This window comes from Emticicia soli, from assembly GCF_037860775.1.
Classification (GTDB): domain Bacteria; phylum Bacteroidota; class Bacteroidia; order Cytophagales; family Spirosomataceae; genus Emticicia; species Emticicia soli.
Genome location: NZ_JBBEWC010000016.1, coordinates 57,672 through 110,768, shown reverse-complemented (window position 1 = coordinate 110,768; position 53,097 = coordinate 57,672). Strand labels below are relative to the sequence as shown.

Annotated in this window: 41 protein-coding genes, 2 tRNA genes and 1 other RNA gene (1 of these 44 cut by a window edge); 19 read left to right on the top strand and 25 right to left on the bottom strand. The window is 35.7% G+C overall.

What is annotated here, in order from left to right:
* Positions 1-119: 119 nt before the first annotated feature.
* Positions 120-2,396 (bottom strand): catalase/peroxidase HPI, encoded by a 2,277-nt coding sequence (katG, locus tag WAE64_RS22055; protein WP_340239949.1) that lies wholly within the window; start codon positions 2,394-2,396, stop codon positions 120-122.
* A 554-nt stretch (positions 2,397-2,950) separates the two neighbouring features.
* Here katG and WAE64_RS22050 point away from each other — a divergent pair.
* From WAE64_RS22050 to menD, 5 genes are all read left to right on the top strand, one after another.
* Positions 2,951-3,034, top strand: a tRNA-Leu gene (locus WAE64_RS22050).
* Positions 3,035-3,208: 174 nt separating this feature from the next.
* Positions 3,209-3,484, top strand: coding sequence for a 30S ribosomal protein S15 (rpsO, locus tag WAE64_RS22045; RefSeq protein WP_340239948.1), 276 nt, complete (start codon positions 3,209-3,211; stop codon positions 3,482-3,484).
* A gap of 186 nt (positions 3,485-3,670) precedes the next feature.
* Positions 3,671-5,803, top strand: coding sequence for a polyribonucleotide nucleotidyltransferase (gene pnp / locus WAE64_RS22040; RefSeq protein ID WP_340239947.1), 2,133 nt, complete (start codon positions 3,671-3,673; stop codon positions 5,801-5,803).
* A 205-nt stretch (positions 5,804-6,008) separates the two neighbouring features.
* Positions 6,009-6,872: a sigma-70 family RNA polymerase sigma factor gene (locus WAE64_RS22035; protein ID WP_101725972.1), complete on the top strand. Its 864-nt coding sequence runs from the start codon at positions 6,009-6,011 to the stop codon at positions 6,870-6,872.
* Positions 6,873-6,939: 67 nt separating this feature from the next.
* Positions 6,940-8,667: a 2-succinyl-5-enolpyruvyl-6-hydroxy-3-cyclohexene-1-carboxylic-acid synthase gene (menD, locus tag WAE64_RS22030; RefSeq protein WP_340239946.1), complete on the top strand. Its 1,728-nt coding sequence runs from the start codon at positions 6,940-6,942 to the stop codon at positions 8,665-8,667.
* Here menD and WAE64_RS22025 read toward each other — a convergent pair.
* The gene (locus WAE64_RS22025; RefSeq protein WP_340239945.1) at positions 8,647-9,687 is read right to left on the bottom strand and encodes a tetratricopeptide repeat protein; all 1,041 of its coding nucleotides are present in this window, start codon (positions 9,685-9,687) and stop codon (positions 8,647-8,649) included. The genes menD and WAE64_RS22025 overlap by 21 nt on opposite strands.
* A 102-nt stretch (positions 9,688-9,789) precedes the next feature.
* Between WAE64_RS22025 and WAE64_RS22020 the strand changes: the two genes are divergently transcribed.
* Positions 9,790-10,032, top strand: coding sequence for a hypothetical protein (locus WAE64_RS22020; protein WP_340239944.1), 243 nt, complete (start codon positions 9,790-9,792; stop codon positions 10,030-10,032).
* A gap of 283 nt (positions 10,033-10,315) precedes the next feature.
* Here WAE64_RS22020 and WAE64_RS22015 read toward each other — a convergent pair whose 3' ends face one another.
* Positions 10,316-12,121, bottom strand: a complete 1,806-nt coding sequence (locus tag WAE64_RS22015; RefSeq protein ID WP_340239943.1) for a M61 family metallopeptidase — start codon at positions 12,119-12,121, stop codon at positions 10,316-10,318.
* A gap of 270 nt (positions 12,122-12,391) precedes the next feature.
* Here WAE64_RS22015 and WAE64_RS22010 point away from each other — a divergent pair, with 270 nt between their 5' ends.
* The 6 genes from WAE64_RS22010 to trmB all read left to right on the top strand — a co-directional run bounded on the left by WAE64_RS22010 (position 12,392) and on the right by trmB (position 21,509).
* Positions 12,392-15,403, top strand: a complete 3,012-nt coding sequence (locus WAE64_RS22010; protein WP_340239942.1) for a tetratricopeptide repeat protein — start codon at positions 12,392-12,394, stop codon at positions 15,401-15,403.
* A 52-nt stretch (positions 15,404-15,455) separates the two neighbouring features.
* The gene (locus tag WAE64_RS22005; RefSeq protein ID WP_340239941.1) at positions 15,456-17,150 is read left to right on the top strand and encodes a TonB-dependent receptor; all 1,695 of its coding nucleotides are present in this window, start codon (positions 15,456-15,458) and stop codon (positions 17,148-17,150) included.
* 39 nt (positions 17,151-17,189) lie between these two features.
* On the top strand, positions 17,190-18,296 hold the full coding sequence (locus WAE64_RS22000; protein ID WP_340239940.1) for an HU domain-containing protein: 1,107 nt from the start codon (positions 17,190-17,192) through the stop codon (positions 18,294-18,296).
* An 84-nt stretch (positions 18,297-18,380) separates the two neighbouring features.
* The gene (locus tag WAE64_RS21995) at positions 18,381-19,388 is read left to right on the top strand and encodes a cell envelope integrity TolA family protein (RefSeq protein WP_340239939.1); all 1,008 of its coding nucleotides are present in this window, start codon (positions 18,381-18,383) and stop codon (positions 19,386-19,388) included.
* A gap of 96 nt (positions 19,389-19,484) precedes the next feature.
* Positions 19,485-20,801: a bifunctional folylpolyglutamate synthase/dihydrofolate synthase gene (locus WAE64_RS21990; RefSeq protein WP_340239938.1), complete on the top strand. Its 1,317-nt coding sequence runs from the start codon at positions 19,485-19,487 to the stop codon at positions 20,799-20,801.
* A gap of 54 nt (positions 20,802-20,855) precedes the next feature.
* Positions 20,856-21,509, top strand: a complete 654-nt coding sequence (gene trmB / locus WAE64_RS21985) for a tRNA (guanosine(46)-N7)-methyltransferase TrmB (RefSeq protein WP_340239937.1) — start codon at positions 20,856-20,858, stop codon at positions 21,507-21,509.
* Positions 21,510-21,573: 64 nt separating this feature from the next.
* Here the strand turns inward: trmB and gap are convergent, their stop codons facing one another.
* Positions 21,574-22,581 (bottom strand): type I glyceraldehyde-3-phosphate dehydrogenase, encoded by a 1,008-nt coding sequence (gap, locus tag WAE64_RS21980; protein ID WP_340239936.1) that lies wholly within the window; start codon positions 22,579-22,581, stop codon positions 21,574-21,576.
* Positions 22,582-23,173: 592 nt separating this feature from the next.
* Here gap and WAE64_RS21975 point away from each other — a divergent pair.
* From WAE64_RS21975 to WAE64_RS21960, 4 genes are all read left to right on the top strand, one after another.
* Positions 23,174-23,983, top strand: coding sequence for a 2,3,4,5-tetrahydropyridine-2,6-dicarboxylate N-succinyltransferase (locus tag WAE64_RS21975; protein ID WP_340239935.1), 810 nt, complete (start codon positions 23,174-23,176; stop codon positions 23,981-23,983).
* 1,284 nt (positions 23,984-25,267) lie between these two features.
* Complete coding sequence (locus WAE64_RS21970; RefSeq protein WP_340239934.1) at positions 25,268-25,699, top strand: helix-turn-helix transcriptional regulator; 432 nt, start codon at positions 25,268-25,270, stop codon at positions 25,697-25,699.
* Positions 25,700-27,959: 2,260 nt separating this feature from the next.
* On the top strand, positions 27,960-28,724 hold the full coding sequence (locus WAE64_RS21965) for a ParA family protein (RefSeq protein ID WP_340239933.1): 765 nt from the start codon (positions 27,960-27,962) through the stop codon (positions 28,722-28,724).
* 39 nt (positions 28,725-28,763) lie between these two features.
* Positions 28,764-29,087: a hypothetical protein gene (locus tag WAE64_RS21960; RefSeq protein WP_340239932.1), complete on the top strand. Its 324-nt coding sequence runs from the start codon at positions 28,764-28,766 to the stop codon at positions 29,085-29,087.
* A 497-nt stretch (positions 29,088-29,584) separates the two neighbouring features.
* Here the strand turns inward: WAE64_RS21960 and WAE64_RS21955 are convergent, their stop codons facing one another.
* The 15 genes from WAE64_RS21955 to rsmI all read right to left on the bottom strand — a co-directional run bounded on the left by WAE64_RS21955 (position 29,585) and on the right by rsmI (position 45,561).
* Complete coding sequence (locus WAE64_RS21955; RefSeq protein ID WP_340239931.1) at positions 29,585-30,691, bottom strand: tetratricopeptide repeat protein; 1,107 nt, start codon at positions 30,689-30,691, stop codon at positions 29,585-29,587.
* Between the two features lie 116 nt (positions 30,692-30,807).
* Positions 30,808-33,447 (bottom strand): DNA gyrase subunit A, encoded by a 2,640-nt coding sequence (gene gyrA / locus WAE64_RS21950; RefSeq protein WP_340239930.1) that lies wholly within the window; start codon positions 33,445-33,447, stop codon positions 30,808-30,810.
* Positions 33,448-33,759: 312 nt separating this feature from the next.
* Positions 33,760-34,056, bottom strand: a complete 297-nt coding sequence (locus tag WAE64_RS21945; RefSeq protein ID WP_340239929.1) for a hypothetical protein — start codon at positions 34,054-34,056, stop codon at positions 33,760-33,762.
* A 57-nt stretch (positions 34,057-34,113) separates the two neighbouring features.
* Entirely contained in the window at positions 34,114-34,491 is a 378-nt protein-coding gene (locus WAE64_RS21940; RefSeq protein ID WP_340239928.1) for a hypothetical protein, read from the bottom strand.
* Positions 34,492-34,517: 26 nt separating this feature from the next.
* The gene (locus WAE64_RS21935) at positions 34,518-34,847 is read right to left on the bottom strand and encodes a hypothetical protein (RefSeq protein WP_340239927.1); all 330 of its coding nucleotides are present in this window, start codon (positions 34,845-34,847) and stop codon (positions 34,518-34,520) included.
* Between the two features lie 257 nt (positions 34,848-35,104).
* Positions 35,105-35,779 carry a tRNA (guanosine(37)-N1)-methyltransferase TrmD gene (trmD, locus tag WAE64_RS21930; RefSeq protein WP_340239951.1) on the bottom strand — a complete coding sequence of 225 codons (675 nt, stop codon included), beginning with the start codon at positions 35,777-35,779 and terminating at the stop codon, positions 35,105-35,107.
* A gap of 53 nt (positions 35,780-35,832) precedes the next feature.
* The gene (gene rimM / locus WAE64_RS21925) at positions 35,833-36,408 is read right to left on the bottom strand and encodes a ribosome maturation factor RimM (protein WP_340239926.1); all 576 of its coding nucleotides are present in this window, start codon (positions 36,406-36,408) and stop codon (positions 35,833-35,835) included.
* 94 nt (positions 36,409-36,502) lie between these two features.
* A complete protein-coding gene (locus tag WAE64_RS21920) occupies positions 36,503-37,045 on the bottom strand; it encodes a 30S ribosomal protein S16 (protein ID WP_340239925.1) in 543 nt (180 codons plus the stop codon).
* Between the two features lie 166 nt (positions 37,046-37,211).
* Positions 37,212-37,621, bottom strand: an RNA gene (gene rnpB / locus WAE64_RS21915) — RNase P RNA component class A.
* Positions 37,622-37,760: 139 nt separating this feature from the next.
* Positions 37,761-39,167 (bottom strand): DUF4403 family protein, encoded by a 1,407-nt coding sequence (locus tag WAE64_RS21910; protein WP_340239924.1) that lies wholly within the window; start codon positions 39,165-39,167, stop codon positions 37,761-37,763.
* Between the two features lie 72 nt (positions 39,168-39,239).
* Positions 39,240-40,247 carry a Smr/MutS family protein gene (locus WAE64_RS21905; RefSeq protein ID WP_340239923.1) on the bottom strand — a complete coding sequence of 336 codons (1,008 nt, stop codon included), beginning with the start codon at positions 40,245-40,247 and terminating at the stop codon, positions 39,240-39,242.
* A 616-nt stretch (positions 40,248-40,863) separates the two neighbouring features.
* Complete coding sequence (locus tag WAE64_RS21900; protein WP_340239922.1) at positions 40,864-42,951, bottom strand: vWA domain-containing protein; 2,088 nt, start codon at positions 42,949-42,951, stop codon at positions 40,864-40,866.
* Positions 42,952-43,114: 163 nt separating this feature from the next.
* On the bottom strand, positions 43,115-43,861 hold the full coding sequence (gene fabG / locus WAE64_RS21895) for a 3-oxoacyl-[acyl-carrier-protein] reductase (protein WP_340239921.1): 747 nt from the start codon (positions 43,859-43,861) through the stop codon (positions 43,115-43,117).
* 24 nt (positions 43,862-43,885) lie between these two features.
* Positions 43,886-44,830, bottom strand: a complete 945-nt coding sequence (locus WAE64_RS21890) for a sterol desaturase family protein (RefSeq protein WP_340239920.1) — start codon at positions 44,828-44,830, stop codon at positions 43,886-43,888.
* A 62-nt stretch (positions 44,831-44,892) separates the two neighbouring features.
* Positions 44,893-45,561 (bottom strand): 16S rRNA (cytidine(1402)-2'-O)-methyltransferase, encoded by a 669-nt coding sequence (gene rsmI / locus WAE64_RS21885; protein WP_340239919.1) that lies wholly within the window; start codon positions 45,559-45,561, stop codon positions 44,893-44,895.
* Positions 45,562-45,787: 226 nt separating this feature from the next.
* Here rsmI and WAE64_RS21880 point away from each other — a divergent pair, with 226 nt between their 5' ends.
* Together WAE64_RS21880 and WAE64_RS21875 are read left to right on the top strand one after the other, a co-directional pair.
* On the top strand, positions 45,788-45,922 hold the full coding sequence (locus WAE64_RS21880) for a hypothetical protein (protein ID WP_340239918.1): 135 nt from the start codon (positions 45,788-45,790) through the stop codon (positions 45,920-45,922).
* 203 nt (positions 45,923-46,125) lie between these two features.
* On the top strand, positions 46,126-46,263 hold the full coding sequence (locus WAE64_RS21875; protein ID WP_165372089.1) for a hypothetical protein: 138 nt from the start codon (positions 46,126-46,128) through the stop codon (positions 46,261-46,263).
* A gap of 98 nt (positions 46,264-46,361) precedes the next feature.
* Here WAE64_RS21875 and WAE64_RS21870 read toward each other — a convergent pair whose 3' ends face one another.
* From WAE64_RS21870 to WAE64_RS21860, 3 genes are all read right to left on the bottom strand, one after another.
* Positions 46,362-47,507 carry a trans-sulfuration enzyme family protein gene (locus WAE64_RS21870; protein ID WP_340239917.1) on the bottom strand — a complete coding sequence of 382 codons (1,146 nt, stop codon included), beginning with the start codon at positions 47,505-47,507 and terminating at the stop codon, positions 46,362-46,364.
* Positions 47,508-48,295: 788 nt separating this feature from the next.
* Positions 48,296-48,529, bottom strand: a complete 234-nt coding sequence (locus tag WAE64_RS21865) for a 4a-hydroxytetrahydrobiopterin dehydratase (protein ID WP_340239916.1) — start codon at positions 48,527-48,529, stop codon at positions 48,296-48,298.
* A gap of 86 nt (positions 48,530-48,615) precedes the next feature.
* Positions 48,616-48,700: transfer RNA gene (locus tag WAE64_RS21860), tRNA-Ser, on the bottom strand.
* Positions 48,701-48,840: 140 nt separating this feature from the next.
* On the opposite strand from WAE64_RS21860, the gene purL reads away from it, so the two are divergent.
* Positions 48,841-51,087 (top strand): phosphoribosylformylglycinamidine synthase subunit PurL, encoded by a 2,247-nt coding sequence (gene purL, locus WAE64_RS21855; RefSeq protein WP_340239915.1) that lies wholly within the window; start codon positions 48,841-48,843, stop codon positions 51,085-51,087.
* A gap of 47 nt (positions 51,088-51,134) precedes the next feature.
* Here purL and WAE64_RS21850 read toward each other — a convergent pair whose 3' ends face one another.
* The 3 genes in view from WAE64_RS21850 to WAE64_RS21840 are tightly spaced (at most 3 nt apart) and all read right to left on the bottom strand, a layout consistent with a single transcriptional unit that may run on beyond the window.
* Positions 51,135-51,899: a class I SAM-dependent methyltransferase gene (locus WAE64_RS21850; RefSeq protein ID WP_340239914.1), complete on the bottom strand. Its 765-nt coding sequence runs from the start codon at positions 51,897-51,899 to the stop codon at positions 51,135-51,137.
* Complete coding sequence (locus tag WAE64_RS21845; protein ID WP_340239913.1) at positions 51,889-52,788, bottom strand: glycosyltransferase family 2 protein; 900 nt, start codon at positions 52,786-52,788, stop codon at positions 51,889-51,891. Before WAE64_RS21845 ends, WAE64_RS21850 begins: the two co-directional genes overlap by 11 nt.
* A 3-nt stretch (positions 52,789-52,791) precedes the next feature.
* Positions 52,792-53,097 carry the end of a DegT/DnrJ/EryC1/StrS family aminotransferase gene (locus WAE64_RS21840; protein ID WP_340239912.1) on the bottom strand. It continues 801 nt past the right edge of the window, so 306 of the gene's 1,107 nt are visible here — the last part of the coding sequence; its start codon lies off the right edge, out of view; it ends in the stop codon at positions 52,792-52,794.

The following is a 53,097-nucleotide window of genomic DNA, read 5'->3' as shown; positions in this document are numbered from 1 at the left end:
GACCTTCTGGTAAAAATTTGCGTTTGTAGTGATTCACAAATTTAACCAGAAGGTTCTTTTTTTTCATAGCATCCTAAAATTCGGGATGACTCATGTTAATAAAGTTTATTGCTTTACAATCAAGCTAAATCAAATCTATCAAGATTCATAACTTTGGTCCAGGCTGCAACGAAATCTTTTACAAATTTCTCTTGTGCATCTGAGCTACCATATACTTCTGCAATAGATCTTAATTCTGAGTTCGAACCAAATACAAGGTCTGCGCGCGTCCCAGTCCATTTAACTTCACCTGTTGCACGGTCACTTCCTTCATATATTTCTCTTTCTTGAGATGTAGCTTTCCAAGAAGTACTCATGTCAAGAATATTTACAAAGAAATCATTTGTCAATGAACCCGGAGTTGAGGTAAACACACCATGTTTAGAGCCATCAAAATTTGCTCCTAAAACACGTAATCCGCCTAGTAATACAGTTAATTCTGGTGCAGTAAGTGTTAATAATTGAGCCTTGTCTATTAGCAATGCTTCTGTAGAAACACTTGATTTGAATTTGCGGAAATTGCGGAAACCATCTGCAAGTGGCTCAAGGAAACCAACCGACTCAACATCTGTTTGTTCTTGCGAAGCATCCATACGTCCGGCTGTGAAAGGAACAGTAATTTCATGTCCTGCATCTTTAGCTGCTTTTTCAACACCTACGCCACCGGCTAAAACAATTAAGTCAGCAATTGAAACTTTTTTGCCACCTTGTTGTGCGGCATTGAAATCTTTCTGAATACTTTCTAATACAGCCAATACTTTTTGTAATTGAGCCGGATTATTTACTTGCCAGTATCTTTGAGGAGCAAGGCGGATACGAGCCCCATTAGCTCCACCACGTTTATCAGAACCACGGAAAGTTGAAGCCGATGCCCATGCTGTTGAAACCAGCTCAGAAACACTCAAGCCCGACTCTAGTATTTTTGCTTTCAGGCTTGCAATATCGTTATCATCAACCAATACATGGTCAACTGCCGGAATTGGGTCTTGCCAAAGCAATTCCTCCTGAGGAACATCTGGGCCTAGGTAACGTGCACGCGGACCCATATCACGGTGAGTCAGTTTAAACCAAGCACGAGCAAATGCATCAGCAAAAGCATCCGGGTTTTCAAGGAAGTTTCTTGATATTTTTTCATAAGCCGGATCAAACCTTAATGAAAGGTCTGTAGTAAGCATAGTCGGCAAATGCTTTTTGTTAGAATCATAAGCATCAGGAATAATACTGTCCGCATTTTTTGCAACCCACTGATGTGCTCCTGCCGGGCTCTTAGTAAGTTCCCACTCAAAGGCAAAAAGATTTTCGAAGAAATTATTGCTCCATTTAGTAGGCGTCGTTGTCCAGATTACCTCAAGACCACTCGTGATAGTATCAGCTCCTTTACCTGAGCCATAACTGTTTTTCCAGCCTAATCCTTGCATTTCAAGGTCGGCAGCTTCTGGTTCTTTACCCACATTTGTAGCAGGAGCAGCACCATGCGTTTTTCCAAAAGTATGTCCACCTGCTATCAAGGCTACTGTTTCTTCGTCGTTCATGGCCATTCTGCCAAAAGTATCACGAATGTCTCTTGCGGCAGCGATTGGGTCTGGATTTCCATCTGGTCCTTCAGGGTTTACATATATTAAGCCCATCTGAACAGCGGCAAGTGGTTTCTCCAAATTACGAGAGTGGATTTGTCCATCTGCATTATCATCTGACGATACAACGCCATGAGTTTTTGCTACACCTTCCGACCCATGTGCATAACGTAAATCTCCGCCTAGCCATGTCGTTTCCGAACCCCAGTAAACATCTTCATCTGGTTCCCAAACATCGGCACGGCCACCTGCGAAACCAAATGTTTTGAAGCCCATTGATTCTAGAGCTACATTACCAGTAAGAATCATTAAATCGGCCCAAGAAATTTTACGACCATATTTTTGCTTAATAGGCCAAAGCAACCTGCGTGCTTTATCTAAGCTCACGTTATCAGGCCAGCTATTTAATGGTGCAAAACGTTGTTGGCCTGAGCCTGCACCGCCACGGCCATCTCCTACACGATAAGTACCTGCACTGTGCCATGCCATACGAATAAATAGCGGGCCATAATGACCAAAATCTGCTGGCCACCAGTCTTGCGAATCAGTCATAAGTGCATGAAGGTCTTTTTTTACTGCTTCTAGGTCAAGGCTTTTGAAGGCTTCTGCATAGTCAAAATCCTCCTCCATCGGGTTCGACAAAGAAGAGTGTTGACGAAGTATATTTAGTTTTAAATGATTTGGCCACCAATCGCCATTTCTGGTACCGCCACCACCAACATTTTGTTTCATAGTGCCATTATGAAACGGGCATTTACTAATATCGTTTGATCCGTTTTCCATTTTGTGAAAGTTTATAGATTTATTAAATATTTAAGTTGTAATTCAAATCTGATGTTGTAAAGGTATGAGCTTGTGCCAAATAATCAAAATCGAATAATTCTATATTTGTATAGATAAAATCTATTATGTATTGGTTAAGCGCTAAGCTAATCAAGCTTACTCGTAGAGTAGGGGCTTGGTTAAGGGTTTTGAAAGAAAAAAGTTTTGTTCAACTATTCAATGAAAATATACAATAGTTTTGTGTTTTTTAATAATATTTTCTTCTCTGAAAATAAAACGGTTGATAACTTGAACTGTTATTCAATTATTAACCTTGAGCCAGAGTAGAGTATATAAGCTTTAAATATATAATTAATCAAAAAATCAATTTCAATGAACATTCCTTTCAATAATAAGGGTTGACTATGTAAGATTCATGATTGATAAACGGAATTGTATACATATGGGCCATAATAGCAAAAGTGAAGTTACTAAAGAAAATAATTTAACACATAATTAAAAAAGCGTATTATTTGGAATAATCTGCCTCCTTGTTTAGCTTTGCATTTCCAAAAGGCGATGTGGTGGAATTGGTAGACACGCTACTTTGAGGGGGTAGTGGGCGTTAGCCTGTGCGAGTTCGAATCTCGCCATCGTCACACTTAAGAATTAAGTTTAAGTTGAACATTTGTTATTTGAAAAGCCTTTCCGTTTTGAGAGAGGCTTTTTTTTATGCATTTACGCTTATTTTTTGAGGTTTTCAATTATAGTTGAAAATAAAGTATTATCTTTGCAATTGGTTTAATATTCATTAAAATCTAAGTTAACATCAAATGTATTTAACTACGGAGAAAAAGGAAGAAATCTTTGCAGGCAAAGGCTTCCAAAAAAAAGCAACTGACACTGGTTCTGCGGAATCTCAGATTGCATTATTTACTTATCGTATCTCTCATCTTACAGAGCACCTTAAAAGTCACAAACACGATTACTCTACAAGAGCTGGTTTGTTGAAATTGGTAGGTAAACGTCGTCGTTTGCTAGACTATTTGTATAAGAATGACATTGCGCGCTATAGAGCAATTATTGCTGAATTAGGCATTCGTAAGTAATTTTACTAGACAATCAGAGAATGAGACATCATTCTCTGATTGTCTTTTATAAGCAAAACTAAAAAACTTATATAGTTTCAAGGCTTTGAAAGTGAATTTTAAAGATTCTTGGAATATCCCCGCGGAATATCGGATATAAAATTACCACGTCGAAAGCGGAAACGTGGTCTAATACTTAAACTAAAAATGTTTAACATTCACTCGAAGACCATCGAAATGCCTGATGGCAAAGTGATTAGCCTTGAAACAGGAAAACTAGCAAGACAAGCCGACGGTTCGGTAGTAGTAAGATCAGGAAATGCTATGCTATTAGCTACCGTTGTTGCTGCTAAAGAGCACAAAGAAGGTACTGATTTCTTACCACTTTCTGTTGACTACCAAGAAAAATTTGGTTCTGCAGGTAAAATTCCAGGAAGTTTCCAACGCCGTGAAGGCCGTTTATCTGACAACGAAATACTTATAAGCCGTTTAATAGACCGCGCACTAAGACCTATCTTCCCAGAAAACTATCATGCCGAAGTACAAGTAAACGTAATTTTAATCTCTGCCGATTCTCAGATTCAACCTGATGCACTAGCAGCATTGGCGGCGTCTGCAGCTTTAGCTGTTTCAGATATTCCTTTTAACGGGCCTATCTCAGAAGTAAGAGTATCTAAAGTTGACGGAAATTATGTAGTTAATCCAACAACTACTGAAATTGCAAAAGCAAGCCTTGATCTTATTGTTGCAGGTACGCTTGATAACATTATTATGGTTGAAGGTGAAGCCGATCAGTGTTCAGAAGAAGAAATGATTGAAGCATTGCGTATAGCGCATGATGCTATCAAGATTCAGGTAACTGCATTGAAAGAGTTTGAAACAGAAGTAGGTAAAACTGAAAAAAGAGAGTACAATCATGAAGTACATGACGAAGAGTTAAAAGAACGCATGTATAAAGAATTGTATGACAAAGTATATGCTGTTTGCCAGCTAGGTAGTAACCAAAAAGATGTACGAAAAGAGAAGTTCGGAGCAATTTTAGATGAGTTCTTGGCTACTTTTACAGAAGAAGAATTAGCAGCGAAAAAGGGCTTTGCTAAAACTTACTATGGCGATATTCAATATTATGCTTCAAGAAATCTGGTTTTAGATGAGCGTAAAAGACTTGATGGACGCCAGTTAGATGAGATTCGTCCAATTGTTTGTGAGGTTGACTACTTGCCATCTGCGCATGGTGCAGCTTTGTTTACACGTGGTGAAACGCAATCTTTGACAACTGCAACCCTAGGAACCAAGCTCGATGAAATGATAGTAGACCAGGTTATGACATCTGGTTATAGCAAATTCTTCTTGCATTATAATTTTCCGGGATTCTCTACAGGAGAAGTAAAACCAAACAGAGGTCCGGGACGACGCGAGATTGGACATGGTAACTTAGCCATGCGCTCACTGAAAAAAATCCTTCCGCCAGATACTGAAAACCCATATACAATTCGTGTAGTTTCTGACATCCTTGAATCAAATGGTTCATCATCAATGGCAACAGTTTGCGCCGGATGTTTAGCCTTAATGGATGCCGGAGTACCAATTAAAGCTCCGATTTCAGGAATTGCTATGGGCTTAATCACAAATAATGAGACTGGTAAATGGGCAGTATTGTCTGACATTCTAGGTGATGAAGACCATCTTGGAGATATGGACTTTAAAGTAACCGGAACAGAAGATGGTATTACTGCTTGCCAGATGGATATAAAAATTGGTGGTTTGTCTTTCGAGGTTCTTGAGCAAGCACTTATGCAAGCAAAACAAGGCCGTATCCATATTTTGGGTAAAATGAAAGAAGCCCTTGAAGCACCAAGACCAGATTTAAAACCTCATACACCGAGAGCATTTACTATCGTAATCGAGAAAGAATTTATTGGTGCGGTAATTGGACCTGGCGGTAAAATTGTTCAAGAGATTCAAAGAGAGTCAGGTGCAACAATTACCATTGAAGAAAAAGACGGTAAAGGTTACGTTTCGATCTTCTCATCTAATGGCGAAAGCATGGAGAAAGCAAAGAAACGAGTTTACGGTATTGTAGCACAGCCAGAGGTTGGTTCAGTGTATGATGCAAAAGTAAAATCAATTCAACCTTTTGGTGCCTTTGTTGAATTCTTGCCTGGTAAAGAAGGTTTATTGCACATTTCTGAAATTTCGTGGGATCGTCTTCCGAGTATGGATGGTGTTCTTGAAATTGGAGAAGAACTACAAGTAAAACTTCTTGAAGTAGACCCTAAAACAGGTAAGTTCAGACTCTCAAGAAAAGTACTTTTACCAAGACCGCCTAAAAGTAATTAACCTCTAAGTATAGGACGAAATATGAACAATTAATTGCGTGAAACAGTTATTAACGTAGTAGAACCGTTAACAAAAATTAATTGTTCATATAATAAGAAAACAATAGATTTTAAGCGTTATTAAAGAAATCGTTTCTTGTTTTGATAAGTACCCTTAAGATTAAAGTTTTATAAGACTTTTTAACAAAACTGTTCACTAACTTAATATGCGCCAGCTAAAAATTAGTAAGCAAATTACCAATCGGGAGAGTCAGTCTCTTGATAAATATTTACAAGAAATTGGAAAGGTTGATTTGCTAACTCCTGATGAGGAAGTAATACTTGCTCAAAAAATCCGTGATGGAGACCAGCTTTCTTTGGAACGTTTAACAAAAGCAAACTTACGTTTTGTGGTGTCTGTTGCAAAACAATACCAGAACCAAGGACTTTCGTTAGGTGATTTAATTAATGAAGGAAACTTGGGTTTGATTAAAGCCGCTCAGAGATTTGATGAAACACGTGGATTCAAATTTATATCTTATGCAGTTTGGTGGATTCGACAATCGATACTTCAGGCGTTAGCCGAACAGTCACGTATTGTTCGTTTACCATTAAACCGTGTAGGCTCGCTTAATAAAATTTCTAAGACTTTTTCAGACCTGGAGCAAAAATTTGAGAGAGAACCATCACCTGAAGAGCTAGCTGAAGTTCTTGAGATTACAGCTGCAGAGGTGATTGATACATTGAAAATTTCAGGACGCCATGTATCTGTCGATGCGCCATTTGTACAAGGTGAAGAAAATAGCTTGTTGGATGTACTGGAGAATGATAGTGAAGAAAAACCAGACCAAGGCTTAATTAACGACTCACTTCGTAGAGAAGTAATGAGAGCTTTATCGACACTTACCCAACGTGAAGCAGAAGTAATTACTTACTACTTTGGCTTGAACGGTGAGCAAGCAATGACTCTTGAGGAAATTGGTGAGAAATTTAATCTTACTCGTGAACGTGTACGCCAGATTAAAGAAAAAGCGATTCGTCGTTTACGCCAAACATCAAGAAGCAAAGCTTTGAAGGCTTATTTAGGATAAGATATATTATATACTCAAAGAATAATTTAAAAAGGTACGATTCTCGTGCCTTTTTTTGTAGACTCCTATGGCTATTTTACAAGCTATACACAATATTGCCGAAATCTGCGCTCAAAAAAATGTAAAGACGGCTATTCTTTGTCCGGGTTCAAGAAGCGCTGCGCTTACTATTTCGATGGCTCGGCACCCAGAAATAAAAACATACAGTATAAGTGATGAGCGCTCTGCCGGATTTATAGGTTTGGGAATTGCTCAGGTAACTAAAGAGACCGTTGCGCTTATTTGTACTTCTGGTACCGCCTCTTATAATTTTGCTCCTGCTGTAGCCGAGGCTTTTTTTCAAGAAATTCCCTTACTCGTTTTAACTGCCGACCGCCCGCCAGAGTGGATACATCAATATGATGGGCAGACTATTTATCAGGAGAATATTTTTGGAAAACATGTAAAGAAGAGTTTTTCATTGCCGGCGGATTATAACCATGCTGATGCTGTATGGCAAGTAGAGCGAGTTGTGAACGAAGCCATTAATCTTTCCCAATCATTTCCGAAAGGTCCAGTGCACATTAATGTGCCAATTCGTGAGCCATTTTATCCAACGGAGCATGAGGTAGTAAGGTTTGATAAGCAGGTCAGGATTATAGAGAATGCATCTACTGTAAAAAAACTGCCTAATGAATTTTTTGAGAAGTTTTATGAAATATGGCAGAGCTGTGAGCGTAAGTTAATTATTGTTGGCCAGCAGCAAGAATCACAATTATCGAAGGTGCTGAAGAATATTTCAGATGAATTTAGTATTCCGGTCTTGAGTGATATAATTTCTAATGTCTCGTTCGAAAATGTGATTTCAGCGCATGATGTTTTTCTATCATCTAAAAATGAAAACTTCTTAGAGTCCTTAGCGCCAGATTTAATTGTTACTTGTGGCAAGTCAGTCATTTCTAAGAACTTAAAACAGTTCATAAGAAAGTACCGACCACGCTATCATTTTCATATTCAAGAAAATCCTGAGCTGATAGATCCTTTTCAAACCTTAACGCATAAGGTAGAAGTTTCAGAACAATACTTCTTTGAGACAGTATTCGGCGATTTAGACTTGATGAAGTTTAAAGAAGGTGACGACGAAGACCAAAATGATGCGTATTTTGCCCTTTGGAAGGCCGCAAATCAAAAATCCGTATTGAAATTAGATAATTTTTTATTGAATTCGTTATATTCTGAGTTCAAAACTGTAAAAAATGTACTTGATAAAACGCCTGAGAATTCAATATTTCACCTAGGGAACAGTATGAGTGTCAGATATGCAAATCTCATCGGATTGTCAGCCAGCACAAATATTGAAATTTTTGCCAATAGGGGAACAAGCGGGATTGACGGTACGCTAAGTTCAGCAGTTGGTAATGCCTTATCGACTAATAGATTAGTTATATGTTTGATTGGTGATGTTTCTTTCTTTTATGATAGAAATGCCTTTTGGAATACTTACCTACCCGGTAATTTGAGAGTAGTATTGATTAATAACCAAGGAGGTAATATTTTCAGGATTATTGATGGCCCAAACAGGCAAGCTGAGCTGAAAGATTATTTTGTAACCGAACAAAATTATACAGCTAAGCTTACCTGCGAAGAAGCCGGAGTAGAATACATGCAAGTTAGCAATGAGCAAGAATTAGAGAAATCTCTTGAATCATTTTTTAAACCTGATAATCAAGCCAAACTTTTGGAGCTAATAGTAGATGGCGAAATCAGTGCTGAGGTTTTTAGAGAGTATAAAAAGCTATTTGCACATTTCGTTTAACCTTTTAATAGATTTTTCTTCATTCAGCTGCTTGCCGATATGCCAGTATTGGCAAGCTTTTGTTTTATTCCCAATGGCTAAGTTAGTTTCGCCAAGATAGTAATTCAGTAACTCAACATTAGGGTCAAGTTTGTCCGCCTGCTCAAAGTAAGTTAAAGCCTTAGCCGAATTTTTACTCAAAAGCTCAAATACGCCCGAATTCCTGATTGCCCAAGCATTGTTTGGGTTTTGTTCTAGTGCTCTATCAATTAGTTTTTTCCCTTCAGCCAACTGGCCAGTATTTAATAAATAGAAACCTTTGTTGTTTTCGTATAGTATATTTTTGTTTTTACTTAACGCTTTATTTACTAATTCAATAGCTTTTCCATAATCACCTTCTTGAGCGTAGACTAAGCTAAGGTTATTCAGGGCAAAATCCTGGTTAGGGTTTAGACTTATGGCCTTCTCAAAGTTTGTTTTTGCTTCACTATATTTTTTTTCTTGGTACTGAATATAACCTAGATTAGTAAGTGCCTTGTCATTTTTGATATTTAGATTAAGTGCTTTCTGCAAAACTTGCTGTCCTTCAGAAAAGTTATTTTTTTGAATATAAATATTACTCAGGGTAACAAAGTAGAAAGAGGAATCTTTGTATTTATTTTCAATTGTCTTAAGTAATGCAAGCGATTCATCAAGCCTATCTGTATGAGTTAGGGCATCGGCCAAATTGTATTTTGCCAAGATGAAGTCATTATCCAATGATGATGCTTTTTCAAAATCAGCTATTGCTCCGGCTAAATCGTCTTGAGCTAATTTGGCTGAGCCTCGGTTGTTATAAGCATCAGCGAATGAAGGAGTTTTGTATATCGCTTCCGTGAAAAAGTCAATAGCTTTTGAGTAATCGCCCTTGGTATAAGCTACATTGCCTTGGATAAAAAATAATTCAGCGTCTTTTTCACTGCGGGAGCAAGATGCCAAAAAGATAGTATAAATAGTACTTAATGTTAAAATATTTCTAAAAGTATTAAAAGTATTTATCATTATTAATGTATAGTTAGTTTGGTGTGATTTTTTGATATTTATTTTCTGAATCCACAAATCTTCCGTAAAATTGTATCAGAAAAAACAAACTTCATAGCAACAATGAAATTTATAAAAGAAATTCCCAATAATTATTGTAAGGCATCACTTTATGGCTGGAATAATAAATTTATAATAAAGTTTGAAGCAGGTATGTATGAGCAAACTTATAAAGTGAATGAGTATGATGTTTCGGGCGAAGATGAAATTGAAGAGATGCTTGGAGACACTTTTATGGAAAAAGTGATAAAGCGCTTCAAGGAAATGTCAGAGGATTTCGAGTCAATACTAGATTCAATAGATTAGGACAAAAATAAGAGGAGTATAAGATAAATGCGCTAAAACATTTAAAGTTATTGTACTTTTTTGATATTCTGCATTGTAGAGATAATTAAATCAAAAGGGTTTTGGCATTACTTCTCTTGATAGAATTACGATTCGCCAATTTTTAGTAATTTGATTTAACTTTAGGAGCACTTCTTAAGAATTTTAGCCGATATTTTTTAAAGTAAAATAAGATAAAAAAAAGAAAAGGGTTTTGTTTGTGCGGCAAAACCCTTTTTGGTGTTGTACTTTTTTAATATTTAACTTATTTAATGAAAAGCCATTTTTTGTATAAGGCTTCTTGTTGAGGGCTTGGATTTTCAACTCGCTCTAACTTGATTCTTGTTGACGGATTAGCCATTAGTTTTACATCATAACTAAATTCACGACCAGATCTTTTTACTTTTACTTTAATTACATCGCCCACTTGTTTATCCGAAATATAGCTGCTGGCTATAGGATATTTATTTCCATCAATTTCCAGAATCTCATCATTTACATTAAGTCCGCTTGCATAAGCAGATGCACCTTTGAGTACAGTCGTAATTTTATTGTTAATTACTGTTGCACCTAAGAATGGTGTTTTGGTATCATACTCTTTTACAGTCTTCACGCCAACGTAATTAAAGAAAGCGTCATAATCGATAGCATCAGTACTCCAAACATATTTCTGAAAGAAACTATCCATGCTTTTACCTGCTACTTTTTCACATGCTGCCTGAAACTCTTCGTCTTTGTACCCACGACCTTGTTTCTTGTAGTATTCAGTCCAAAGTAACTTAAACACATCATCTAAAGTCTTTTGTCCTTTGGTCTCTCCGATAATATAAAGGTTTAATAAACTACCAAGTACACCACCTTTATTGTAATAAGAAATTGTACTATTAGTAGAGTTTTCATTCGGACGATAATATTTAATCCAGGCATCCCAGCTTGCTTCTGCTACCGATTGGACTTTTTGACCTGGTTGGTTTTCAATGCCACTTATTGAAGCAGCCACTTTTTTCTGATATTCATCAGGAGTGAGAATTCCTGCTCTCAACAAAATATTTTCCTGATAAAATGAAGTAAAACCTTCGGCAACCCATAGCATGTGTGTATAATTCTCGTTATCATAATCAAATGGCCCAAGTGCAAAAGGTCTGATACGTTTTACGTTCCACAAATGAAAATACTCATGGGCAATTAAACCCATAAAACCTTTAAAACCTGCATCAGTTGTATAAGCTAGCGGAGAGGTCTGGCAAGTTGTTGAGTTCAAGTGCTCAAGACCGCCGCCTATACCCGGCAAATGGTGAATAATAAACGTATAGTCTTTGCAGGGATGTTCACCAACAACTGTTGAGGCTGCTTGGGTCACTTTTTTGTAGGCGTCAATTACTTTTGCTTCATCATATTCAACAGGGCCATTGCTATACATTGCTATTGCGTGAGGAATATTCTGAATTTCAAAGTTTAATACCTTATGTGTACCAATTTCGATAGGACTATCAACCACAGTATCAAAGTCGGCAGCAAAATATGTGTTTTCAGCATCAGCTACTTTTTTCAATCCTGTTGAAATTGAGTTCCATCCCTGATAAGGCTTGATAGTAATTTTTGAAGCAGAATTTTTTAATTGAGGTACATACATAAAAATGCTTGCACCGTTTAGGTAACCATGCGTATCGTCTAAGAAACTGGTTCTTACTGTAAGCTCATAAGCATATACTTTGTATGAAATCTTAACTTCATTTGCTCCGGCAGAATAAACCCGCCAGGTGTTTTTGTTTATTTTCTCGGCACGTATTTTTTTTGCTCCTGCCGATGCCTCAAAGCCTTCTACATTTTTAGCATACTCCCTTACAAGGTAAGAGCCCGGCGTCCATACCGGCATTTTGAAATCTACGTATTGTTTTTGTGGAAGCTCTTTTATCTTTTGGATATTACTCAAAGTCATTGATACTTCGAAGTAATGAGTCCAGGGTTCATTCATTGAAAGCGAGTAGTTAATATTGGTCGATTGTGCATTTAAGACGGAGACCGAGAAGAACAAAAAAAGAAAAAAGAAGGAATAAGTTTTTTTTAGCATTTTGTTATCGGGGAAAGTGATTTGTTGATGTAATAAAACAATTTTTTTTGAAAACAAACGTTTTTTGCTTGAAATTACTCCATTTTTTCTTCTTTACCAAAAATGGCATTCCCTTTGAATTAAACTTTTATCTTTTAGATTGTTTATTTTTATTTCCAATAGCTACCTTTGGTTAAAAGTGGCTTAAGTGCTTTTATAATCAATATTACTAACCCCAAATATTGACCCCCTTTAAAAATATTCCCCTTGGGGTTGGGGATTCAAGACCCAATGAAAAAGACGATTATTATCACCACCGTCTCTAGCTTACTAAATATGGGCTTTCAATCTTATGCCCAAAACACAATTGCGTATACCGATCCTGAATCTTTTTACCATAAAGGTATAGAGCTCTTTCAGAAAAAAGTGTATGCGCCTTCACGAGACGAATTTAAACATTACATCAATGCCACACAAAAGTCTTTGAGTGCCAATGAGTTTAATCTCACCAATGCCGAGTATTATTCAGCTTTGGCAGGTTTGTATGTGAAGGCTCCAGATGCCGACATCGAAATAGAAAGATTTGTTATTAACCATTCTGACCACCCAAAAGCTAAAGTAATCTATGGCGACCTGGGGAATTACTTTTATGAACAAGGTGATTATAACCGAGCTATTCAGTATCTCGAAAAAGCTGTTAAAGCTAATTCTACATCACTAACAGCATTAGAGTTTAAATATAAACTTGCGGTATCGTATTATCAGACTAATGACTACACTAAAGCTTTGCCTTTATTTAATGAAGTAAAAAGTGTGGCGTCTGATTATTCGATTCATGCTTACTATTATTCGGGGGTTATTAATTATAAAAATGCTGACTACAATGCTGCTTTGTCTGACCTAAAGAAAGTAGAGAGCGTAAGCCCTTACAAAACAGAAATTCCGAATTGGATTGCCAATATTCTTTATGTTGAAAAACGATATGATGAACTTCTGGCCTACACCGAGCCAATTATTGAAAAGCCAAATGGCCGCAAAATAGACGATATGTGCCTGGTTACAGCAGAGGTTTGTTATTTCAGAGATGATTTTGCAAAAGCGGCTAAATATTATGATAGATTCCGGACTTTCAGAAAAGGAACTGTTTCTAATCAGGTAACATTCAGACATGCCTATAGTCTTTACAAAACTGAAAACTATACCAAGGCAATTGAAAACTTTAAGAAAATAGCAGGACAAAACAATGAATTAGGTCAGCAAGCCGCTTATTATTTGGGGATTTCTTCCTTACAAGCAAATGACCTGAATGCGGCTCTTGCTGCATTCGAAAGAGCAAAAGCTGCGACATTCGATAAAATCATTCAGGAAGAATCTCAGTTTAATTATGCCAAAGTAGCCATTGATTTAGGCAATAGCCAGCAAGGTATAACCGAACTCGAAAGTTATCTAAAGAATTATCCTGGCGGGAAATACGAAGATGAAGCAAGTGAGGTAATGAGCGATGTAATGTTTGATGCCAATAACTATGCGCAGGCTATTACATACATCGAAGGTTTGAAGAAGCGCTCGCCAAAACTTAATGCTGCTTATCAGAAACTGGCTTATAGTCAGGGTGTTTTAGATTTCAATGCTGAAAGATACACAAGAGCAATTCAGTATTTTGATAAATCGCTTACGCAACCTATTGATAATGAGTTAAAACAGAATGCTACTTTTTGGAAAGCTGAGGCAGCTTATGCCGCAAAACTTCCGGAGGCCGGAGAATACTACAGAAGTATTATTAGTAACAGTAGCAGCGAAGCTTTAAAACAAAAAAGTAAATACGCTCTGGGCTACCTAAATTATAATAACAAAGACTATAAACAAGCCGCAAATTATTTCAAAGATTTCATAAAGGTTCGTAAAGATGAATCAAATCTTCAAAATTATGAAGATGCAATAGTGAGAATTGGAGATTCTAATCTGGCCATTAAAAATTACGATGAAGCACTTAGATATTATGATTTGGCCATCAAAGAAAATAGAACTGAGAAAGACTATGCCATGTATCAAAAGGCTCTTACACTTACATTCTTAGGCAGAAACCAGGAGGCTTTACAAATCTTTGATAGAATAGGTACACAGTATCCTAATTCAAGATTAGTTGATGATGCATGGTTTCAGAATGCCTCTCTGGAGCTCGATAAAGGCAATTACCAAAGTGCGGTTAATCTATTAAGTAAAATGGTGCGTGAACGCCCTAAAAGCAGCCTTATTCCACAGGCATTATTGAAGCGAGCACTAGCCTATGGTAATCTTAAAAACTACGAAGCGGCATTGACTGACTACAAGGTTATTGTAATAAGATACGGTAAAACAGATGTGGCCGAAAACGCACTTTTAGGTTTGCAAGAAACATTGAATACATTAGGACGTTCTGAAGAGTTCTCGTCGATTATTGATGAGTATAAAAAAAGCAATCCTGATAATGGTTCGGTTGAAACACTTGAGTATGAAACAGCTAAAAATCTTTATCTAAATGAAAAATACGATAAGGCTGTAACTGCTCTTTTAAAGTTTATAAACAATTACCCGAGAACGTCTAATATGTATGAAGCTAAATACTATCTGGCTGATTCTTATTACATTCTTAACGATAAACCAAATGCCTTGAAATATTATAATCAGGTAATTAACGATAACCGCACAAGCTTTGTTACAAAATCGGCGTTAAGAGCTGCAAGTTTAGAGGCATCTTCTAAAAACTATAAGAATGCAATTACAAACTACCGTGCAGTAATCGTTTCATCTGCCAATAAGCGTGATATAGTTACAGCGTGGCAAGGGCTTACTGATGCTTATTATTTCTCAGGTAACCAGGATTCAGTAATTGTTTATGCAAGAGAAATTATCAATAACGGAGGGAATATTGTAATGGGTGCTTCTAATAAAGCACAACTGTATATCGGTAAAGCTTACATGGCAAAAAATGATTTTACCCGTGCCGAAGAAGAATTCAAGAAAACGATTGCAATGGCTAAAGATAATAACGGCGCAGAAGCCCAGTTTTTCATCGCAGATATGCAATATCGTTCTAAGAAGTATAAAGAGTCAATCAAGACAGCCCAAGAGCTTGCACAGCAGTTTTCTGACTTCTTGTATTGGTATGAGAGAGGGTTTATATTAATTGCAGATAACTATGTCGGTCTTAATGATTATTTCATGGCGAAAGCAACGCTTAAATCGATTATCGAGAACTCTGAAACACCGGAGACAATTGATTTAGCTAAGAAAAAAATGAAAGAAATTGAAAATAAAGAGTAATTGACAAAGATGCTTTTCTAGTTATTTTCCAGAACATTTAAAATATTTCTCTATGAAATTCCCGATTCAAACAAAACATAAAAAAACAATATATAGTCTTGCATTAATTTCTGGTCTGAGTTTAGTAGTGTTTCCGTCGTTTGCACAAATTGATGACGATATCATTATCACGAAAGACCGTAAAGTTGAACTACCTCCGGCTAACCGCGTATTTGAGAAAATTCCACCCATCAAATCAAATACTGAAGGCAAGCAAATGAAATATACTTTTTTCGACCGTAAACCTAAAGGTGTTGAAGAAGTGAAGTTTAGCCCTAATGTAGTTGCACCTGATGGCGGAAAGAAACCAGAGGAGACCGAAACTTATAATAATTATGTAACAGTTGGTGCAGGTAACTATGGCCGCTTACTTGGAGAAGTTTTCTTGAATACAAATCAGGAAAACAATATGATTATAGGTGTCCATGCTTATCATAATTCTACAGTTCGTGGTCCTGTTGATGGTAAAAACTCTGCAAATATGTATGACAAAGCCGAAATTACAGGTAAATATTTGGGACAGAAAATTCAGGTAAATGCAGGGATTAATTATAATAGAGACCAGTACTATTTTTATGGGTATCAACGACCACGTGAAGACCTAGACCGTAAAGATATTCGCCAGGTATTGAATATCGTACAGTTTAATGTTGGTTTTGAGAATACTGCGCCAAATCCGAAAGTAGATTATTCTGTAAAAACAAGTTTAAAATCCTTAAAAAATATCTACGGCGCACACGAAACAGATTGGGCATCAAACTTTAATGCTTTCTTCCCTATAATCAACGATAAGTTTGTAGCCGTAATAGAAGGAGATGCTTTTATTACACAAAGAAGTGATTTAGAAGTAGATAAAAGAAATCTTTTCAGAGTAAAACCTTCTTTCCGTCTTAATTTCAATAGTTTCGGAGCAAGCATTGGTTTTAGAGCTGTAAACGAATTTGACCAGATAAAAGGAATAGACCGCACTAAAGGTTTTCCGACTTTGGAGCTAACGTATAAATCACCAAGTATGTTTTATATTTTTGCAGGGATGGATGGCGACATAGTAAGAAACACATTAGGTACAATGCTTACGGAAAACCCTTATCTTAAATCTCAGGTTAGATTAATGAATACCGAGAAAAGTCAGGAATTCTATGTAGGTGGTAAAGGCGATATAGGAAAAGGATTTAGCTTTAACCTGAGAGGTGCAATGGGTTACTATAAAGATTTATATTATTTTAACAACTATACCCCAGACTTTGGTGAGGCTTTAGGTGATACGGCAAAGTTCAATATATTATATGATAGCCTTAAAACTCAATATTTCAATGTGGTTTTACAATTGAATTATCAACCTGTTGAAATGTGGCGAACATACCTTAAAACCGATTTTAATCACTATCAGAGAAGAAGTTTCGAAAAACCGTTCCATCGCCCTCTTATTACAGCCAAATGGGGTAATACTCTAATTGTTTCTGATCGTTTGTTGGCTAATCTTGACTTGTATTATTTTGGCGATACCTATGCCAGAAACCCAACAACACAAGAGATAGTTAAGAATAAAGGCTTCGTAGACATAAACGCAGAATTTGATTATCTATTTACAAAACAGTTTACTGCTTTTGTTAAATTGAATAACATATTAGGGAGGAACTACGAAAGATTTCTCTATTATCCGCAACAAGGTTTAAATTTTCTTGTAGGTCTCAATTTTTCATTTTAACTTAGCATAAAGATTGCTCCCAAAATCATGTTAAGCCCTATGAAGCCTGTTGCAGAATACATCAGAACACTACTTTATGAGCATGATTACGTGACAGTTCCGAATTTCGGAGCTTTCATTGCTAATTACATGCCATCAAGTTTTAATGATATCAGTGGTTCGCTCATGCCTCCTCAGAAACGAATTGCTTTTAACGAGATTTTAAAGCAGGATGATGGCCTTTTGGCTACTTATATTTCTAGGAGAGAAAGTGTAACAATTGATGAAGCGAAAAGAACTATTCATAATTTCGTTAGTGAAATTAAAGTTTCGCTGGCCAACGAGAAATCCTTCCATTTCGACAGAATAGGAGACTTCTCATTGAACGAAGAAAACAATTTAGTTTTTGATCCAGACCGTCGGAATAATTTCTTTAGTGAAAGCTTTGGCTTTGATAGTATATTTCCACGGAAAATTGAAAAACAAAACTATACCTTAAGTCACACGTTTGAGGGAGAAGAAGAAGACTTGCTAGTGCACAACAATGCATATTCAACTACGGGAACTCATTCAAAATGGACTTACGTTCTGTATTCTTTGCCAGTACTACTGTTATCGTCTGGCCTTTTTCTTGTTTTGTTTTCAAACTCTAAGGGCAATGAAAATGCAACCAGAAGTAGCTTTAATCCTTTAGATTATATACCTAAGAGAGAAGAAGCAGTAAGAAAAGTTGAAGCTCAGGATAAAGTTAATTCTTCTGAGTACGATATCATTAAACCTGTTTTTGATAAAAAGGAAGGTTTAGAAGAAAAGAAAGAAATAGCAAAACCTAAAGCTGAAGTTGTTACTAAAACTGAGGAGCTTGTTCCGGAAGTAAAGAAAACAGAAAAACTAGTAGAACCAGTACCAAGCAATGAATCTGTAGTAACAATAAATAATTCAGATAAGCGTTATTTGATTGTTTCAGGGATTTTTAAAAGTAAAGAAAACGTAGAAAAGCTAAGTGCTAATTTACTGAAAAATGGTTTCTCTCCAAGAGTTGTTCAGTTTGGTGAACTTATGAAAGTGATAGCAGCAGACGCTGATTCTTTTGAAGAGGCTCAAATAATTGCTCAAAGACATAAAGCACTGATTGGCGAAAAACCAGCGATCGTAAAAAGTAAGTAATAAGTTTTCTATATAATTAAAACCTGTAAGCAACCCTTACAGGTTTTTTTGTAAGCTAATATTCACAAAAAAATATTTTCTTTAATGCAAACCGCAACTCTCACCGAAGACAATAAAAAAACTCAGCCACTTGCTTTTGCGATAAGTATAGCAATTTATGGTGTTTTTCTAGCAGTTCTTTTTTTTCTGAAATTAATGTACACACCTCCGGAAGAGCCTGAAGGTGTAGAGTTAAACTATGGAATTGATCTGGTAGGCTCAGGAGATATTCAGACCACAAACAAGGCAAATCCCTCTCCTAATAACTATGATGTAAAACCAGCAGCGAAAGAGGAAGAAGCGAAACCTCTAAAAGTAAAACCGGTTGTAACACCTCCACCTGTAGCAGAGAAGCCTGTAAAGGTTAAAGTAAAAGAGGCTCCTGCAAAGCCGGTTATAACATCAAAAGTTGAAAGCCCGGTAGTAGAAAAAGAAGTTGAGAAGCCTAGCAAAAAGATTGAAACAAAACCAGATGTAAAACCTTCTCCGGTAGAAACAAAAACGAAGGCTGAAACGCCTAGACCAGAAACACCAAAGCATGAACCGCCAAAGAGAACCGTGGATGATGGTTCGTTATTTAAAAAAGGCACTAAAGGTTCAAACGGTGCAAATGGCTCAAACTCTAATTCTAACGGAACGATAGGAACAAGAGATGGTATAGGAGGAAATAACAATGGTGATGGAAAGAAAGGTGAAGTAGGAGATAAGGGAGATCCAAGAGGCACACTAGATGGAAAAAGCTTATATGGTAATCCTGGTAAAGGCGGAGGTTCAGGAGCATCAATCGGTGGTTTGAGTGGTTGGAATAAAAAGAAACTTTCTCTGCCAAATGATGGTTCAAGCGAAACTGGTAAAATTGTTTTCAAGGTTACAGTCGATGATTCAGGTGATGTGGTAGGTATAAGCGTAATAGAATCAACAGTTAGCCCGGCAGTACAGAATTTCTATAAGAACTATATTCAACAAAAATTAAGTTCGGTACTAACTCCGGCAGGTACACCTCCACCACGAGCAAGTGGTACTATTACAATTAATATTCAGTCCGGCAATTAATAAAGAAGTAATACCCAAACAAGAAATTAACGAATCTTTATTAATTTTGTAATTAAACATTAAGGTGATTGTTTCAATCACCTTTTTTTATTGGTAATGACTTACGAAGAAACAATCGATTATTTATACGCAATGCTCCCTGTTTTCCATAGAGAGGGGGCTAAAGCATTTAAACCGGGTTTAAGTAATACGCTTGCTATGTGCGAGTATTTGGGTAATCCTCATAAAAAATTTAGAAGCATACATATAGCAGGTACAAATGGTAAGGGGAGTACTTCGCACTATATGGCGGCTATACTGCAGAGCGCGGGTTATAAAACCGGCCTGTACACTTCTCCTCATTTAAAAGATTATACCGAAAGATTCAGAATAGATGGTGTATCAATTGAAAAAGCGAAGGTTGTAGCATTTGTTAAAGAACATAAATTGTTTATAGAAGAGTTAAGACCCTCTTTTTTTGAGCTTAGCGTTGCAATAGCTTTCGATTTCTTTGCTAAGGAAAATGTAGATATAGCAGTTATTGAAGTTGGGCTAGGAGGTAGGCTGGATTCTACAAATATCATTATGCCAGAGCTTTCTATGATAACTAATATAGGCTTTGATCATATGGATGTTTTAGGTAATACACTTCCTAAAATAGCGACAGAGAAAGCAGGTATTATCAAACACAATATCCCTGTTGTAATTTCAGAAAGTCATCTTGAAACAAAATCAGTATTTATTCAAAAGTCCCAACAAGAAAAGGCTCCTATCTTTTTTGCAGAAGATGCATTCAGAGTGGTTGAGAATGATAAGAAGTTTTCTGATAACTTAAGTTTAACTGTAGATGTATATAAGCATGATAAGAAAATATTTGATGGACTACGGTCTCAGTTGATTGGTATCTATCAGCTTAAAAATCTGACTGGGGTTTTTCAGGCAGTATCAATTCTTAAGGAAATAGGATTTGTTATTAGTGATTCAGCCTTAGCGAAAGGCATAGAGGAGGTAGTTGCGCTTACCAGGTTAAAGGGACGTTGGCAAGTATTATATAACAAGCCACTCACCATATGTGATACAGGCCATAATGAGCATGGACTCCAGATTGCACTCAACCAGATAGATAAACTATTTGACAGCGGATACCTTAACGGAAAGAAGCATTTTATTTTAGGGTTTGTAAAGGACAAAAATGTAAAGGAGATTTTGCAATTATTCCCTAAGGATGCAAGTTTCTATTTTTGTGAAGCAAATTCGCCTCGTTCTATGCCCGCTGAGAATTTAATAAAAATAGCTGAGTCGATAGGTATTACTGGATATTCAATTCTCAGCGTTAATGATTCATTGAAAAAAGTAAGAGAAATTGCCTCTGAAAACGACTTTATCTATGTCGGCGGAAGTACATTTGTAGTGGCTGAACTAAATGAATTATAATAATAAAACATTTAATACTTTTAATAAATAAAATAAATTTTAATAAATAGGATAGTGGCAAGGCAAAAATTACCCCGGTTCATACATAATGCTCAGGCAGACAATGTAATAGAGAGAGGCAAAGAACTATATACGACAATTAAAGGCCAATGGCGCGAAAAGTATTTTAAAAATAATAACCCAATTGTATTAGAACTCGCCTGCGGAAAAGGAGAGTATTCGGTAGGATTAGCAAAGAAGTTCCCGGAGAAAAATTTTATAGGCATCGATATTAAAGGCGATAGAATTGCCCGAGGTAGTAAAAGAGCAATAGAAGCGGGCTTAAGTAATGTCGCTTTTCTTAGAACTCCGATTACTTTTTTAGAAGAGTTTTTTGAAGAAAACGAAGTAGATGAAATCTGGTTGATTCACCCGGATCCTCAACCAAGAGATAAGGAAGAGAGGAAGAGATTGACCAATGTATCATATTTAAATTTGTATAAAAAAGTATTAAAGCCAGATGGAGATTTCTTTTTTAAAACAGATAATAGTGGTTTGTTCGAGTATTCTCTAGGCACTTTTGTAGAGGCAAATTATACTATTTTGAGACATACTACAGACCTTTATAGTTCAGAATTTCTTTCAGAACACTTTGATATTGTTACACATTACGAAAAACTTTTTGTAGAGAAAGGCTTTAAAATTAACTATTTAGCTGCAAAGCCATAAAACTAAAAGGCCTATTTCAAGATTTTTTAATCCCGAAATAGGCCTTTTGCCATCTACACAAATACTATATTAGCGTAGCAAAATATTTAACGGTTCTTACTAGTTGGCTTACATAACTCATTTCGTTATCATACCAGCTAATAGTTTTTACCAATTGTTGATCGCCTACAGTAACAACTTTAGTTTGAGTTGCATCAAACAAGCTACCGAAGTTAATACCAATAATATCGCTACTTACAATTTCATCTTCGTTATAACCAAAGCTTTCGTTGCTTGCAGCTTTCATAGCAGCATTTACTTCATCAACAGTAACTTTTTTCTCAAGTACAGTTACTAATTCTGTCAAACTACCTGTAATAGTTGGAACACGTTGCGCTCCGCCATCAAGTTTACCTTTTAACTCAGGCAATACTAAACCGATAGCTTTTGCAGCACCAGTGCTATTAGGAACGATGTTAGCAGCTGCAGCTCTGGCTCTGCGTAAATCACCTTTTGGATGCGGTGCATCTAAAGTATTTTGGTCGTTAGTATAAGCGTGAACTGTTGTCATGCTACCAAGAACAATACCAAATGAATCGTTAAGCGTTTTAGCCATAGGAGCAAGGCAGTTAGTTGTACAGCTTGCACAGCTAATGATAGTCTCGCTGCCATCAAGTATTTGATGATTTACATTAAATACAATAGTTTTAAGGTCACCAGTTGCTGGAGCACTGATAATTACTCTTTTAGCTCCGGCAGTTAAGTGAGCAGCAGCTTTATCTTTATCTGTAAAGAATCCTGTACATTCTAAAACTACATCAACTTCATGTGCTCCCCAAGCAATTTCAGCTGGATTTCTTTGAGCGTAGATTTTGATTTCCTCTCCATTAACAATAATGCTATTATCTGTAGATTTTACATCTGCATCAAATCTACCTTGAGCACTGTCATATTTTAGTAAATGAGCTAGAACTGATGGACTTGTTAAATCATTAATTGCAACTACATCGATTCCGTCCATGTTATAAATTTGACGGTAGGCTAGTCTACCAATTCGGCCAAATCCATTAATAGCTACTTTTATTTTTGACATTGTATAAAAAATTGGTTTAAGTGGTACGATCATGCAAGTTAATAAGTTTTATTCATATAAGGTAACTATACTAAATATAATATAGAATAATTATATACTAAAGATTAACACACTAATATTTTTAGTATTACTAACTAAATAAAGTAGTATAATTTAGTAAATTCTACTAAAAATATTAGTTATGTAGTGGCTATATAGTCTTAGTACTCTTGTTTTTACTTATTAGTATTAGTATGATAGCAAATAACTGTTATGGTGTTATAAATACACTTGTTATAATGATGTGTTAATGAATTTAATGTCGTAAGGATGCTAATGAGTCTGTATGTTTATTCCTTTGCTAAATAGAGATCATTGGAAGGGGTAATAATAGATAAGTCTTACTAGTAATGTTACTTTAAAGAAATTTCTAATGTCAAGCCATAATAGTAGGAGGGAGAAGCTCTTGCGATTGTGAATATATTACCCTAAATTTGTTTTTAATGATTAAAAATCAGTAGATATGAACTTAAAATATCCTTAAACATATATTATAAGTCATTGACTATAAGTACATTAAATTATTTATATTAATACTTTTAATTAACAAAAAATGTCGTTAAAAACAACCATTGAAGCCGCTTGGGAAGATAGATCATTACTTAATGATCCAGCCACTAAAAATGCGATAGAAGAAATTATTAGTCAAGTGAATGATGGAGTCCTCCGGGTTGCTAGTCCAAATGAAGATGGAAGCTGGACAACTAATGACTGGGTGAAGAAAGCTATCATCTTATACTTCCCTCTTCAACAGATGAGCATTCAAGAAGTAGGAATATTTGAGTTTCATGATAAAATGAAATTGAAAACAGGATACGATAAAATTGGAGTACGTGTAGTACCTCCCGCTGTGGCCAGATATGGCTCTTATCTTGCTAAAGGAGTTATCTTAATGCCTTCATACGTTAATATAGGTGCTTATGTAGATTCAGGAACAATGGTTGATACCTGGGCTACAGTAGGTAGTTGTGCACAGATAGGTAAAGATGTTCATCTTAGTGGTGGAGTAGGCATTGGGGGTGTATTAGAGCCTGCTCAGGCCTCTCCAGTGATAATAGAAGACGGAGCATTCATTGGATCTCGTTGTATCGTTGTAGAAGGCGCTAGAATAGGCAAACGAGCTGTTCTAGGTGCAGGTGTAACAATTACCAGTAGTTCAAAGATAATCGATGTAAATACAGGCCAGGAATATACCGGCTATATACCTGATAACTCTGTTGTGATTCCTGGGATGCTTCCTAAAAAATATGCTGCCGGCGAATTTGGCGTACCATGTGCTTTAATTATTGGCCAAAGAAAAGCAAGTACAGATCTTAAGACCTCTCTTAACGATGCTTTGAGAGAAAACAATGTATCAGTATAAATACACTTGCATACAAATTCTTAAACAAAAAAGCAGAGATGTCTCTGCTTTTTTGTTTAAGTTTAAATATAACCTCAGTATCTTAGATTAGACACCTCTCAATACTTTCTGTATTTTATCTCGCACAAGGCCACTACAGAATTATTACATTACTTCTCAATACCTTTTCCTTATTTCATTTAATGAACGCTTCTATGAGCATTTAATGGCTATCCGTTCTTTGCATTAAAAAATTGACTAGGACTGTCTTTTAAATACTCCCATTAAGATTCCTTTACAGCTCTACACTTTATCCCATAATCATTAAAATTAATCATGCTTATTAAACGAAACCTTTCCAATATATTATGACACTCATTATTACGTAGGTTTATTGTATCCATTATTTAGTGATATTAAGTTATTCTTTCTATACAAGACAATATGTCACCTAATCAGAGCACTACTAAAGCTATTATAAGATAAATAGGGGATAAGTTAATATGTACAAATTTAAAAAACTCCTAGTCCAGATTTGCCTCCAGCAATTTCTAAAAAGCGCCCTTATCTTCGGATTCTCGCCTCTCAACATTGGTTACTTCACCTGAACTGATATGTTTACTTCTCTTATGGAACTCATGAGAATCGCTTGAGTGAAAAAATTCTTGGGAAGAATGAGATAGATTTAATTCTGGGAAGGGCTGTAAAATAAAAAAAGCCCTATCTAAATGAAGAAAGAGCTTTCTGACGATTGAATCCCAAATTGTTGGCATTTCTACCTACAAATTAAACCTTTACTTAAAATATCGTTTTACTGTTCTAATTGAACAATGAATTATATGTGAAAAGCACGTAAGCCGTAAGCGGTGATACAAAGTTAAATGACAAATACACTGAAATGCAAGCCACTTTTGTAAATATTTTTCATCTTTTTTGTAACAATGTTAAATCAGGTTGATTCTCTCCCGATAAGCTTTTTTTATATATATAAGATTTGCTGCTCCTCAAAAAAAACGAAACATACCTTATTCTAATTTCTAATTCCTGACTATAGATAAGTTTAAATAAAACCTCTTTAATCTTCTTTTATTATGTAATTCTTTGATAATGAGAATATTAACATTTGTATTCTATATGTAAACAACCCTGTATTTACATTAGTTGAATATATTTACAAAAGTATTTGATTTTCAATTCTAAACAATTTATATTTGTAACATATATTTATAATTGTTAATTAACATTTGAAATCACTTATTTACTTTTGTCTATATAAGTATTTACAAATATAACTGTAAACTGTTTATGAAATTAAATGAAAAAATCCGTCGATTTATAAATGACAAAGATTTAACCTCAACTAAGTTTGCTGATGAGATTGGAGTGCCTCGACCTAGTATTTCTCACATTTTATCTGACAGAAATAAGCCTAGTTTAGAGATTGTACAGAAAATTTACAAAAGATACCCTGAATTAGGGTTTGATTGGTTTTTGGAAGATGAAGAAAATGAAACTCAACTAACAGTGCAATCGCCTAATAATCAAGTCATTACAGCCCAAAAAAGACCAATTCCTGCGCCTCGAGAATTGAATGAAAAGAAAACGCCTGAGAATCCTACCGTTCAAACAAATCTCAGCGGCACTTCTTTCCCTAATTTTGGTCAAGGTAACGTTGCTCGCATCATTGTGGTTTATACTGATGGTAATACTCAAGTTTTTGAGTCTAGCGCAATATGACAATTTGTCAGTTTTTATTATAATGAATCTAAGATACTTTCTAGTGTATTTTTAGTGTCATCTTAATTTGGCCATCAAGCGAATAGAAAGACACATATAGTTTTTTGAAATGTTGAAGAATTAAAAACCAGAACTTAGGCTTTGTTGCAAACGTTAGCGCTCTTGTTAAATAACTAAATAACGTCTTTCAAATAATCAATGATCAGCAGTTAAGTTTTTGTATACTTATAGTATTTATACCGAATCAGAGTTTATGAGCCAGTTAAAAAGTTATCTATTAAAATCCTTATTCGGTATAAATACTAATTGCTTAGCCTCTCTTTCTACTATATGTGCAAAAGCGGTTGTTCAATTAATTTAACCCACTCTACTATAGTCATTCAATAGTGAACTATGGAGCAGAGTGAGCTAAATTAATGTAAACTCAAAACTTGGGTTTGCTTCCTTATCCAAAGCACTTTTCACACTACCTCTTGTCTATTACGTTTAGAGTAGTGCCAACGTTTCGAATGAATGATCTCTCCAATACAAGCTCCTATTTTAAACTAATATAACATGCTTTGTATTTTTTTTTACATTCTGTTTAAGTTATTCTATTATAAGTTATCGATTCCCATAACTCACAGTATAAGCCAAGATTTACTTTCATACTAAAGGAATAAAATCTTACGGGGGCGCACCAGCCAGAGCAGTGCTTTTATAATATATAGACGACCGCCACGTGACAGAAAAAAACTACCTACGAGCTAACTGGGTAGTACAGATGTATTAAACCTTAGAGCCCAAACAACTCAACAGGTTTTATACTATATATAATCACTAAATCCTCACCCGATAAGCAATAAAGACCAACTCCTTCAATTAAGCTCCGTCGCTCAATTTGACCACTACGATTTAAACTCTATTGAAATAGTTATCTCCAAAGGCTTTCTTCTATTATATTATATTACAGCTAATATGCAATAGCAATCTATGCTGTCCTCTTGTTTTAGATTGTAGACATACTTAGATATGTTTAATTGAGAATTAAACATCTTCTCCTTTATCAGTTAAACATAGAATCATTTATGAATCTATTTCAACTACTTACAATCTCATGCTTGAAGTTAATAGTTCCTAGTTTTATATCGCATAAGAATTAACATTCTGTCTTACTATCAAAATTTGCTTCAGTCATCTACACACAAAATTCATTTTACTATTACATAAAGTGAATCTAACCTTAAGAATTTCCCTTAGTACAATTAAACATTCATCGTTACTTTTGGTCAATATCATTTCTAAAATTTAAGACTAAAAAGAAATTCTCGTAACGAACAACATTTTAGAGTAAGTAAAATCGGTAGCCTCTTTTTAGAATGATAAACAATTCAATTAGTTCGGTAACTCCATCACCGCATCAAATTAAGAAGCATTCACAATTTTTTCAGAATGCACTACCTTAAATGTCGTCTGCATTTCTTTCTGATAAAGGCAATTTATTTTTTAATTCTTCATACAACTTCAAAGTATTTTTAAAGATTCTGACTACACTTGCAACTGGCTTCAAGAACCAACAAGAAATCACAAGGTGATGTCTCTAGTAAAGCCAAAAAGACAAGCATATTTTAAGGCACCAAACAGCCTGCGTAAGAAACTTTATACTACTAAATAGGGTAGTTGCCCATCAGACGAATAAAACGCTCAAATAAGCCATATTTAAACAATTGCAATAATAAATATACTATTAATACATATAGAAACTTATTAAACTACTTATATTACATATTATTATTTTACATATATTAAATACAATACTTTTAATATATATTTTACAATATGAATAAATATATAAAAATAAGACTTTTAAATATCAATAATATTAATCAATGATATTATATATTTATATATAATTAATACTAAAAATAAGTATATATTATATATAACTAACAATAATATTTAAATTAATGATTACATACAAACTATTAGATATTACTATTAAATAAGTATTTACTATTAGTAATAAATTTTCTTAAAGAATAAATTAATTATTACTAATATTTATATATATACTTTAAATTTTATTATGACTAATAATACTAAACATAATATTATATAAGATTAATAATTTATTATATATAAGTATTTTTTAATATATAAATACATATAAAATTATCCTGTACTTATAATAAAGTTATTATTTTTAATAAAACTTAATATTTTAATATTGTTACTACGGATGATTTGTTTTATATTGCCGCACAATATTATTAATATAACAATGACTATTAGTATAGTAAACAACAAAGGGGGAGTAGGGAAAACTACATCAACCCAGAACCTTGGTGCCGCCTTCCAGAAATTTGCTAATGCTCGAGTGCTCTTTATCGACCTTGATGGCCAGGCGAGTCTTACCAGATGTTTTGGTGTACAGGAAGCGCAAGTGGGGAAGAATCATGTAGGGAATTATCTCAGTGGTGAGCTTCCATTTGATACTGTTGTAATTCATACAGACATTGGAGATTTGCTACCAAGTTCTTCTGAGCTTAATACAAAAGAAGACTCAATCAAAGCTTCTCCTGTATTTCCCTTTAATCTTAAATTACTACTAGATAAGGTTAAAAAGAACTACGATTATATTATGGTCGATTGTCCTCCGACACTTTCAGGTATGACCAGAATCGCTTTAATTGCTTGCGATATTTATCTTGTACCTCTACAAGCTGAATTCTTAAGTTATGAGGGTCTTCGAAACTTTTTGAATTATTCTTCAGAGTTACAACTTATTAGTCCACAGACCAAATTAGGTGGTGTATTTGCTACACGCTATAATCCTAGAATTAATAAGAAACTAAGTAACGATATTATAGAAGCCACAAAACAACAATTGGGTGGGGCATTCTTTAGTACAACCATCAGAGATAATATTGCTATATCTGAAGCTCAAGCTAATGGAAAAGATATTTTTTCATATTCGCCAGATAGTAATGGTGCAATGGATTATTATCAATTAACTAAAGAGATTTTAGGTAGTATGAACAATTAATTGTTTTCTACAATCTCTGTAATTTAAAATCTTAAGAAAATGGCAAAGAATAAAAATTTCACCTTTGAGAGTTTAGTTCCAACAAAAAATACTGAACAAGCCAATACGGCTAATCAACCGGCAGCGATAGCTGCTTTACAAGACAGCGGTACATCAACAAAAGTTACATTCGATTGTCCGAATGAATTAGTTGAAACAATGAAAGATTACGGGTACTGGGAAGGTATGTCTCAGAAAGATATTATTATAGAAGCATTGGGAGTATTTTTTGAAGATAAGAAAATTAAGGAACGCCCTGAAAAAGTTAAAATGCGTAAAAAAGTAGGTAGAAAACCTAAAGCATTAAAAGCATTCCTTAATTAAGCTAAATTAAGGCTTTCCTGAGATTTGAATGAAATAAAATTTCCGGGCGCTAATACAGTATATTCAAATGTCAGCAATCATGTTTTTCGGAAAATTTAAGCTATAAAATGAGTTTCTCTGAAATCTAACTAGATTCTAACAAGCCTGAGAGATTATTAATTAAGAAACAGATAGTGGGCACTGATTTTTTAATAGCCTCGTATTTCGCAAAAGCAATTACAAAATATTTTTCAATTGCTTAGTTAAGATAAGGATAGCGGCTATATAAACATTTTATCAACAAATGTTCCACGTGGATTTTTTATTTTCCACACCTTTTTCCACTCAGAAAAAGCTTTAAATACAAGTTATATAATTTATATTATGTTAAATAGAAAAAATATAACTCCCCTTCATACAGGTAATTCATATATTATTTCCATTAAAAAGCCCCTCAGAAATATTTCTGAGGGGCTTTTTAATATTTTTCTGATACCTATTCAGTTCTCAGAAATTACTTATTTGCGTTTTGCACATTGCTCAAGAACCGAGTTAACGCTAGTTAAGCTGCTTGTAAGATCCTCTTCCAATGCTTTACCTTCTTTTTCTCTCACTGCTTTACAAGTCTCAAAATATGGTTTCGCTTCAGCGAATTTAGCACATGCTTTGTCTTCTACCGCTTTACCATTCTTTTGATATTCTTTCATATCCATTTTATCCACCTCATTTTTGATTTGTACTGCCTGGTTGAAATAATATACACCAAGGTTAAAGTTACAATCATAATTATTTGGATCAACCGCCAGTGCCTTTTTATACCACTCTAAAGCTTCTTCTTTCTTGCCACTATTATCATAAAGAATAGCCAGGTTAAGTATATTATTTACATTAGTAGGGTCTCCATCTACTAATTTTTTAAGCTCTGCGATGGCTTCTTCAGAATTACCACTTGATAACTGAACATTTACTAATGAACCTTTAAGGTCTTTATCATTAGGATTAGCCGCTATTCCTTTTTTCAAAACATCTACTGCTTGAGCTGTGTTTTTCTCTCCTTTATAGATTTCTGACAAGCTATAAAATACAGCTGGATCTTTACCTCCTTGTTCAATAAATTTGTTGAAGAAAATCTTGGCAGCATCAATATCCTGAGCCTGTTGACCTACGATACCAGCATATAATGCAGCTGTTGTATCTTTTGGACTTACTTCTGAGGCCAATCTGAATAATTTAAGTGCGTCAGCGAAGTTTTTAGAATTATAAAAACCTGCACCTTGTTGCATTAGCGCTGAATAAATTTTTTGACTGGTTAAGGCAGCTTCTATATCTTTAGTCCCCTTTCCCCCAGCCTCTACTTCTAGAGCCTTTTTATAGGTATTGTAAGCTTTTTGTGATGCTAAAGAATCTTTGCCACAGTTAATTGCCATATCTTCGTAAGCAGCGGCAAGTTTAACCCAGGTTGATGACTTTGCACCTTTCTTAGCATCTAGACTCGCCTTTTCTCCTTTTGTGATTTCATCAGTAATCGACTTACATTGAGCATCACGAAGTTGATTATCAAGTCCTTGTGCAAATACGCCCGTCGTAACCAATGATAAGACAGACACAAAAATGGTTTTTTTCATATTTTAGTTGATTTTTAAAATACTTAAACGTTTAGGGTTAGACAATATTATTTCCCGAAAAGTATGTATTTTCGGGAAATTAACAAAGGATTAACATTTTTTTTCTACGTACTCCCCTACTCTACTATCGGTTCTACCTCGGTTGATGCTTCGGTATTATCTCCAGTTCCATTTGTTTCTTCCTCTTCTTCTTCACGGATAATACGCGTAACAGAAGCGATTCCATTCGATTCGTTCATACGAATCAAACGTACTCCTTGTGTATTTCGGCCCATTACTCTTAAATCAGACACTTTGATGCGGATAGCTATTCCGTTTTTCGTGATAATCATTAAGTCGTCATCATCCGTAACTTCTTTAATAGCCACCAAAGTGCCTGTTTTATCTGTAATATTAAGTGTCTTAACACCTTTAGCACCTCTTGAGGTAATTCGGTAGTCTTCTATATCAGAACGTTTACCATAGCCTTTTTCAGATACTACAAGCAATTGCGTATCAGCTCTTGAAACACATACCATACCAATCACTTTATCTCCTTCTTCAAGACTAATACCCCTAACTCCTGTAGCTGTACGGCCCATAGGGCGTGTGCCCGACTCATGGAAACGCACTACTTTACCGTTCTTAGCGGCTATTACTATATTGTTATCTCCGTTGGTAAGTGCTACGTCTAAAAGGTTGTCTCCTTCGTTGATATTAATAGCTATGATACCTCCCTGACGTGGACGAGAATAAGCTTCTAAGAGAGTTTTCTTTACAGTACCATCTTCTGTACACATTACTATATAATTGTTATTGATATAGTCTTCGTCAGTAAGCGTAGTTACATTTAAAACCGCTTGTATTTTATCGTCAGACTCAATGTTGATTAAGTTCTGAATAGCACGTCCTTTTGCAGTTTTGCTTCCTTCAGGGATTTCAAATACTCTCAACCAATAAAGCTTTCCTTTTTTTGTAAAGAACAATAGGTAGTTATGGTTCGTAGCTGCAAATAAATGTTCCGTATAATCTTCGTCCTTGGTTTTGACTCCTCTAGAACCTGTACCTCCTCTTCCTTGTGTTCTGTATTCTTGTAAAGCCGTACGTTTGATATAACCTTGATGCGAAATAGTAACAAGCATTTCGTCATCAGGAATCATATCTTCTATACTGAATTCTCCGGCAGCCATTTCAATTTTCGAACGTCTTTCATCACCATAACGAGCTTTTAATTCAGCCAACTCATCTTTGATGATTGTGCGCTTTCTTTCTTCAGAAGCTAAAATGGAACGCAAATCATCAATAAGATTTTTGATTTCTTCAAACTCAGCATTTATCTTATCTCTCTCTAAGCCTACCAAACGTTGCAAACGCATATCCAGGATAGCTTTTGCCTGTATTTCGCTTAGAATGTTTCCGTTTTCTGATTCAGCTATAAAGGCATCTGCTATCTGAAGACGTTTTAAACCAACTGTTAAAAACTCTTCTTTCTCTTTAGCAGTCATGAAATCTCCCTGCATCAAACCACTTCTTGCTTCATCAGCATCTTTCGATCTACGGATGAGTGTAATAACTGCATCTATATAGTCAAGCGCAATTAATAGACCTATTAAGATATGGGCCCTTTTCTCTGCTTCCTTGAGATCAAATAGTGTACGTCTTGTAACGATTTCCAGGCGGTGCTCTACATAGTAACGAATCATATCTTTCAGGTTCAACGTTACCGGGCGTCCTTTTACAAGCGCTACGTTGTTAATACTGAAAGAAGATTGAAGCTGTGTATACTTATACAGATTATTTAATACAACATTTGGCACAGCGTCTTTACGTAGGTCATATACGATACGCATACCTTCTCTGTCTGACTCATCTCTGATATCCGAAATCCCTTCGATTTTCTTCTCGTTAATCAACTGGGCTGTTTTTTCAATCATCATGGCCTTATTAACCATATAAGGGATTTCCGTAACAACAATCTGGTCTTTACCAGTTTTTGATACTTCAAAATTAGCTACCGAACGAAGAACTATACGCCCTCTACCTGTTTCAAATGCCGATTTTACACCACTATAACCATAGATGATTGCTCCCGTAGGAAAATCAGGAGCTTTGACATACTGCATTAGATCTTCTACAGTAATCTCCTGGTTATCTATATATGCCGTAATACCATCTACTACTTCTGATAGGTTATGTGGAGCCATATTAGTAGCCATACCAACAGCAATACCGGCAGAACCATTAAGTAATAAATTAGGTATTTTTCCGGGCATTACTGAGGGTTCTTCTAGGGAGTCATCAAAGTTTGGCTGGAAATCAACAGTTTCTTTATTAATATCAGACAATAACTCTTCAGCTATACGTTTCAAACGTGCCTCTGTATAACGCATTGCCGCAGGTGAATCTCCATCTATTGAGCCAAAGTTACCCTGGCCATCTACCAGTGTGTAGCGAAGCGACCATTCCTGAGCCATACGTACCATGGTATCGTATACTGATGCATCTCCATGAGGGTGGTATTTACCAAGCACCTCTCCTACTATACGAGCTGATTTTTTATAAGGGCGATTGTGATACACGCCAAGTTCTGCCATACCGTACAATACACGGCGGTGAACGGGTTTCAGTCCATCTCTAACATCAGGTAGAGCACGTGAAATAATAACAGACATTGAGTAATCAATGTATGCGCCACGCATTTCGTCTTCGATGTTGATTGGGATAATTGTGCCGTTGTTGGAAGATTCTGGGATTAGATTTTCTGTTTCCTCAGCCATTAGCCTTAAAATTTACTTTTTTTTAGAAGGATAAATATAATTATTTAACTATATCGTTGCACTATTTTTAATAGTAGTTATACAAAAATAATAAATTTATAATAGACTAACAAGGGTTTTGAACATTAATATCTTAAAAGCAGTGGCGTATAATTATTTTTATACGAAATGTATTTTTAAAAAGTAAAATACATTTTATAAGACAATACATAAAAATAATATTAAGAATATACCCCAATAAAAAAGGCTTAAGAGTCAGCTCCTAAAAATTAAGATACTGAGTCCTAAGCCAAATTTTGTTTTTATCGAAGTTTATCTTCTCCAGTACCCTCTTCTGTATGCGTATCCTCTCGATGTTTTTACATATCTACTAGGTACCCATACTTTTCTATAGCGAGGTGCTGGCTTGTAATATCCGTTTCGCCAGGTATAAACGCCTCCTCTGGAAGTATAATACCCAGGAATCCAGACATAATCAGGACGCGGCGGTGCAGGTACTGTCTCAACTACCGCTACAGGCGGTGGCGTAGTAACAATCTCGCCTGAGCAACTGGCTAATCCTATCGGAATTAATATTCCGAACAGGAATATTTTTTTAATCTTTTCCATGTCTTTCATTTATTTTGACCTGGCACTTCAGTACACAAATCAATTATAATATATGCTTTACTGGTCGTCAGAGTCTGAATCATCTTCCAATAAATCGCTATTTGTCTCTTCCAAATCAGAATGATTATCTCCGCCTAAACTATAGTAGTTATTCTCCTCGTCCTCCATTCCTATCTCTTCGGCTTCATCATCATACTCAGAGCCGGGTATATCTAAGTCTTCTCCGGTACTCCGGTGAGCATAATCACCCTCATTCCATTCATCCCCTTTTTTATCATTTGGCTCCTTCGAGGTACTTACATCTTCGGGATTAACATTGTCTTCTTTAATACCTTTGCTATAAATATCTTCTGAAGCAGGATATAAAGGATAGCCAGGAAATTCAGCTTCGGCTTCTTCTTTCTTTCTCCCTTTGGGGTTTCGACTAGTTTCCATAGTATTGTGCTTTTAAGTGTAATTTATTACAATAAAAGAATTAAGAGTAGAATAACGATCAAAGCCCCGGCTGATATATATACGCCGCCACCAAGCTGAGCCATTTGTGTTTTAAGAGTTCTTACCTCTTTACGTAATTGTCGTTTTTCTTTTGATGTCATTTCTGACTTATCCATTGCTTTAATCTCTTCTAGCCTTGCCATAATAGCTTTAGCTTCTGCAGACTCAACTTTTTCTTTCTCTGCAATTTTGGCTGGGGCTTCTGTAGCGGTTGTTGGATTAGCAGCACTTACATTAATACTCATAAATAGAGCTAAAACAAAGGCTGCAAGCGGAAAACAGATGTTCTTTTTCATGGTTTAAAAATATTTAAGTTATTATGGATATTAATTATTTACTAGGTGATAGCAATTTTATTTTTGCTCTATAAGCATTCTGTTAAACCTACACCTACAGGCAAAAAAAATGAGCCATAGGCCCAAAATAGATTTTATTGATTTTTAGAATAAATAATGTAGAACAAATTACCCAAAATAAATAAGATTCTTATACAAAACTGAGAAAGGATAAATGTGGCCTCTTGGATAGAGGCCATTTGTAGTAAAGCCAAAAACTATTTCAATAAATCAGGTCGGCGTTGTTGTGTACGCTTAATAGATTGCTCCAGACGCCAATCGTTTATTTTTTTCTCATGGCCTGACAGTAAAACTTCCGGTACTGTTAAACCTTCAAAATCGGCTGGGCGAGTATAAACCGGCGGTGCCAACAAATTATCCTGAAACGAATCTGTTAAAGCTGATGTTTCATCGTTCAATACTCCTGGAATTAACCTTATAATAGCATCAGAAACAACGGCTGCGGGTAGTTCTCCGCCTGATAATACATAATCGCCAATTGAAATTTCTTTTGTAATAAAATGCTCTCTTACTCGCTCATCGATGCCCTTATAATGTCCACATAATATTATCAGATTTCTGGTCATCGACAAACGATTAGCTGTCTTCTGTTCGAACACATCGCCATCGGGTGTCATATAAATGATTTCATCGTAATTTCTGAACGACTGCAAATAACGAATACATTTAGCAATTGGCTCAATACCCAATACCATTCCTGCACCTCCACCAAAAGCATAGTCATCAACCTGGCGGTGTTTATTTTCAGAATAGTCTCTAAGGTCATGAATAACAACCTCTGCAAGACCAGCATCTTTCGCTCGTTTCAGAATTGAATGGTCGAAATAGCTATCTAATAAACGAGGCACGCATGAAATAATATCTATACGAATCCCATTTTCGCTCAATTGCTCGGTATTTATTTGTGTATCTATTGCCATTTTACTTACATAGATTCAGAGTCATCGGCATCATCTGGTTCTTGCGAAGTATTCTCTTCCAAGTACACTTCTAACAAGCCATTTGGCAGATGCGTATAAAGTTCTTTTTTCTCTCTATTTACAGTCTTTACAATGTCATCATCAATCGGAATCAATATCTCTTTTCCTTCATATTGCATTGCAATCAGGTCTTGTCTCTCAGATGTATAAACAGCCAGTACTTTCCCCAATTTACCTTTTTCTTCATCTATCACATCAAAATCAATAATTTCATGGTAATAGAACTGGTCGTCGTCTTCTAGCTCCGGTAAATTATCGTCTGGAAGATAAATATCACAATTTACCAGTTTCTGAGCTTCTTCAATAGTATCAATATCTTCAAACTTTATAATAGACTTATTAGGTCTAATCTGTATCTCTTCTACAAAATGAGGAACCAGCTGTCCTTTTACTTCTAATAGCACAGAATCTAGCTCTTCATAATCTTCCGGATAATCAACATCCAGCCAGATAGCCAATTCTCCCTTAAGACCGTGGGTCTTGGTTATTTTTCCCAATAGGTAACAATCCTCTTTATTCATAGCTTTATTTGTTTCAATATAAAAATCCTCGCTTTTGGGGCGAGGATTTTTTATTGTTCCATTTAGATTATTAATCCAAACACTTAGGTCTTGATTATGCTTCTGCTGTTTCTTCTGTAGATTCTGCTGCTGGAGCTTCTTCAGTTGGCGCCTCTGCTGCTGCAGCCGCGGCAGCTGCCTCAGCTTCTGCTTTTTGTTTAGCAGCTTCCATATCAGTACGTTTTTTACGCTCTACTTCAAATGCTGCTTTCTTGATAGCATCTTTACCTTCTGTAAGCTTAGCAATTCTAGACTCACGTTTTTCTTGTTTGTCTTTCGACCATGACTCGAAACGTGCATCTGCTACTTCTTGCGTAATAGCACCTTTGTCAACACCAATTTGTAAGTGTTTTTTAAACAATATACCTTTTACAGACAAAATTTTGCGAGTTGTATCTGTTGGTTCAGCACCAACCATTAACCAATACAAAGCTCTTTCGTCTTTTAAAGTAATACCCGCCGGGGTAGATTGAGGATTATACTGACCCAATTTCTCAATAAACTTACCATCACGTGGTGAGCGAGCGTCAGCTACCACTATATCGTATAATGGTGCTTTCTTACGTCCTCTTTTTGCTAATCTGATTTTAACTGCCATTGTTTTTGTTTTTTAATGGGGAACCCGTCCCCTTTCCGCATTTTTTGGGATTGCAAAATTATAAAAAAACCTCATGAAATCAAACTTTCACGAGGTTTTTTATAAAATAATATGTATTTAGGCACACAAATGGATATGTATGCTAGCTATCAAAAAAATATAAATAAGAAGAAGCAAGCCTATAAGCCGAATTCTGTCTCTTAATGCTTATCCCGAAAGATATGCATCAAGGTCTTATCATTTATCTGGAACAATAGTCGCCTATTATTTCTATCAATCTACCCTCCGACTCAAGCGAGCAGCCTTTTAAACAATCATAAGATTGCTTTTGTCGGTTTATTTGATCTTTCAGTTCATGAGGTTTACCATGCCTTGTTTGTCACCAAACAAGCGGTAGTCTCTTACTCTACCTTTTCACCCTTACCCTAAGGCGGTATATTTTCTGTGGCACTGGCTGTAGATAATCAATCTCTTAATTATCCCCTACCCGTTAGGTAGCATGACGCTCTGCACTGTTCGGACTTTCCTCAACTTCATCGGGTTTCCCCTTAAAGCAGCGATAAGACAGCTTACTTTTTCTTGTCACAAAAATAGGCACTACCTATTTATGATGCAACACTTTTTAACAATACTACCACTTAATAATTTTTATACTGATTAAACGGATACGATTAAAACTTCGCTAAGCAATAAGTATTTAATTATTATACGAATATCACAGGCCATCAACTTTCAAATCAACTTTACCTTTGGCTAGTACAACAGCCACTAGGCTTGATGGAGTAAGGTAAACTTTATCCGGCAAAATGCTTTCGATCTTTCCACTCAGCTTTACTCCTTTTCTGTATTCGCTATTCATTGCAGCTTCAACATTTTGTTTGGCATAGCCTAATAGTTCATCTACCGGTAGGCCATACTCTTCTTCCATCATCTTCACCATTTTACCTTCCAGAAGCCAAGCTGCTGCTTTGGCCAGAATATTCTTTGTCTTTATATCAAACTGTGTATTACTTAAAACAATACTTTTTCTGGCCGGACTATACACCGGAATACCTTTGATAAAAATTGTTCCTTTCAGACTTCCTTTGATACCGGCTTTAATCACAAGAAATTCATTACTCCCATAAATATCTAAATCTGTAATTTCGATTTTATATTTACCATCTCTGAAATCATAGGTCTGGCCTATAAACATTTTTTTTGCAACCGCAGCAGCTTCAACAAATGGCACATCACTCATTAAGCCCACCTGAAAATCATTCGGAATAGAAGATACTAGTTTAAGGTTAGGCACAGTATTTACAGCCAAAGGCGCTAATGGTTTCTCGCCTGTAATGGTTTCTGTATAACCTTTAAGGCCCAAAACAGATTTTACGTTTCTACCAACTGTAACCAGCGGAGTCATATAAATCTCTAATGGCGTAATCTTCACCCAGGTTCTATATTCTTCCGAAACAAGGTAAGGTTGCAAGGCTGCATTCCATGCCTGTACTACGTAGGGTTTTATGGTAAGGTTCTTTGCTACTGCATCATCTATCGACTTCGCAAATCGGGCATGGTTATTATCAATAATTTTACCTACAATAAAATCAAGCGGAACATCAAAGCCTATATTCACTTTTGGTTTTGTTATCCACTCATATCCGTTAGGTGTAGTGAAGGTTTGTACGACCCAGTCTTGTCGGATAGTAAATCGGGTTGAGAATTTCAAATTCATCTCAAACTCTACCGGAACATACTTCATAATCCCAAAGGCACCTATTCCTTTTTCAGCCCATACTTTAATAGGCACTGTAAAGTCGAATACATCGTTGGTAGCTGCAGTGATTATAATATTTGATTTTTTCCAGACCTTACATTTAAAATTATCGTTTCCTTCGTCTGTATAACTGTTGTCTTCGTATATAAGTCCCGTTATAGACGCATTGATTTGCCTTTCGATATCATTCATCGAAATATCAAAAGGAATACTGATATTTGAAAAGACTTTTTGCACCTTAACTGAATCTTGTAAATACTTTTCTTCCGGGCCTTCCGGATTTGCTTTCTGAGCACTAAGTTTTAAAATCGGACAAATAGATGTAATTATAAATAACCCAACAGAGATTGTGAACTTTTTCATCAGGATTGTTAATTGTGAATCTTGTGCAAAACGCACAAAGCAAGAAAAAATTATCAGTTTATGTTTTGAATCTTATTTTATCTTGATACGAGTAGCTCCATAACCAAATTTTTCTTTTTGGGCGTCTTCAAACCAGGCTACATTTTTATGGCCAGATAATCTTCGTTGTATTTCTTGTCTTAAAACGCCATTACCTACACCATGAATAAATGTTATTTCGTCCATACCACTAGCAATGGCCTGCTCAAATTTACTCAGGAATGTATTCATTTGAAGCTCGAGCATTTCTGCATTATTCATCGAATAATGATTCTTAGTCAACTCTTCAATATGCAAGTCTACTATATGAGAAGGCTTTTCATAATTTTTAGGCAAAACCTCTACAGGTTTCTTCTCCATCATTCCCTCTTTTAACTTATTCACATCTATTACAAGCTTCTTCTCATCCTCTTTAGCTTTTTCATGAGCTGCTTCTATCTCATCAGAATCCAGTTGATACAAATAGGCTTCTTTGTCTAATATGGGAGCTTTCTTTCTATAATTAGCCCAAGTGCTGGCTCGCACTCGCATTTTCTTCGACAAAGGTGTACGCTCATCAAAAGGGCCATCATTATAATAAAATGCCTGAAAGGTAAAACTACCCCATTCTTCTACATCTTTAATAGCTAAATCAAGGTTCGATTTCTGAGCACTCTTTGCTTTAAGCACTCCACCCAATAAGCCGACATGAATTCTATCTGTATTTAATGTTAATGAGAAAGGAAAATTCCAATCACTATTATTCACCAGGTAGATTGACACGAGTTTATCATTGATTGGCAAAAAAGCCAGAAACACACCTTTGTCGGCTTTTATAACAGGCTTTACTTCTTTTTGTTTGGCAATGTCTTGTGTCGGGACAGTCTGCACAGGTTTAAAAAACTGTTTCTCATTTGTTGACACCACTGCTAACTCTCTTCTAAGCACAGGTAGTTTAAAGCCTGCTTCAATCTCTACCTCTACTACATTATCTTTCAAAAAGCGTGTAATGATGCCTTCTTCTTTTGAGTGTATGAGTCTTACCTTATCTCCGATATTCATAAGTTTGGTTGTATTAAATAAAATTGCGTTTGTCTTAAATTATTTCGACAACACCTATAACAGTATAATATCTAAATTAATTTCATTGATGGCTTTTGTAACGAATTTATTCTCTAAGAAAAATCCTATTTTGAATCAACAGCGTTTCTATCAAATATACAAGTATTGACGATGATAAATCTGTGGGTCGAATTGCTCAATAAAATTAAGAAAAAATAAATTAGCGCTAAAATCGAAATTCAAAGGTTTTTAGAAAATTCACATAAAGCTTCGCATTTTAATTTTATCTAAAATAAAATAAGAAAAGTTTAAAAGAAAATTTCTAAACGGTAGCATCCGATATATCTTTACTTGCAGGAACTCCTTACGATATAACATTTTTTCAAACTAAGCTCAAATTGATAATTTAAAAACTCGCTGAAAGGATCAATACTATATAACTATACTAGCACACCCAACCAGAAAAAATACAACAATCAATCTTATTTTTATGTTGATAAAGTACAAAAAAGCCTGATTTTATCGAAAAACAGAGCAAAATGCTACCGCTTATTCATAAAACCAGGCTAAAATATCGCATTAAAACTAAAAAACCTTTTTATTACGAATACAAAAATCAATAACTTCCAAGGTATTTTCGGGTCACCCACTCAACTGAAGCCAAAATAAGAAGCACAAAGAAAATCCATTTCAGATTGATAAACTCATTCATTTCTTCAATGCTCATTACCTTATCAGGACTTTGATTTGATGATAAATACTCCTTCAATTTATCTAATTGAGCAGGCACAAAAAACTTACCATTGTTTTGTTGAGAAAGCGTACGCAACATATTAAAATCGGCGGTATTGCTTAGTGCTTCCAGATCGGTATTTCTAACTATAAACTGTCCGTCTACTACTTCGCTCTTACCTAATACCTGCGTTGATGCCTTATAACGATATACACCCTCGCCAAGCCCTGTTATTTCGAAACGGGTATTCTCTTGGCTAACAGTGTAATTATAACTCTTAGTAGTGCCTTTTTCGTCGGTAATTTCCAGTTTGATATTCTGGTTATAAATGCGCTCATATATATCATTGTAAGCTTCATTTTCGAAGATAACCTTATCATCAATAGAAAACTCAGGCGAGATAGGATAAACTCTCAGCTTGCGTTTATCGTCTTTTACCGAAATCAATTGTAGTGTTTTCATTAATATTTCATCTACAACCTCTTGTTTATCGGTCAAAGCAAACTCTTCTAAACGCCATTGCCATAGCCCTTCACCTGCCAAAACTGCAGATTTACGTGCGTTGGCAGTATTAGCTATCAGAAGCGGCTTAGGTGTTACTAATGAACCAACTCTTTGGTACAATATGATTTCGCTCCCGGTAGCAGGCCTGTAATCACCGAAAGGCGATAACATTGGGGGTAATTTCTCCAGAATATTTAGTTTCTCTCCATCAAGATTAAATAAATTAAAACTATTATTAAACTTTGCAGTTACCTTATCGGCCCTTCCAGATTGCGATATAATACTTAGTGTTTGTTGAGTACCATTGAAACTGGCGATATTCGACTGATTGCCTAAAATAAAAAGGGTTGGTTTTTGTTGCGCTAGCAAACGACTCACTACATTTCCACCAGCTCCGTATATATCAGGTAGTTGGTGTAGAATAAGTACATCATAAGGCTGGTTACCTATTTCACTAGCATTATCACTCTGGAGAACCTTAACCGTCAACTCATATAATTCGTTCTTTTCTATAATTGCCTTGATAGCCTTAATATCAGGGTGTGGTGCAAGTGCAAGCAGCAAAATCTTCTCTTTGCCATCTACAACGTCGATATATACATCACGTGCATTATTTTTTGGTGAAAACTCGCCTTCGCTTGCTACTACCTCAATCGTAAAACGCTGCATGCCTTTTTGTTCGGCTGTTGTATAAAAAGTTACTTGTTTTAGGTCAGTAGCTTTATCAAAACTTACAATTTGTTTTTCTAATACTTTACCTCCTTGTTTCAATAATACTGATGTTGACTTACCTTGGTACCCAAAACTAGATATTTCGGCCTGTATCGGGAATTTATTGCTTAAATAGGCTATTCTATTTGCGTAAACGGCATTCAGTTTTACATCTTTCTTCTGGGTTGTATCACCAATACCAATAGAATGTATATTAAAATTATATTTCCCATAGGTAGGCGATATACCTGCATTGGCTATTCCATCAGATACCAGAATCACATCTGTAAGGTTTCTGCCCTCATAATTATTCTTTATATTGGCTAGTAAACCCGATAAATCGGAAGTTTTTTCTCCGAATGTAATGTCGTTTACCTGCTTTGTATCGTTGGTTTCGGCAAATGTCTTTATTTCAACACTTGTTCCTTTCGATTCTATATCGTCTTTCAGTTTCTGTAGTTCATTTTTCAATTGAGTTATCTTTTCTTGCCCTCCTTGTGCCATAGAAGTCGAGTTGTCAATGGCTAGCACAACTGTAGGCTTTTCAATAGTTGTTTTATTACCTCTTAACAAAGGATTTATCAACATAAAAGCCAGCAGTGCTACTAATAGACCTCTCACAATAGCAAGCACTCTGTTTTGTAATACCGAAAAATTTGTCTTTTTCTGGTATAATACAAACGCATAAGCCGCTCCGGCAAGTAAGCAAAGTATAATAAACCACGGTGAAGATTGAAAGATAAGTTCGGACTTCATAAACCCCTCGATTCCGTTTCTACGGATGTTTTTATTGAGAAATAATACTACTAAAACAACACCTTAAGTGAACAAATATTTTGCCAAGATACAAAAAAAATATCGTCAAGGGTAACGATTGTTCTCCCTTGACGATAGAATATAGTGAATATACGGCAGAAGCTTACATTAGCATACCGCCATCAACCTGTAAAACCTGCCCGGTAATGTATTTTGACATATCAGAGCCTAAGAATACACAGGCATTAGCAACTTCGTCGCCTTGGCCAGCGCGCTTAAGCGGAATGTTTTTCAACCAATCTTCAAGTGCTTTTTCATTAAGCTCTCCGGTCATTTCGGTTTCAATGAAACCCGGAGCTATGGCATTCGAACGAATATTTCTTGAGCCTAGCTCTTTTGCTACTGATTTGGTAAAACCAAGAATACCGGCTTTAGAGGCCGAATAATTAGCTTGTCCGGCATTACCCATTAAGCCTACTACAGAAGTAATATTGATAATTGAACCTTGTTTAGCTCTCATCATTGGCTTTGTAGCAGCTTTTGTAAGATTAAAAACCGATTTCAGGTTTACTCTTAACACTTCGTCCCATTGTTCTTCCGACATACGCATCAATAGTGTATCACGGGTAATACCTGCATTATTTACTAAAATATCCAGTACACCGAAATCGCTCACTACATCTGTTACTAATTGGTCAGCAGCAGCATAATCAGAGGCATCAGAGCGGTATCCCTTTGCCTTGATACCATAAGCTGCTAGTTCTGCCTCCAGTGCTTGACCTTTTTCTACACTTGATAAGTAAGTAAAAGCGACATTTGCGCCCTGTTCTGCGAACTTTTTAGCGATTTCTCTCCCGATTCCACGTGATGCTCCGGTTACTAGAGCAACTTTATTTTCAAGTAATTTCATGTATGATTTGAATTGTTAATAATATTAAACTGATTCAGTTAATTGTTCAACAGTGTCTTTTTGTGCCTTAAGTTCGGCTCTTAACCCTACGCTAGTCTTTGTACTACCATCATGCGACCAGCCCGGAGGCATAAATATATACTTAATTTTTGTAAAAAAGCCAATTGGCCTTTGCATATCTTTACCGATTTTCACCCATTCATGAAACACAATGTTTACTGCATTTCGGTTTTCAAGTGGCGAAACCAAGCCATATTTAATAGGCAAATCATCTATTTCTTCCTGAAAAGTACCAAACATTCTGTCCCAGATACTCAGGCACATACCCATATTTTTGTCAAGATACTCCACATTTGAAGCATGATGAACCCTATGCTGCGAAGGCGTAACAATTACGTATTCCAACCATTTCAAAGGTTTTTTACGAAATTTTGGTATATAGCTTGTATGCACCATTATGCCGTATATCTGAGTAATAGAATACATTACCGCTATATCAATGGCTTTGAAACCCATTAAAGACAAAGGTATAAAATATATGAATCTGTACAAGGGCTGAAATACCGAGGAGCGGAACCCTACTGTAAGGTTAAATTGCTCAGACGAATGGTGTGTAACATGCGAAGCCCAGAAAAACCTTGAGTAGTGGTCAACCACGTGTAAAATATAGAACACGAAGTCTTCGGCAACGAAGAGCACAAACCAATAAAGAATCGGATTCTGGATTTCGAAGAGGCGATACTGGAAGAACCAGGCAAGTATACCCCAAGTGATGCCTCTCGATAGTAAATCGATTCCACCATTTAGCAACATCAGATAGACGTTAGTAATCGTATCTTTGACCGTATAAAAGTGTCGGTCTTGTATATTGCTTAATATTATTTCTCCAAGAATCAAAAATGTGTATAGAGGTGTAGAAAAAATAATAACAAGCTGCTCGATAGTGTAATTTTTAAAGATTTCGAACATAAAAATACAAACAATTAAAATGCAATAAATTTCTTGTAATCAGGCCATTTGGGCACTTCTATTCAACCACATCCTTGTAGGACAATAACAATTTCGCCTTTTACGGTTCTATTCGCAAAATTTTCAATAATTTCGGCTAATGTTCCTCTCACATTTTCTTCATACATCTTACTAATTTCACGAGAAACGCATGCTTGGCGCTCTGGCCCGAAGGTTTCTGCAAAATTTTCTAGTGTCTTCAGTAATCTGAAGGGAGATTCATAAAAAATCATGGTTCTTTCCTCATTAACAAGAGATTTTAATCTCGTTTGTCGGCCTTTCTTTACAGGCAGAAAGCCTTCAAAGGTAAATCTATCGCATGGAAGCCCTGAATTTACTAAAGCAGGTACAAATGCAGTAGCTCCGGGCAAACATTCTACCTCTACCCCACTTCTTATACATTCTCTAACCAGTAAAAAACCCGGATCTGAGATAGCCGGAGTACCGGCATCTGACACAAGAACGATTTTTTCGCCCTTTTTAAGGCGTTCTACCACCTTACCTACCGTTTGGTGTTCATTAAAGGCGTGATGGCTCTGTAATGGCTTAGAAATGCCCAGATGTTTTAGAAGGAAGCCCGTATTTCGGGTGTCTTCTGATAATATCAAATCAGCTTCTTTCAGAACATTAATTGCTCTTAGCGTAATGTCTTCCAGATTACCTATTGGTGTTGGTACAAGAACAAGCTTCACTATATTTTTTTTCGACAAAAGTACAAATTTCAGCGCTGAACTGGAAGATTATCTCAAATTAAAAGCTTATTAAGAGGATTTTTCTAGCAAAAAAACACCAAAATAAGCCGTTTAATAAAAAACTATCGTTCATTTGTTATATTATTTTCAAAAAATTCTGAAAATACTTGACATACTAATTTTAAATACATATTTTTGACAAACAATAAACCTTATTTTATTAGCCATGTTATTAGCCGCCATTGCCTTTGCCGTAGGTGGTCTGATGATGACCAAATTACGTGCCAAATCCGAGTTATATGCTCCTAAAGATTACATGATGAGTCTACAAGCTCGCCCCCGTAATGTTTATGCCTATTAATTAATTTCAAAAATCTGTATCACAACTTAAATATCCATTTTCAATACAATTTTTGAATGTTTGTGCTTTTTTTTAGCTGAAATTACCATAAAAGTGTCATATTTTAGGAAGAAAAAATCCAATTATTGACATATACTTTTTTTAGCTATTGCTTTATTGCAAGTATTTTTAGAAAATTGTACCAATTAAACGTGCTTAAAACTATGTTACTACTTACTATCGCATCACTAGCTTTTGGTGGTCTATTAATGACCCGTATGAATGAAGAAAAAGAATTATATGCGCCAAAAGGATATTTGGCTCGTTTACAATCTCGTCCTCGTTCAGTTTACGCTTGGTAATATCTACTGTTTTTACAGATTTACGTTGCTTAGAATACACAAAATGTGTGTTTGATGATGTTGTTTTGGCCTCCCGGACGGCGAGAAAAAGCCCACTTTTAAAGCAAAAACAGGTTTTTCTCTAAGTCTTCAATAATATAGTCTGCCTCTTCAAGGCCGATGTAGAATCGGATCATACTTGCTTGTGGGTCTGTCTCATGAACAAATGCACATTTAGGCATTATTAGAGACTCGTGTCCTCCCCAGGAAACCGCAATCAGAAAACTCTGTAATGATTCACAGAATTTTTTGATTGAAGATACGTCTTTGTTTTTAAGAGAGATAGTAAACAAACCCATTGGCATTTTCATTTGCTTATTAACAAGGTCAATTTGAGGATTAGATTCTTCAAACGGATACCATATTTTGTCAATTTTAGGTGACTTTCTCAGAAAATCAAGCACTTTTAATGTACTTTCTGAAGATTGCTTCAGCCTGATGGGCAAAGTACGGAGACTACGTAGCATAAGCCAGGCATTTTGGGGCGAAAGAATATTTCCAAAAGTCATATACTCGTTATAGAAGATTTGGGTTATCTTCTCTTTTGAACCACAAATAGCGCCTGCTACTACATCACTGTGCCCATTATAATATTTAGTGGCAGAGTAAATTACTATATCTATTCCATACTCCATCGGTTTCTGACAAAGGGCCGTGCAGTAACTATTGTCTATAATAGTTGTAATGCCTTTTTTTCTGGCCAAGTCAGCAATCTTTTCTAAATCTTGGATCTCAAATGTCCAGGAAATTGGTGATTCTAAATAAATTACACGGGTTTTATCGGTGATAGCATTAACAAAGTTGTTAATATCAGTGCCATCTATAAATGTAGTGTTTACACCAAAGCGAGGTAACGTATTAGTCATTAAGCGTGTGGCCCAGTTATACACATTTTTAACCGAAACGATATGATCGCCAGCACGTACTTGCGACATAATAGCGTTTGTGATAGCTGCAGCACCACTACCAACCATTAGGCAGTCTTCTGCACCTTCTAGTGCTGCCATTTTCTGGCTAAGCATCGCTACCGTTGGGTTATTTCCTCTTGTATAATGATGCTCTTCTTTTGCATGCGCAACTGCATTAGCAAACTCATCAACTGTTGGATATGCAAAATTACTGGTTTGTATAATCGGTGGAGCAACCGCATGAAAATACTGCTCACGTTTTTCGGCGAGATGATTGATAATATAGGAGTCATTCATAAGGTAATTTCTCGATTTAGCTTAAAAAGTGTAGAAATTAACAGTGTTTTGCTTTTTCTTAAAGAATAAATAAAAAATAGATAATTTTAAACTTAATTTATTATCCGTAGATACGGATATATCACTTAGTACATACTTATCATAATAGCTTTCATATTGCTGACATACGTCTTGCAATAGCCAAATGTAAGTTAAAGCCACATAGAAAAAAAAACCTTTTCTTCAAAACCTACTAAACAATCAGATTTGAGAACGTTCCTGGCAAATATGGTAGAGAATAACCTATAAAGATTATAAAATTATAATTGGGTAAAGCATCTTGTAACTATAATATAGAATCGCTCATTTATCTTAAAAACGATATTAATTTTCGACAAGTACTAGATTGCTATTTCAAGAAAGGATAGTAAATCACCGACCTACAACTAAGACTTAAAGAATTAGTAAGTTGAGCTATAGCTTAGCTAATATTCTTTGGGATTATTAAAACGCTTTATCTAATTTCTAATACAAGATACTTACTCAAACAGCCGATTTTCAGATTTTTTCATACACTTTTGTGCTTTTCATAATGCCTGAGAATCTAACATACTGTACAATATATCAAGCACGTCTCAAATATTCAATTCTCAGGCATCATATTTTAGCACAGAGGTAGCTTTTTTAGGGAGTTTCGTATAAAAAAATCTAATTTATTGGAGTTTTGCTCTGTCTGGCAATAAAAACCCATTTATAACTCATTGATTATCAATACTTTATAAACGCATATTGTTGCACCGAAAAAGCAATTAATCTACTAGTTTATCAATAGCATCTGCTAAATTACGATCTTTCTCTGTTATTTTATTCCCTGCATCGTGCGTGGTAAGGTTAATTTCCACTTTATTCCATGTATTTGACCAATCTGGATGATGCGCATGTACTTCTGCTAATATAGCAACACGGGTCATAAAAGCAAAAGCTTCCGAAAAATCCTTGAACTTAAAAGTTCTACTTAGTTTGTTGTTCTCTTCTTTCCACATAGTTTTATTCTATTTTAAATGTGTGTATTAGAAACGCTAATACAATATACAACAAAAAAAAGCCGAATCAAATGATTCGGCTTTCGCAGAGAGAGAGGGATTCGAACCCCCGGACCTGTAACAGTCAACGGTTTTCAAGACCGCCGCATTCGACCACTCTGCCATCTCTCTGTTCCCTTATTGTTTTGCAAAGGTACACCTTTTATTTATTAATGTCAACCCCTATGCAAATATTTTTTTAATTTTTTTTCGCTTTCATAAGCCCCTGAAAAAGCGTAAATTTGTGAAATATTTTACGAATACTTCTTTTTGTGGAAACAATCGAACAACTTCCAACTTTCGAAACAGCCAAAAAACTTGGCCTATTGCCCGAAGAATTTGAGAAAATCAAACAAATCTTAGGACGCACTCCCAACTTTACTGAACTATCTATTTTTTCAGTAATGTGGTCGGAGCACTGCTCATACAAAAACTCTATTGTATGGCTTAAAACATTACCACGTGATTCTGACCGCATGCTTGCAAAAGCAGGTGAAGAGAATGCAGGGCTTGTTGATATTGGTGATGGTCTGGCATGTAGCTTCAAGATTGAATCACACAACCACCCATCGGCGCTTGAGCCTTATCAAGGTGCAGCTACAGGAGTGGGTGGAATCAACCGTGATATTTTCACAATGGGTGCTCGCCCTATAGCTCAGCTTAACTCTCTCCGTTTCGGCAATATCACTTCTCCTAAAACACAACGCCTGTTGAAAGGTGTAGTGAAAGGAATTGGGGATTATGGCAATGCATTCGGGATTCCGACAGTGGGTGGAGAAATTTATTTCGACGACTGCTATAATACTAACCCATTGGTTAATGCCTTTTCGGCTGGTATTGTAGAAGTAGGTAAACAAGCATCGGCCACATCTTATGGTGTAGGTAACCCGGTATTTATTGTAGGTTCTGCTACCGGAAAAGATGGGATTCATGGAGCTACTTTTGCTTCTGAAGATATTACTGATAAATCGACTGAAAAACTTCCGGCTGTTCAGGTAGGTGATCCTTTTATGGAAAAACTACTTTTGGAAGCTACTCTTGAAGTTATCAGCACCGGATACGTAATTGGTATTCAGGATATGGGAGCGGCAGGTATTATCTGCTCTACTTCTGAAATGAGTGCCAAAGGCGAACACGGTATGATTATAGACTTAGATAAAGTACCAACTCGCCAGGCAAATATGCATGGTTGGGAAATTCTGCTCTCAGAATCTCAGGAAAGAATGTTGGTAGTTGTACAAAAAGGTAAAGAAGATTTAATCAATGCTATATTTGATAAATGGGACTTGCATTGTGCACAGATTGGTGAAGTAACTGATACCCAAAGACTACATTTCTACCAACATGGCAAATTAATTGCTGATGTACCGGCAGAAGATTTAGTGTTAGGTGGTGGTGCACCACAGTATCATCGTGAATACCGTGAACCAGCTTATTTTCAGGAATTCAAAAAATTCGACATCAATACAGTAGAAGATATTGCAGGTTTTGCAGAGTTGCAAAAAGTAGCTGAGCATTTATTGTCTCATCCTAACATTTGTTCTCGTAAATGGATTACCGAACAATATGACTCTACAGTAGGTACTGCCAACCGTAGCACCAACAACCCTTCTGACGCTGCTGTAGTAAGATTGAGAAACCCTGATAAAGGAGATTTGAATAAAGCAATTGTAATTACAGTTGACTGTAACGGAAGATATGTAAACGCTGACCCAGAAGTTGGTTGCCAGATTGCTGTATCTGAAGCAGCTCGTAACATTGTGTGTACAGGTGGTGAGCCTCTTGCAATTACAAACAACCTCAACTTTGGTAATCCTTATAACCCAGAAGTTTACTGGCAGTTTGTTGGAGCAGTTAAAGGTATGAGCAAAGCTTGTATCAAATTCAGCACTCCGGTAACAGGCGGAAATGTAAGTTTCTACAACCAAAGTTCTGATGATGGTCCAGTGTTCCCTACTCCAACTATTGGTATGTTAGGTTTACTTGAAAGCCCAGACAATCAGATGACATTGAACTTTAAAAATGTCGGAGATTTGATTTATCTTGTTGGTGAATCGAAAGATGATATTGCTTCTTCAGAATATTTGTATTCTTACAGAGACGTAAAAGCATCTCCTGCTCCTGCGTTTGATTTAGATACTGAGTTCAATGTACAAGAATCTATCAAAGAATTGATTCAAAACAAATTAGTTGAATCAGTACACGATATTTCAGACGGTGGCTTGTTTATCACTTTGGCAGAGTCTTCTTTCCCCAATCAATTAGGGTTCAAGATTTCGACAGATGCGAAATTAAGAACAGATGCCTTCTTGTTTGGAGAGGCTCAAAGCCGAGTAGTGATCTCAGCGAATAATTCGCAAAAAAATCAGATAGAAGATTTATTACGAAGCAAAAATGTGAGCTTTACTTTATTAGGTGAGGTAACCGACGGTAGCTTTATTGTAGATGGCGAAGTAGTAATTACTACCAAAACTGCCAAAAATCTTTATGATAATGTAATCGGAAATATCATGAATTAAGATTCAAGTTTATACTATATAAAATAAGGGCCTCTTTTCAGACGCCCTTATTTTTTTATCATTACTAAAAACAGTGAACTCCCAAAACCACCGTTTTTAAAAATCTTCTCTTCCAGCTTTACAATCTTGTAGAGCGTATTGTTAACGAAATTCCCCGGTACACTTACGTCTGATATGATTTCAGTTTTATTAATTAAATTGAATTTTAACTGAAATTGTTGAAGTAAGCGAACCGATAAAATTAACGGAGATAAAAACAAACTCCAGTAAGAATGGCGCAGAATTTTCAATCCGGTTTGTTGTAGGTATTTATCAAAATCTGCCTTGGTAAACCTTTGTAAACCTCCCACAGCAATATCATGCGTACCATAAAAAACATCGAAAGCATTATTGTTAGAAATCAAAATCCCTTCCGGCTTTAATTTCTTTTCCAGATTTCTTATTGCCCTTACTATAACTGCATCTTCAAACTGATATAGCACATCATCGTTAATAATAACATCGAAAGATGCATCTATAAACTCTGAATCAAAATTCGTAACATCAATTTGTTGTACTTTCAGTTTTCTTTCTTTACAAAAACTCACGGCATCTTCTGAATAATCAAAGCCTTCGATATTGGCGTAGCCATTCTGAATCAGAAAACTCATCAATCCACCTGTGCCACAACCTGCATCGAGTATACGTATATTTTTATTCTGGCCAAATCTGGCAAGAATCTCTTTCAGAATTTTCTCGTGTAGAATCTTATACCACCAAAGTTTTTCTTCAGAGTCATACATCATCTGGTATTCTTCTCTACTACTTAACATTGATCGAGTTATATTTTTCTACGAACTGAGGTGTTCCGTTTTGAGTTAAAAATAATTTACCAATATACTCTCCGATAATACCTGCCGAACTAAGCTGGATTCCACCGAAGAAAAGAAACATAGGTATCTGCCAGTTTTCTGTAATATTTAGCAAATACAAGAACATGAGAATTATGGATAAAAAAATCGAGAATATACCTGTTCCAAAGACGACACGAATCGGCAGAAGCGAATAGCCGAACACGATAATCATAAAAAGTCTGATCAACTTTTTTACGGTATAGTTCGATTCTCCTTCCATACGGTCATTATGCAAAACCTGAATTCGGCCGACATTGGTAGTAGTTCTGAAAATCAGGGCATCGATATATGGGTATGGCCCGGTGTACTTAATAATCTCGGCAATAACTTCTTTGCTTATCAGTTTAAAACTTGATAGATATAAATCGGATGGTTTATTAATCAGCCATGTTGTGAGGCGGTTTACCAACCAACTACCCAAATTTCTAAAAAAGTGATGTTTCTTTTCGGCGTAGTAGCTATATACTACATCACGGTTTTCCTCCTGAGCTTTATTAAGAAGTTTGAGAATTTCGGAAGGAGGATTCTGAAAGTCATCATCAATGATGACTGCATACTTCCCGCTTACATACCTGAGCCCACATATCACGGCATTGAACTCTCCGAAATTTTTACGAAGCGAAATAAAATGTAGATTTTTGTAACGTTTGGCAAGCCCCATACAAACCTGCTCCGAATTGTCAGGGCTACCGTCGTTTACCAATATTATTTCAAAATCATATTTATGCAATTCGTCCTGTAGTTTTTCTACAAGTTTGGTAATAGATTTTTCTCCTTTATAAACTGGTATAACTACAGATAAAAGCATGCGTTATTTATACAAATTAATTTTTTCAATAATATAACTTACCTCTTCTTCGCTTAATGTTGTATTTAATGGTAAGCTCAATATCTCTTGATGAATTTTTTCTGAAATCGGATAAGAGTCATTGTTCAACTCTTTATAGGCAGCCTGCTTATGTGGCGGAACCGGATAATGAATATCGGAGCCAATTTTATTATGCATCAGATATTCTCTGAATCGACTACGGTCTTTGGTTCTCACTACGAACAAATGCCAGGCATCTTCTTCAACGGTTTCTGCAAATGGTAAAACTAATGACGTGTTACGTATTTC

Coding starts and splice junctions, on each gene's coding strand:
- katG (WP_340239949.1), bottom strand. CDS start 2,396: ATGGAAAACGGATCAAACGATATTAGTAAATGCCCGTTTCATAATGGC.
- rpsO (WP_340239948.1), top strand. CDS start 3,209: ATGTATTTAACTACGGAGAAAAAGGAAGAAATCTTTGCAGGCAAAGGC.
- pnp (WP_340239947.1), top strand. CDS start 3,671: ATGTTTAACATTCACTCGAAGACCATCGAAATGCCTGATGGCAAAGTG.
- WAE64_RS22035 (WP_101725972.1), top strand. CDS start 6,009: ATGCGCCAGCTAAAAATTAGTAAGCAAATTACCAATCGGGAGAGTCAG.
- menD (WP_340239946.1), top strand. CDS start 6,940: ATGGCTATTTTACAAGCTATACACAATATTGCCGAAATCTGCGCTCAA.
- WAE64_RS22025 (WP_340239945.1), bottom strand. CDS start 9,687: ATGATAAATACTTTTAATACTTTTAGAAATATTTTAACATTAAGTACT.
- WAE64_RS22020 (WP_340239944.1), top strand. CDS start 9,790: ATGAAATTTATAAAAGAAATTCCCAATAATTATTGTAAGGCATCACTT.
- WAE64_RS22015 (WP_340239943.1), bottom strand. CDS start 12,121: ATGCTAAAAAAAACTTATTCCTTCTTTTTTCTTTTTTTGTTCTTCTCG.
- WAE64_RS22010 (WP_340239942.1), top strand. CDS start 12,392: ATGAAAAAGACGATTATTATCACCACCGTCTCTAGCTTACTAAATATG.
- WAE64_RS22005 (WP_340239941.1), top strand. CDS start 15,456: ATGAAATTCCCGATTCAAACAAAACATAAAAAAACAATATATAGTCTT.
- WAE64_RS22000 (WP_340239940.1), top strand. CDS start 17,190: ATGAAGCCTGTTGCAGAATACATCAGAACACTACTTTATGAGCATGAT.
- WAE64_RS21995 (WP_340239939.1), top strand. CDS start 18,381: ATGCAAACCGCAACTCTCACCGAAGACAATAAAAAAACTCAGCCACTT.
- WAE64_RS21990 (WP_340239938.1), top strand. CDS start 19,485: ATGACTTACGAAGAAACAATCGATTATTTATACGCAATGCTCCCTGTT.
- gap (WP_340239936.1), bottom strand. CDS start 22,581: ATGTCAAAAATAAAAGTAGCTATTAATGGATTTGGCCGAATTGGTAGA.
- WAE64_RS21975 (WP_340239935.1), top strand. CDS start 23,174: ATGTCGTTAAAAACAACCATTGAAGCCGCTTGGGAAGATAGATCATTA.
- WAE64_RS21970 (WP_340239934.1), top strand. CDS start 25,268: ATGAAATTAAATGAAAAAATCCGTCGATTTATAAATGACAAAGATTTA.
- WAE64_RS21965 (WP_340239933.1), top strand. CDS start 27,960: ATGACTATTAGTATAGTAAACAACAAAGGGGGAGTAGGGAAAACTACA.
- WAE64_RS21960 (WP_340239932.1), top strand. CDS start 28,764: ATGGCAAAGAATAAAAATTTCACCTTTGAGAGTTTAGTTCCAACAAAA.
- WAE64_RS21955 (WP_340239931.1), bottom strand. CDS start 30,691: ATGAAAAAAACCATTTTTGTGTCTGTCTTATCATTGGTTACGACGGGC.
- gyrA (WP_340239930.1), bottom strand. CDS start 33,447: ATGGCTGAGGAAACAGAAAATCTAATCCCAGAATCTTCCAACAACGGC.
- WAE64_RS21945 (WP_340239929.1), bottom strand. CDS start 34,056: ATGGAAAAGATTAAAAAAATATTCCTGTTCGGAATATTAATTCCGATA.
- WAE64_RS21940 (WP_340239928.1), bottom strand. CDS start 34,491: ATGGAAACTAGTCGAAACCCCAAAGGGAGAAAGAAAGAAGAAGCCGAA.
- WAE64_RS21935 (WP_340239927.1), bottom strand. CDS start 34,847: ATGAAAAAGAACATCTGTTTTCCGCTTGCAGCCTTTGTTTTAGCTCTA.
- rimM (WP_340239926.1), bottom strand. CDS start 36,408: ATGAATAAAGAGGATTGTTACCTATTGGGAAAAATAACCAAGACCCAC.
- WAE64_RS21920 (WP_340239925.1), bottom strand. CDS start 37,045: ATGGCAGTTAAAATCAGATTAGCAAAAAGAGGACGTAAGAAAGCACCA.
- WAE64_RS21910 (WP_340239924.1), bottom strand. CDS start 39,167: ATGAAAAAGTTCACAATCTCTGTTGGGTTATTTATAATTACATCTATT.
- WAE64_RS21905 (WP_340239923.1), bottom strand. CDS start 40,247: ATGAATATCGGAGATAAGGTAAGACTCATACACTCAAAAGAAGAAGGC.
- WAE64_RS21900 (WP_340239922.1), bottom strand. CDS start 42,951: ATGAAGTCCGAACTTATCTTTCAATCTTCACCGTGGTTTATTATACTT.
- fabG (WP_340239921.1), bottom strand. CDS start 43,861: ATGAAATTACTTGAAAATAAAGTTGCTCTAGTAACCGGAGCATCACGT.
- WAE64_RS21890 (WP_340239920.1), bottom strand. CDS start 44,830: ATGTTCGAAATCTTTAAAAATTACACTATCGAGCAGCTTGTTATTATT.
- WAE64_RS21880 (WP_340239918.1), top strand. CDS start 45,788: ATGTTATTAGCCGCCATTGCCTTTGCCGTAGGTGGTCTGATGATGACC.
- WAE64_RS21875 (WP_165372089.1), top strand. CDS start 46,126: ATGTTACTACTTACTATCGCATCACTAGCTTTTGGTGGTCTATTAATG.
- WAE64_RS21870 (WP_340239917.1), bottom strand. CDS start 47,507: ATGAATGACTCCTATATTATCAATCATCTCGCCGAAAAACGTGAGCAG.
- WAE64_RS21865 (WP_340239916.1), bottom strand. CDS start 48,529: ATGTGGAAAGAAGAGAACAACAAACTAAGTAGAACTTTTAAGTTCAAG.
- WAE64_RS21850 (WP_340239914.1), bottom strand. CDS start 51,899: ATGTTAAGTAGTAGAGAAGAATACCAGATGATGTATGACTCTGAAGAA.
- WAE64_RS21845 (WP_340239913.1), bottom strand. CDS start 52,788: ATGCTTTTATCTGTAGTTATACCAGTTTATAAAGGAGAAAAATCTATT.